40 protein-coding genes, 1 pseudogene and 1 riboswitch are annotated in these 47,690 nt (G+C 40.8%); of the genes and pseudogenes, 14 read left to right on the forward strand and 27 right to left on the reverse strand.

Annotated features, from left to right (window positions below):
• Positions 1–173: 173 nt before the first annotated feature.
• The 9 genes from PUQ00_RS16120 to PUQ00_RS16160 form a co-directional block, all read right to left on the reverse strand.
• Positions 174–1,934, reverse strand: coding sequence for a serine/threonine-protein kinase (locus PUQ00_RS16120; protein ID WP_300418449.1), 1,761 nt, complete (start codon positions 1,932–1,934; stop codon positions 174–176).
• Between the two features lie 142 nt (positions 1,935–2,076).
• A complete protein-coding gene (gene rpsU, locus PUQ00_RS16125) occupies positions 2,077–2,265 on the reverse strand; it encodes a 30S ribosomal protein S21 (protein WP_012407716.1) in 189 nt (62 codons plus the stop codon).
• 115 nt (positions 2,266–2,380) lie between these two features.
• Positions 2,381–2,701, reverse strand: a complete 321-nt coding sequence (locus PUQ00_RS16130; RefSeq protein WP_273762368.1) for an RNA-binding protein — start codon at positions 2,699–2,701, stop codon at positions 2,381–2,383.
• A gap of 831 nt (positions 2,702–3,532) precedes the next feature.
• A complete protein-coding gene (locus tag PUQ00_RS16135; RefSeq protein ID WP_300418453.1) occupies positions 3,533–4,120 on the reverse strand; it encodes a L,D-transpeptidase in 588 nt (195 codons plus the stop codon).
• 254 nt (positions 4,121–4,374) lie between these two features.
• Positions 4,375–4,779 (reverse strand): hypothetical protein, encoded by a 405-nt coding sequence (locus PUQ00_RS16140; protein WP_300418456.1) that lies wholly within the window; start codon positions 4,777–4,779, stop codon positions 4,375–4,377.
• A 92-nt stretch (positions 4,780–4,871) separates the two neighbouring features.
• Positions 4,872–5,516, reverse strand: coding sequence for a hypothetical protein (locus PUQ00_RS16145; RefSeq protein WP_300418459.1), 645 nt, complete (start codon positions 5,514–5,516; stop codon positions 4,872–4,874).
• 220 nt (positions 5,517–5,736) lie between these two features.
• The gene (locus tag PUQ00_RS16150) at positions 5,737–7,296 is read right to left on the reverse strand and encodes a protein kinase (protein WP_300418549.1); all 1,560 of its coding nucleotides are present in this window, start codon (positions 7,294–7,296) and stop codon (positions 5,737–5,739) included.
• A 68-nt stretch (positions 7,297–7,364) separates the two neighbouring features.
• Positions 7,365–7,700, reverse strand: a complete 336-nt coding sequence (locus PUQ00_RS16155) for a hypothetical protein (protein ID WP_300418463.1) — start codon at positions 7,698–7,700, stop codon at positions 7,365–7,367.
• Positions 7,701–8,077: 377 nt separating this feature from the next.
• Positions 8,078–9,727 carry a hypothetical protein gene (locus PUQ00_RS16160; RefSeq protein WP_300418466.1) on the reverse strand — a complete coding sequence of 550 codons (1,650 nt, stop codon included), beginning with the start codon at positions 9,725–9,727 and terminating at the stop codon, positions 8,078–8,080.
• Between the two features lie 676 nt (positions 9,728–10,403).
• Between PUQ00_RS16160 and PUQ00_RS16165 the strand changes: the two genes are divergently transcribed.
• Positions 10,404–10,586, forward strand: a complete 183-nt coding sequence (locus tag PUQ00_RS16165; RefSeq protein WP_300418468.1) for a CsbD family protein — start codon at positions 10,404–10,406, stop codon at positions 10,584–10,586.
• Between the two features lie 221 nt (positions 10,587–10,807).
• On the opposite strand, the gene PUQ00_RS16170 is transcribed toward PUQ00_RS16165, so the two are convergent.
• From PUQ00_RS16170 to PUQ00_RS16180, 3 genes are read right to left on the reverse strand one after another with little or no spacing between them, the layout of a single operon-like run.
• Positions 10,808–11,821 carry an ABC transporter ATP-binding protein gene (locus PUQ00_RS16170; protein WP_300418471.1) on the reverse strand — a complete coding sequence of 338 codons (1,014 nt, stop codon included), beginning with the start codon at positions 11,819–11,821 and terminating at the stop codon, positions 10,808–10,810.
• Positions 11,818–12,906, reverse strand: a complete 1,089-nt coding sequence (locus PUQ00_RS16175) for an iron ABC transporter permease (protein WP_300418474.1) — start codon at positions 12,904–12,906, stop codon at positions 11,818–11,820. The genes PUQ00_RS16170 and PUQ00_RS16175 overlap by 4 nt, the downstream gene beginning before the upstream one ends.
• Positions 12,907–12,908: 2 nt before the next feature.
• The gene (locus PUQ00_RS16180) at positions 12,909–14,123 is read right to left on the reverse strand and encodes an ABC transporter substrate-binding protein (protein ID WP_300418552.1); all 1,215 of its coding nucleotides are present in this window, start codon (positions 14,121–14,123) and stop codon (positions 12,909–12,911) included.
• 131 nt (positions 14,124–14,254) lie between these two features.
• On the opposite strand from PUQ00_RS16180, the gene PUQ00_RS16185 reads away from it, so the two are divergent.
• Positions 14,255–14,503: a type II toxin-antitoxin system ParD family antitoxin gene (locus PUQ00_RS16185; protein ID WP_300418476.1), complete on the forward strand. Its 249-nt coding sequence runs from the start codon at positions 14,255–14,257 to the stop codon at positions 14,501–14,503.
• A gap of 594 nt (positions 14,504–15,097) precedes the next feature.
• On the opposite strand, the pseudogene PUQ00_RS16190 reads toward PUQ00_RS16185, so the two are convergent.
• The 4 genes and pseudogenes from PUQ00_RS16190 to PUQ00_RS16205 form a co-directional block, all read right to left on the reverse strand.
• Positions 15,098–15,374, reverse strand: a pseudogene (locus PUQ00_RS16190) (TonB-dependent receptor); the annotation flags it as partial.
• Positions 15,375–15,625: 251 nt separating this feature from the next.
• The gene (locus PUQ00_RS16195) at positions 15,626–16,066 is read right to left on the reverse strand and encodes a hypothetical protein (RefSeq protein WP_300418479.1); all 441 of its coding nucleotides are present in this window, start codon (positions 16,064–16,066) and stop codon (positions 15,626–15,628) included.
• Positions 16,053–16,616 (reverse strand): hypothetical protein, encoded by a 564-nt coding sequence (locus PUQ00_RS16200; protein ID WP_300418482.1) that lies wholly within the window; start codon positions 16,614–16,616, stop codon positions 16,053–16,055. The genes PUQ00_RS16195 and PUQ00_RS16200 overlap by 14 nt, the downstream gene beginning before the upstream one ends.
• 60 nt (positions 16,617–16,676) lie before the next feature.
• A complete protein-coding gene (locus PUQ00_RS16205; protein WP_300418484.1) occupies positions 16,677–17,087 on the reverse strand; it encodes a DUF1636 family protein in 411 nt (136 codons plus the stop codon).
• A 301-nt stretch (positions 17,088–17,388) separates the two neighbouring features.
• Positions 17,389–17,532, reverse strand: a riboswitch (cobalamin riboswitch).
• Between the two features lie 266 nt (positions 17,533–17,798).
• Between PUQ00_RS16205 and PUQ00_RS16210 the strand changes: the two genes are divergently transcribed.
• Positions 17,799–18,272, forward strand: a complete 474-nt coding sequence (locus PUQ00_RS16210; protein WP_300418487.1) for a hypothetical protein — start codon at positions 17,799–17,801, stop codon at positions 18,270–18,272.
• A 594-nt stretch (positions 18,273–18,866) separates the two neighbouring features.
• Here the strand turns inward: PUQ00_RS16210 and PUQ00_RS16215 are convergent.
• Positions 18,867–19,961 carry a hybrid sensor histidine kinase/response regulator gene (locus tag PUQ00_RS16215; RefSeq protein ID WP_300418489.1) on the reverse strand — a complete coding sequence of 365 codons (1,095 nt, stop codon included), beginning with the start codon at positions 19,959–19,961 and terminating at the stop codon, positions 18,867–18,869.
• A 618-nt stretch (positions 19,962–20,579) separates the two neighbouring features.
• On the opposite strand from PUQ00_RS16215, the gene PUQ00_RS16220 reads away from it, so the two are divergent.
• From PUQ00_RS16220 to thrB, 5 genes are all read left to right on the forward strand, one after another.
• A complete protein-coding gene (locus PUQ00_RS16220; RefSeq protein WP_300418492.1) occupies positions 20,580–21,299 on the forward strand; it encodes a response regulator transcription factor in 720 nt (239 codons plus the stop codon).
• Positions 21,300–21,466: 167 nt separating this feature from the next.
• Complete coding sequence (locus tag PUQ00_RS16225; RefSeq protein ID WP_300418495.1) at positions 21,467–23,152, forward strand: NAD(P)H-quinone oxidoreductase subunit 4; 1,686 nt, start codon at positions 21,467–21,469, stop codon at positions 23,150–23,152.
• Positions 23,153–23,365: 213 nt separating this feature from the next.
• Positions 23,366–24,478, forward strand: coding sequence for a hypothetical protein (locus tag PUQ00_RS16230; protein WP_300418498.1), 1,113 nt, complete (start codon positions 23,366–23,368; stop codon positions 24,476–24,478).
• 12 nt (positions 24,479–24,490) lie between these two features.
• The gene (locus tag PUQ00_RS16235) at positions 24,491–25,045 is read left to right on the forward strand and encodes a hypothetical protein (protein WP_300418500.1); all 555 of its coding nucleotides are present in this window, start codon (positions 24,491–24,493) and stop codon (positions 25,043–25,045) included.
• A 357-nt stretch (positions 25,046–25,402) separates the two neighbouring features.
• On the forward strand, positions 25,403–26,314 hold the full coding sequence (thrB, locus tag PUQ00_RS16240; RefSeq protein WP_300418503.1) for a homoserine kinase: 912 nt from the start codon (positions 25,403–25,405) through the stop codon (positions 26,312–26,314).
• 112 nt (positions 26,315–26,426) lie between these two features.
• Here thrB and PUQ00_RS16245 read toward each other — a convergent pair whose 3' ends face one another.
• The gene (locus PUQ00_RS16245) at positions 26,427–27,251 is read right to left on the reverse strand and encodes an SDR family oxidoreductase (protein ID WP_300418506.1); all 825 of its coding nucleotides are present in this window, start codon (positions 27,249–27,251) and stop codon (positions 26,427–26,429) included.
• 331 nt (positions 27,252–27,582) lie between these two features.
• Positions 27,583–29,811, reverse strand: a complete 2,229-nt coding sequence (locus PUQ00_RS16250; RefSeq protein WP_300418508.1) for an alkaline phosphatase family protein — start codon at positions 29,809–29,811, stop codon at positions 27,583–27,585.
• Between the two features lie 207 nt (positions 29,812–30,018).
• Here PUQ00_RS16250 and PUQ00_RS16255 point away from each other — a divergent pair, with 207 nt between their 5' ends.
• A complete protein-coding gene (locus PUQ00_RS16255) occupies positions 30,019–31,386 on the forward strand; it encodes an FAD-binding oxidoreductase (protein WP_300418510.1) in 1,368 nt (455 codons plus the stop codon).
• Between the two features lie 246 nt (positions 31,387–31,632).
• Positions 31,633–32,682 (forward strand): RNA 3'-terminal phosphate cyclase, encoded by a 1,050-nt coding sequence (rtcA, locus tag PUQ00_RS16260; RefSeq protein ID WP_300418513.1) that lies wholly within the window; start codon positions 31,633–31,635, stop codon positions 32,680–32,682.
• A gap of 2 nt (positions 32,683–32,684) precedes the next feature.
• On the opposite strand, the gene PUQ00_RS16265 is transcribed toward rtcA, so the two are convergent.
• A complete protein-coding gene (locus PUQ00_RS16265; RefSeq protein ID WP_300418516.1) occupies positions 32,685–32,978 on the reverse strand; it encodes a hypothetical protein in 294 nt (97 codons plus the stop codon).
• A gap of 270 nt (positions 32,979–33,248) precedes the next feature.
• Here PUQ00_RS16265 and PUQ00_RS16270 point away from each other — a divergent pair, with 270 nt between their 5' ends.
• On the forward strand, positions 33,249–33,386 hold the full coding sequence (locus PUQ00_RS16270; RefSeq protein WP_300418555.1) for a GMC family oxidoreductase N-terminal domain-containing protein: 138 nt from the start codon (positions 33,249–33,251) through the stop codon (positions 33,384–33,386).
• Between the two features lie 988 nt (positions 33,387–34,374).
• Here the strand turns inward: PUQ00_RS16270 and PUQ00_RS16275 are convergent.
• From PUQ00_RS16275 to PUQ00_RS16295, 5 genes are all read right to left on the reverse strand, one after another.
• Positions 34,375–35,382, reverse strand: a complete 1,008-nt coding sequence (locus tag PUQ00_RS16275; RefSeq protein WP_300418519.1) for a DnaJ C-terminal domain-containing protein — start codon at positions 35,380–35,382, stop codon at positions 34,375–34,377.
• Positions 35,383–35,508: 126 nt separating this feature from the next.
• Positions 35,509–36,018, reverse strand: coding sequence for an AAA family ATPase (locus PUQ00_RS16280; protein WP_300418522.1), 510 nt, complete (start codon positions 36,016–36,018; stop codon positions 35,509–35,511).
• A gap of 76 nt (positions 36,019–36,094) precedes the next feature.
• Positions 36,095–37,384: a glucose-1-phosphate adenylyltransferase gene (locus PUQ00_RS16285; RefSeq protein ID WP_300418525.1), complete on the reverse strand. Its 1,290-nt coding sequence runs from the start codon at positions 37,382–37,384 to the stop codon at positions 36,095–36,097.
• A gap of 564 nt (positions 37,385–37,948) precedes the next feature.
• Positions 37,949–38,173 (reverse strand): hypothetical protein, encoded by a 225-nt coding sequence (locus tag PUQ00_RS16290; protein WP_300418528.1) that lies wholly within the window; start codon positions 38,171–38,173, stop codon positions 37,949–37,951.
• A 70-nt stretch (positions 38,174–38,243) separates the two neighbouring features.
• Positions 38,244–41,669 (reverse strand): caspase family protein, encoded by a 3,426-nt coding sequence (locus PUQ00_RS16295; RefSeq protein WP_300418531.1) that lies wholly within the window; start codon positions 41,667–41,669, stop codon positions 38,244–38,246.
• A 146-nt stretch (positions 41,670–41,815) separates the two neighbouring features.
• Here PUQ00_RS16295 and PUQ00_RS16300 point away from each other — a divergent pair, with 146 nt between their 5' ends.
• Positions 41,816–42,187 (forward strand): CU044_2847 family protein, encoded by a 372-nt coding sequence (locus PUQ00_RS16300; protein WP_300418534.1) that lies wholly within the window; start codon positions 41,816–41,818, stop codon positions 42,185–42,187.
• A 229-nt stretch (positions 42,188–42,416) separates the two neighbouring features.
• On the opposite strand, the gene PUQ00_RS16305 is transcribed toward PUQ00_RS16300, so the two are convergent.
• Complete coding sequence (locus tag PUQ00_RS16305; protein WP_300418537.1) at positions 42,417–42,752, reverse strand: hypothetical protein; 336 nt, start codon at positions 42,750–42,752, stop codon at positions 42,417–42,419.
• A gap of 114 nt (positions 42,753–42,866) precedes the next feature.
• Positions 42,867–44,594 (reverse strand): S8 family serine peptidase, encoded by a 1,728-nt coding sequence (locus PUQ00_RS16310; RefSeq protein WP_300418540.1) that lies wholly within the window; start codon positions 44,592–44,594, stop codon positions 42,867–42,869.
• A 585-nt stretch (positions 44,595–45,179) separates the two neighbouring features.
• Between PUQ00_RS16310 and PUQ00_RS16315 the strand changes: the two genes are divergently transcribed.
• Positions 45,180–45,731 carry a hypothetical protein gene (locus PUQ00_RS16315; RefSeq protein ID WP_300418543.1) on the forward strand — a complete coding sequence of 184 codons (552 nt, stop codon included), beginning with the start codon at positions 45,180–45,182 and terminating at the stop codon, positions 45,729–45,731.
• 324 nt (positions 45,732–46,055) lie between these two features.
• Positions 46,056–47,558 carry a glycoside hydrolase family 13 protein gene (locus tag PUQ00_RS16320; protein WP_300418546.1) on the forward strand — a complete coding sequence of 501 codons (1,503 nt, stop codon included), beginning with the start codon at positions 46,056–46,058 and terminating at the stop codon, positions 47,556–47,558.
• The last annotated feature ends 132 nt before the right edge of the window (positions 47,559–47,690 follow it).

The raw sequence follows: 47,690 nt of genomic DNA on the forward strand, positions 1-47,690 counted from the left end.
AAACCTCTCCGTATTCTCTCTTAGTCTTGTTCAGAAATCAAATAGGAGTCCTATATATCTTCATATTATCGAAGTCAAGAATCAATATTTCGATTTTTTGACTCTTGATAACCTCTACAAAAAAAATATGACACTTACGCAAGTCGTAAATATAGGAATCCCTCCTTCCTCTTTCATCGCCATCTTAAAAGGCGCAATCCAGGCACAATTAGGTAGTAACTCACTCCTAACCAGAAGCTGATCAAGAAGCCCACAGAACCAAAAAAAGTCAGAGGTAAGTATAACTCTGACCAGGCTGGTTGACTAGAAAATTGGAAGATCGGAGGTGCTAACTTCAAAAGAATCAAAACTGCATAGGCGATCGCACTGCCAAAGGCAGCGAACACAGCGTACACTATGTGATGGCTGCGAAGACCTAAACTCAAGGTGAGTAGGCAAACTGCTACTAAAATCACTGCCACTAAGCCCTCGCCGCTGTCTTTTGGTGTGATTAATTGCAAAATCAACCAGCCGAAGCCATAGCTAATCATGCCCATTAGCGACGCCACTAAAAAGCGCCGCCGTTGACCAAAACACCCAGATACTGTTAGTCCCCATGCGGTTCCCCAACCTGCGGCGACGAACACCAAAATATCTGCCCCGAAGACGGGTTGAGTATTTGGCACTAATTGGTTTAGCTGACTCAAAATCAATTCCACAACCTGACGACCCAAGCTGGTGCGATATGCCAAAATAAAACCAGCGATCGCACCAAAACAAGCGCCGATACTAGTCAGGATCATCGCCCAAATCGTCGCTAAACAAGCTTGGAAAGTTTTGATGATTGCCTGAGCAATAAAAATAACGGTTTTGGTTATAGCTTGGCTAAAGTTAGCTAAAGCTTGTTTAATAGCTTGTGTTAGTAATGTAAATCTCTGGGAAGCTTGCGTTGAGGCTTGCTTAACGTTGTTCCGTAGTTGGAAAAATAACCCTGACGGCGGTAATGGTCGAGAAATCTTCGCCAACCGTTTTTGAATCATAGCTGCATTTGCTGGACGCGATCGCACATCTGCCTGCACCATCTCATCTAGCAAATCTGCTAATTGGGGGTTGACATTCACCGCAGTTCGCCAGCGCAATTTCCCAGTTTGCTGATCTTCTAACTCTAGCGGGTACTTGCCTGTTAGTAGTTCAATAATCGTTCGACCGAGGGCATAAAAATCGGCACTTGGCCCAACAATACCTCCAGTCACTTGTTCTGGTGGACTGTAGCCAGAAGAAAATAATCGGGTGGAACTAGACTGAGAACGCAGCTTAGAGGCGCTAAATTGTTTTGCGCCGCCAAAATCGATTAGTACCAGGCGATCGCCCTCTGTTTGACCTTCAAGTGAGGTTTTAGTTGGCGAAGAAGTGCCCAGCATCAAATTAGAAGGTTTGATATCCCGGTGAATAATCTGACGTTTGTGTAATTCCTGTAAAATTTGTACAGCTTGGGCGAACCAGTTTAAAACCAAATCCTCTGAACACCCTTGGGGAAACTTTTTTAATATCTCCTCTAAAGTCCGCCCATTGATTTTTTCCATTACCAGACAAGGCAGTTGGTGCGGTTTGGGATTAAACAGGTTTACGTGAAAATACCCATCGGCATCGACCGTGGGGACACCTGGATGCTGCAAGCTAGATAAAACTGCCGCTTCTTGGGTAAATAATTCCAGTGCCTTTGGCGAATCTTCTACCAACACTTTCAGCACTTTCTCTGTTTGAGTTTTTTCATCCCAAACCGTGTATATTTGAGCAAATCCTCCCGACCCCAAGGGCTGAAGTGGAACATAGCGGTCTAACAACTCTAGCGGTGCGCCACAGCTGTTGCAAAATTTGTTTCCCCAAGGCTGAGGATAAGGACGTAGACAATCAGGATTTATGCAGTGAACCGCACTCTGAGTGATGTGGGACACAACCGCTACAATACAAAGGCTGACTTGATTTTAGCGTTGATTGAGAAAATACCATTCTGACTTTTTGATTACTCGTGCTGATTCCCATAAAGAAAACCCTCATAAAATCTATGAGGGCATTCGTTTATATCTATGTCAGTCCTTAATTACGAAAACTTCTCTTACTCTGTCTATGCTTGGCAACTTCTTTGCGCTTACGTTTTTCTAGGGGCGTTTCAAAATGGCGATGCTTTCTCATGTCTGGAAAAATTCCAGCCTTGGAAACTTCTCGCTTAAATCGTCGTAAGGCTGACTCAATATGTTCATTGTCACCTACAATTACTTGGGTCATTATCTCTCCTACTAAGTTGACTTAATCAATGAGTATGCAGACGGTAAGAGTGCAAAAAAAAGACAGACTCCTTGTCTGACCTTAAGACTCTAGGTAAATTTTTTTGGTTCCAAGGTTAGTAGCGGGAGCGCCCGCCGCCACCGCCACCGTATCCTCCTCGATTACCACCAAAGGAACCTCTATCACCTCTATCTTCCTTGGGTTTAGCCTTATTCACTTTCAGGTCACGACCCATCCACTCAGCACCGTCGAGAGCTTCAATGGCAGCTGTCTCTTCAGCTTCAGTTCCCATTTCCACAAAAGCAAAGCCTCGCGGACGACCTGTTTCACGGTCAGTAGGTACTTGAACTCGCTTTACAGTTCCATATTCTGCAAAAATACCACTTAAATCCTCTTGTGTAACGTCATAAGAGAGGTTACCTACATAAATTGACATCGATTCTCTCCAAAATCATCACTGTGTAGAGATTTTAATTTCTCTGAGAAGTCTGTAAATACTAAAAGGAAAAAGCCTTTCAATACTAAAATCAAAGACATCACTAAATTAACTCTCCTAATCTAGGATGACATACGAGCCAACTCTCTGCATCCAGTAGATAGTTAACCGGTGATGCGATCGCACCTAAGCGAGATCGTCTGCCCCCACCTACCATAAGTACAGCCCACCGCAAAAAAGGGTTGGAAATGGAAGAAGATAAATTCTGTAGAGTGATACAGGAAATCAGACATGCAGGGGCGCATCTTTGAATATCCGAATTGAACGTTTGACTGCATTAACCATGAAGTATTACTCCCAAATTTTAATATGAAAGGCAAAGTCAGGCAACAAATAAAGGCTATGCATACTTGTACTCTTTTGGAGAACCCGCTATGAAAGCAACTGCGATCGCGTACCTGTCTGCCGTCATGGGTGTCATCGTCAACAAAATGAGAACTCAGTCGTTGTCACAAGTTTCACTTATTGTGAGGCAAAATATTTAAAACCCTTCTGCCTTCTGACTTGAAAGTGCTGAGTGCTGAGTAAAAATCCCAGTCACTAGAACATTTTCATGCAGTCCCAATAAAACTAGTTTCATCGGGACTGCCTTCTGCCTTAAAGCGCGTAACCTTCAATCATTATCAAAAATTGCCAAGAACCGAATTTTTGTGCAATATTACTTGGCAAAATTGTTAAGTAATGTTTCGCCAACAGTGTCTACGCTATATTTACCCCTATTTAGGGAATTCGCCAACGGTATCCGGTATCCGGATCTCGGCTCAATACCAATTAAGGTTCTACTAACACTGGTGTACCAAGTTTGACCATTTCATACAGTTCACGGACATTTTCGTTATACATCCGAACACAACCACCAGAAACTGCTTTTCCGACAGATGATCTATCAGGAGTGCCATGAAATCCGATGTATTCTCTACCAACATTCCAAAATGCAATCCAGCGTTCTCCCAATGGATTATTTGCACCAGGAGGAACTAATTTTCCAGTTTTAGGATTTGTCCAATCGGGGTTTTTCAACATCTCAATAACTTTAAACTTTCCTATTGGCGTTTCCAACCCTGATTTACCAACCGCCACTGGGTAGCGAGCTTGTAAACTGTCTCCTTTATATACATACACCTGCCGTGTACTTCTTTTAAGTACTAGACGGATGTGTTGTTCAGAAGCTATTGGAGTAGTTAGTTTTACTCTAGGAGGTGCTGGCTTCTCAATTGTCTTTCGGAAATCTATACTTTGGCTAACAGTTACGTTAACATTATGTTGTGATTGTATCCAGAAAAACAATCCAATTGCACTAAAAATAATACTTAAACCAGTAGGAAGATACAGGCTATTCTTTGTTATCTTGATCTGCATAAGCTATCTGTCTTGATAATAGGACTAGGAATGAGGATGCTCTAAATAAATCACGGCTATCAGATTCTAAGTAAACCTGATAGCCAATTTTTGGTTTCTTGTTGCACCTTCCCCCCGATTTTACCTCCCGCCTAAACTCCTATTGGATTAATAAAAAATACTCAGAATTCAAGAATCAACCAGCTTGATTTCTAACTTCTGATTTTTGCCTTTCTAGTTTGGTCATTTTTATCAATTTTTTCAGAAATGTATTTTTACCCCCGCCTGATTGGGAAGTTTTGAGGTATTGAAGGTATTTTGGGAGATGATCTGACAGGTCTTCTTATCTTCCTTTCTTGAATACTTTCTCTCTCTGGTGTATATATTACTGACCGAACCCGTGGTTTATATTCTCGTCTTGTAATGACTCTCTCTCTTCGTCTAGTCCGTGTTGTAGATTCTCCTCTACCAACTGATTTATTTGGTCTAAAAGCGAGTTGGTTTCTTTTTGGTCGGCGTTGTGATTCCTGTATCGCAAGTCCTGCAACAGGCGGTTCACTAAATGTATATTTATTTTCTTCTATTGCCTTACCTGCGACAGGTGCATCTTGCGCCAGTAACCTTTGTGCTGGAAGACAACTCAAACTCACGAAAACCACTAGAGTAGTGGCAGACAGCATAAGTCTCATCTTCTTTAATAACCTTTGGTCGATTAATTCATTTCAGTTTAACATTGTGAGAATGCCAAATTAAATCAATATTTATGTCGGCACTATCGATAGTTGCTGTTCAACTCCTTGCATGAAAAATTATCACTTCCTTCTAACTTATCTTCACGCCACGATCCGTCTTGCTCAGTCTTATCTTTAAACACATATATTCCTTTCCCTTGACATTTATTGTTGGCAAAGCTTCCTTTATATTCATTTTGATTTCTCAATTTCAAATGTCCCAGTCCTTGGAATTTATCGTCTTTAAACTGACCTAAATAATAGTTAATATTACTTTCTACCGGATATGATAATCTCCCACATCCATCACGCTTATTATTCTTAAAGTCTCCATAGTATTGATAACCCTCATTATTAAAAACCATCAACCCTCTACCATTAGCTTCTTTTGTTTTTGGATTTATATCACCATAGTATTTATAGGTGCTATTTTCCCACGTTGGCTTTCCTTTAGCTGTAGGAGGTGAAGATAGTTGTTCGTCGCTATCGCAAGGTAATTGAGAAAATTCTAAAGAAGGTGGTGGGGTTGTTGGTGTTGTATCTGGTGTTGTTGTGGGTACTGGTACAGTATTTGGTTCAGGTGTTGTTGGAGATGTTTGTTGCCCTAGTATTTTTTGTATTGGAAGAACAGTTAAACTCGTGGAAATCAATAAACAAGAAAACGGGAGTATGAATTTTATTTTCATAAAGAACCTTTCTTTTTGTTAGATGTACACGACCTGAAATTTATTTCGCATTATTAATTAGTCTAAACCTAGACTAAGTATAAGGTAAAGAATCAGGACTTTAGGGAATTATATTACAGAACAAGTGTAACTTGATTAAAATTTGGTATAATTATTTTTAATATATCAAAGTAATCAGCTTTTAGTTCATAGAAGTTAAATTTGTAGGGATAATCATCACCTACGTCAATAAACTGAAATAATTAAAAATGTTTAAGGATAATAAAGCTGTTTTGGAAATAATAGGTACTGAAGAATTCTTACATAACAAATTATCACTTCCTTCTAACTTATCTTCACGCCACAATCCGTTTTGCTCAGTCTTATCTTTAAAAACATATATTCCTCTTCCTTGACATTTATTGTTGATAAAGTTTCCTCTATATTCGTCTTGATTTCTCAATTTCAAATGTCCCAGCCCTTGGAATTTATCGTCTTTAAACTGACCTAAATAATAGTTAATATTACTTTCTACCGGATATGATAATCTCCCACATCCATCACGCTTATTATTCTTAAAGTCTCCATAGTATTGATAACCCTCATTATTAAAAACCATCAACCCTCTACCATTAGCTTCTTTTGTTTTTGGATTTATATCACCATAGTATTTATAGGTGCTATTTTCCCACGTTGGATTTCCTTTAGCTATGGGTGGTGAGGATAGTTGTTCGTCGTTATCGCAAGGTAGTTGAGAGAATTTTTCGATTTGAGGAGGTGATTCTGTAATTACTGGGGAAGGGAATTCTGTAATTACTGGTTGTGGATTTAGAGTATCTTGTCTTCGAGTAGAAACAGACACTATATACATAAATGAAACAAATATAATTAAAACTGCTCCACCTGTCACTATCACTTTCCAATTAGAGAGGAATTGCCAGCTTGCTGGCTGTTGTTTTGGCAATGGTAGAGGTGATGGTAATGCAGTAAGTGCTTGCAATGCTTCTGTTGATGTTTGGTATCGCTGACTAAAGTTGTAACGTACCATTTTGGTTAAAACATCAGCCAGTTTCTTGCTAACATTTGCCTCATGTTGCCAAATTATTTCTCCATTAGTAGGGTCTTCTTGGAAGTTTTGAGGTAATTTACCTGTCAAAGCTTGGATACCAATCACTCCCACTGCATAGATATCACTGCATAGTCTTGGCTTAGAATTAGCTTGCTCATTTGGCATATAACCATTGGAGCCAATAGCAATAGTGGAAGTAACTCGACCTTGAGTATTCGCAGCCAAACCTTTAATTTCCTTGACTGCGCCAAAGTCAATCATCACAATCTTGCCATCATCACGACGACGGATCAAATTGGCAGGTTTGATATCACGATGGATGATATTCTCTTGATGAACCACAATCAAAACTTGGAGAATTTCTTGTAATAGTTTGACAACTTCACCTTCACTCCATTGAGTACCAGGTATTATTTCTGCGGTCAATTCATACCCGTCTATAAATTCTTGCACCAGATAAAATTCGCCATTTTCCTCAAAATGAGCAAATAGTTTAGGTATTTGGTTGCTAAGGTTCCCTAAACGGTATAAAAATTTTGCTTCGCTCTCGAATAGTCGTCTAGCAACGAGCAAAACTTCCTCCTCGGATGTTTTAGGCTTAAGCTGTTTCACGACACATTTGGGATTGTTAGGCAAATCTAAATCTTCAGCTATATAGGTGTCGCCAAATGAACCACTCCCTAAAAACTGTATGATTCTATAGCGGTTACGGAGAATTATGTCTTTCACTATCTATTGTCTTTCGCAGACTATTTCATTTGTATCGTAGAACTTTTATCAAACTTGGGGTCAATGCATTCTCAATTTTGTATCTCTAAAGTTAAATTGTCTTCTTGACAACTAAACTTTGCCTTTGTATAGCCACTTCCGCTTGGTTGATTATTGAATTTAAATGCGTAAAACTGGACTTTATCGATTATGTCTTTTTCGTCTTTATCAAAAAATAAAGGGTTTTCGATATAATCAAAGTCACTAGGAAAAATAATCTTCCTTTCTACTAAACCACCGATTCTAATAATGGCACCATTTAGATTATCTCTCTCCGCTTCTGGTTTAGATATTTTCTTATCTATTAAGTTCCCATTATGCTCCCATCTGAAAGCAATTACCCACTGCTGTAAAGGAAGTGTGTTCATGGTTTTGCTCTTGTAAGTCTTTATAGGATACAGCTAACTACATTTCTTCACAGTGTTATTCCTGAAAACACTATACACAAGTGACCAAATTTTTACAAGTTGTGATTACTTCTGTAACTTCTTTACTTTAGACAAATCATTGATATTAATGAGCCTTAGATAGGGGTTTGTTTTACTTTCAATAGAGAAAATTATAAAAACAAAAGCCGTAGCTTTTTTAAACGGAGACGGAGGCTGAGTTTTGACAATTTTAGTTCGCTATGAACTTATGAAATTCTGTACTTAATATTCTTACATTTTGTAGAAATCTAAATTCACTAGCTCGAAAATTTCTGCGATGCCTACGGCGGGCTACGCCTACGCTAAAAAATAGTAGTTTATTTGACTATGTGAAGTTGCGTATCATCACCTTTCCAAGTTATTTCCAATTCGGCTTTGACAACTTGAGCAGCATCATCTTTGCCCAGTGCCTGCAAACTTGCCTGCAAGCCAGATAGAGAACGCCCATTATGGGGATACTTTTTTAAATCAGCACGAAAGATTTTCTCGGCCTGTGCATAGTCACCCTTAGCCAAAAGCACACCGCCCAAAGATTCTCGCGTGGGAAAGTACCAGTCTGGTGGTTCTAGATAATCAAAGGCATCTTCTGCTACTACTGCTTTTTCTAGTAATTTGATCGCAGATTCATAATCATGCTTTTCTTTAGCAATTTTGGCGTCTAGAACTTTTGAGGCAATGTCTAAAATACGACTAGCAGAACTGAATCCAATGGTTGCTTCGCTGGAAATTACCTGTTTGGCAGCTAGTAATGCCCGACTTTCGCTTGCTGCATCTTCAAGTTTGCCGGTGGCTGCGTTCGCCATGCCGCGAGCAAAATGCCAAAGTGCTGTCTTAGTGGGCAATTTCGCATCGGGGGCAGGAGTTTTCAAGATGGCATCCCAGTCACTAAAGCGTGTCTGAATCAGCATTTTGCTGCCCAGGAATCCCTCAAGCATTGGTGCATAGGGGTCAATGGCAGTAGCATTTGCGACTAACGTCTCTGCCGCTTGGAGAGCATCTTTATATCTTCCTGCCATGCTGCTGGCCACCATGAAGAAATGTATGTTGTGGTTGTAGTACATCATGGGGTAAGTGCCCAGGACTTGATATTTTTTAATGTATATATCATCTTGAGCGATCGCCTGCCTATTTGCCCGCATTGCCCCTTCATAATCTCCCACACGAAAAAAAATATGGGAAGGCATATGTACCAAGTGTCCTGCCGATGGCGCTAGGCTTGACAGTCGTTTGGCACTCACAAGCGCCCGCTCTGGGGAAGGCGAAGCTTCCACTGCATGGATATAGTAATGATTAGCTCCTGGATGATTTGGGTTACGTTTAAGAACTGATTCTAAAACAGCCACAATTTCTTCAGTATCTGGCTGTGGTTTGCCATCTTTAGTCCAGTGCTGCCAAGGATGTAAATCCATCAAGCTTTCAGCGTAAAGCGTCGCCGCATCCAAATCATCAGGATAGCGCTTGACTAAGTTTGCCATTGCTTTTGCGTAGTCTGTCGCTAGTTGATACAAGTTGACATGAATATCTTGGGTGTAACGTTTTGCTAAGGCAGTAATGTAGTCTCGTTCTTGGGTAGATGCTTCGGTAGAAAGTGCCAAAGCTTGCTGTACAGCTTGGTAAGCAGCTAATTCCCGGTTGGGGTCTATTTCTAAGTTAATATTGGGCCCCAGAGCTAGAGCAATACCCCAATATGCGATCGCCAGATGTGGATCAAGTTTGGCAGCGTGTTGAAAAGAACGCACCGCCTCATCATGATTGAAAGCGTAAATTAAATTTAATCCCTGATCGAAAAACTCTTGCGCTTGGGGATTAGAAGTGGAAACTGGATGATGGATTGTGCCAAGTCCAGATATTAAAGTATAGGGCTGTTTTACTTCAGCGTAGACGGAAAGCAGATTGTCGTCAGCGATCGCCGCACTAGGAGTGACTAAAGAGAGTATAAGTACCCAAACTAGAAATAAGTACTTCATTGTCTATATTCTTTTTCTTCAAGCTCTTTTTTTATTTATATCCAAATGCCACAGATTCTCTAAGGAAGCAATTTGTTCTTTTCTGGCTTCAGATTCCCTCCAAATAAATTAGACATCTCCAGAAATGAAATATGCGTTATCTAGAACCCTTGTAGAGACGCGAAATTTCACGTCTCTATATTCTCTTTTGGACATATCTATTTAAGTTCATCCGTAATTTCAGACATTTGACTAACCTCATTTAGTGATTAGAAACGAAAGTATTTTGAACCATCTCGTCTAATTTACCCAGGATTGAGTACGCGAACTCGCTCTCTGTGGCGCTATGACCACCAAGTTGGAAGCAAGCCACTCCACCCTGTTGACATATTTACCATATCCAGTGGTAATAAGCCAAGTTGCAGTTTATCATCATCGCTATCTACCTGAAGTTATAAATTATTTGGCCTCAAGATAGAATAATATAATGATACCTTTGCTTCTTTTGAATATTACTTGAATTCTCAAGATGAATTTAACCGTTAAATAACTATATATAACGGACACAAATATTTGTCATAAAAACATCGTCAGATAGAAGACTTAAAAGCTGTCTAAAAGTAATCTATAAACATTGCAGCGCTTTTCGAGCAAGTAACAAGAAATCAACACTTAACATACTTTAGGAACAAAGAAAATGAGTATCGAAGATAAAGCAAAAGCTTTTGCTAAAAACATCGAAGGTAAAGTACAAGAGGTAATTGGCGAAGTAACTGGCGATCCTAAAGATAAAGCTGAAGGTAAAGCTAAACAAGCTGAAGCCCAAGTCCGCCACACTGCTGAGAATATCAAAGATGAAGCTAAAAAGGCTTTAGAATAGTACAAGTGAAAATTTCCTTACTTTAATAAGTTGCTCAAGTAGGGGCAAGTCATGGATTGCCTCTACTTATCTGGTTAATTGAGATTTTAGCTGGATTTATGCCGTACTATACTAGGTGGAAATTTATTTAGAAAGAAAGGTTTAGTAAATAATTATTTACTGAACCTTTTTTATTTATTAAATCTGTGTTTTACCTAATAAACGTTTATGGGAGAATACTTCTATAAGCAATCTAAAAATTTAATCATTTCATACAATGAATGATGAATCTTCACACTCTGGCTGTTTGTAATTCTCCACAAAACTTGTTTAGATTTTGTTATCACTTCTATTGAGATTGGTAAGCTATTTTTATTTTGATTAACTTGGAAACCTGCACGTTTTAAAGCACGAATAGTCCACACAGATGCGATACCCTCACCTATCAAATTAATTTCTCCCTTGTAAGATGTATGGAGATGAAATTCGCCAGAAGTAACATCAAACTCTACACCTTCACTCTCGAAAGTATCAGCAAACGCACCACTCAACACTAAATCTTCCGGTGCGCCAACGTGTAAAATCCCATTAGTTGATAACAGCCAAACTTTATCCGCGAGACGTAAAGCTAAATCTAAATCGTGGGTAGAAAGGAGAATTGCTTGATTGGTTTCCCGCGCTAACTGACGCAACAATTGCATAATTTCCACCCGTCGCGGTAAATCTAAAAATGCTGTTGGCTCATCAAGTAGCATCACAATAGGCGACTGAGCTAACGCACGCGCAATCATAATTTTTTGGCGTTCACCATCACTTAATTCGTTAACTTGGCGTTGTATTAAGTGTACTGCTCCTACAGATTTTATTGCCCAATGTACTATGGCTTCATCTTCGGGTGTCAAATTTCCCCACCAATCAGTGTAAGGATATCGTCCCAGAGTCACCAAAGTGTAGGCTGATAGCATTCCTACATCAACTTTCTCGGTGAGTACCAAACTCAGACGTTTGGCTAATTCTTGTGGTGCTAATTTGTAAATATTTTCGCCTAAGAGTCGGACTTCACCCGTGATTGGGGGTTGCATTCCGGCAAGCGATCGCAGTAATGTAGATTTACCCGCACCATTAGGGCCAAGTAAGCATACAAGTTCCCCAGCTTGCAGAGATACAGAAATATCCGATGCAACACACCGAAGAGTTTTTCGGGATGTTTTATAACCAATAGTCAAATTGTGAGTTGTTAAAATTGTATCATTCATGACGGAAAAGATTTTTGGGAATTACGCCGCAGAATTACCCAAGTAACAACAGGAGTTCCAATTAAAGCAGTAACAGCATTTAAAGGTAAAACCATCTGACTTACCGCAAGTTGGGAAAACAAATCTGCAAACAATGCTAAGATTGCACCCATCATTGTTACGCTAGGAATTAATATCCGATGATCGGAAGTATTGAACAGACTACGGCATAGATGGGGAATTGCTACACCTAAAAATGCTATGGGCCCGCAAAAAGCAGTAATTGCTCCAGCTAATATAGATGCACTAGTAATAATAGAAAATCTGGTTTTCTGCACTGTTAAACCTAGACTACGTGCATAAGATTCACCAAGTAAAAGTGCATTCAGAGATTTTGATTGTAACACTGCTGCCAATAAACTCAAAAGTATCACAGGAATTAAAACAATTAACTGTCTCCAAGTCACCCCAGCAAAGCTACCAAAAGTCCACATAATATAACTTTGAATGCGTTCTTTTGAGCTAAACTGCAACAAAATACTTACTATTGCACTAGTAGCATAACCAAACAATAAACCTAAAATTAGTAGTGTCATCGTATCTTGCACTCGGCGAGAAACAACTAACATCATTCCTAAAACTGAGGCTGCACCGAGACTTGCTGCTATGACTAAACCAAAATCACTAATTATTCCTAAATCTGCTAATAATGTTGGTGTTGTAGCACTTGCTGTCAGCACAACTAACGCTACACCTAAACTTGCACCAGAACTAATACCCAATACAAATGGCCCAGCTAAGGGATTTTTAAATAGGGTTTGCATTTGTAAGCCACTCACACCTAAAGCTGCACCCGCTAAAGTTGCAGTTAAAGCTTTAGGTAGGCGAAATTTGAGAATAATATTAGTCCATGTAACTTTTTCTGGTTCTTTTCCTAGCAAAATTTTTATTACTTCATTCAGGGGAATATCAACTGAGCCGAAAGCCAAGTCTAATAAAAACGCAAATATTAAACCTGTAATTAAACTTGAAAAAATAATGATTTTTACAGCCTGGGCTTTTGGATTTAATAAGGCTTTTTTTAATTGAGATTTTTCGTTTAACATTATTAAATAAGTTTGCGGTAATAAAATAACTGATGATTAGGTAATATCTCTGGATGCAGTATTTTAATCAAGTCAGATAAAACTATATCTGGGTTACTAATTCCGCCTTCCCAGTAATCATTACTTCCACTTTCATTGACACGGGCATTATTATTGTAAAGATTGCCTGTTTTCACAGCCTTAAAATCAGCATAGCGATTATCTTCTGCGACTAAATCCTTTAAACTCTGCCAAGATTGGCTAAAATTCAACCAGTAGTCAGCATTGGCTGCACGTTCCAAAACAAGTTCAAAAGATAAAGGTAAACTACCAGAGGATTTATCATCACTCCAGAGATAGTTTGCTCCTGCGTCAGCTAGATATTTAGCTACGTAACTTTTACCCCCAGGCATATACCAGGTACCTTTAAAATTGAATCCAACAAATACAGTTGGACGATTTTTTACAGATTTAGCTTTTTGAGCTACTCGTTCATATTTATTGGCAATTTCACTAAATATTTTTTCTGCTTGCTCGTCTTTATTAAAAAACAGAGCCGTAAATTTTAACCATTCGCTTCTTCCCAGTGGTGTGTCTTCCATATATTCAGAATTTATCGCCACTTTCAAACCCGCCTCTGTGAGTTTGGCATAACTATCTGTTTGGGAATTTCCAGTACCAAAAGTTGTTATCAAATCAGGATTTAATTCTATTACTTTCTCTATATCCACATTTGAATTATCACCTACTTGTGCTAAGTTTCCGGCTTTGATTCTCTCGACTACATCAGGTGTATTTACCTGCTTACTATTACTAATACCAATTAGTTTATCAACTACACCTAATTTGGCTAGGTGGGGTAAATGAGTAGTAGATAGAGCAACTATGGAATTAATGGGAACTGTAATTACCTGTGCTTGATTAAATCCTTTTGGTGTGGGAGTTCCACATTGGACTAAAATATATTCAAACTTTGTGTTGGCATTCTGCCAAGGATTTTTTATAGTAACGATTTTGTAATGTTTATGATACTCTACTGCCAAGCCTGTTGCATGAGTAATCTTGATTTTATTAGGGAAGTAATTAGTATTGGGGTCATATTTTTGAATACAGGCGTTATGATTGGTATTTGTAGAGGTATCAATTCCTGTACTATGGCAAGCAATTACTAAAGTCGCAATGAGAAAAAACTGGCACAACAAAATAAGTTTGGAATGAGGCAATTTGACAAAATTCATATTATCTAACTTTTGGTCTATCGGTTGGTAGTGGTGTTCAATAACTTTATTCCTTTTCACAAAATGTTCATTTGTAGGTTGAATGAAGGCTTGCACGCTAAAATAATAGATGTAGTTATGCTTAAAAGCTAATGAATATCAATATTGATATACCTGATAAGATACGCGTTTATGTCGATGCACGATTGATAATAGGTATTTACAACAGCATCGGCGAGTATTTTCTAGACTTGGTGCAGCAAGACAAAAAACGTAAGGCGCAAGCGAAGTTAGAAATGCTTTTACTTGAAGGTATTAACTCGGACACTCAGGAAGTAACACCAGAATATTGGCAAAATTTGCGTTCTACGGTTTTAGATGAAAATCGTACAGCAACATAAAGCGACGCATGAACTATAAGTTAGTTGAAACAGATCAAGCAACGCAAGATTTGCGGCAGCAGGCAAATTACATATTGGTCACTCGATTTTGGATTTTGGATTTGCGATATTTCGACAAGCTCAGTACAAGTTTTAGATTAATCTCTTCTTTAAAGAAGAGGCTTTAACAACGAATTTTTTTCTTTTTTTATCCATGAATGGAGAGGCTTGAAATCCTTAATTTTAGATTTAATATTTTTATTTTAATCCAAAATCTAAAATCTAAAATCTAAAATAGCTCGGTTAATTGATACATTGCGGTAATCGAAACCATAAACTAGGGTTTGATTATTAGCAAATTTCCAACTGTGTTGTGTTTGCAATCCATAAGAAGTTTGTCCGTTATCATATCGTACTTGGGATGAATAGCGACTATCATAACGAGTGTTAAGAGGCTATTTATAAAGTAAATATTAAGTAGGGTGTGTTACGGCTATGCAAGGATTTGGGAGTTCGAGAGAGTGAGAAGTAGCCGTAACGCACCATGTTTCTCGGTGCGTTAAGCGTTGCTATAACGCACCCGACAATTTAAGGTTTATTTTATAAATCATCTCTAAGGAAATCTGCGTAAACTCTTGCTGTTAAAAGTGAATCATCCCCACCTCCTAATTTTGAGTTCCAGCTTAAATCAGTGAGAACTTGGTCATGTGTATTTGCGATCGCTATCCGTCAATGAGTTAAAATAACCTTGGCCATATAATGGTTCAGGAATGGGGACTCCTCCTGGTACTCCTTGGTCTTTACCTAAATATAGGGTTGAGAGGGTTAAGGTGTTCCGCTTTCCTAAATCCGCCGACAACTTGACATTAAAGTTATTGTAGAGAGTATCATTCTGTATTTTTTTATCTGTACAGGGTGTGATTTTCTCGGCTGGTGAAAGATACTCACCTTCAACTCCAACAGTGATTCCTCGCGTCTGACGTAAGGCATTTATCGCTTTCGGACAGTCACAGCCAAATTTGGCGATCGCAGCATCACTCTCCTCATCTGTCATGTTCAACTCTATCACTTTTTGATTAAGCGCGTAGCGGGACGAAGTACGGTTTTTACCTTTCCCCCTTCCCCTTCTTGATAAAATAAGTTTTAGGGCATTACGCTTGGTTCAAATTCTGACCAACGTTTGCAAACTTGTTCGTAGCAATCGGGTGGAGTAATTTTTAGTTGGTGTAAAAAATTAACCTCAATCTGAGGATCAGCCTTTAGCACCAAAAGAATATCTTGATGGGGATTGTATGTTGCGACTGTTGGGAAAATTGATGAAATCATAGATGAGTTGAGTGATTGCGATCGCAAGTAAAACCCAATTAGATTAGAGGGGATAAATTGGAGCGTGAAGGGAACTAGATCAAGGTTTGTAATTGTAGAGTGAGTAACTTGAGTATCCACATCACAAATGACAACTCCCCGCCCAAATGACTGAAATCCCTTCCATCCTGTGTAACCGATTACCAACAGATTATTATGGATAAAGCTGTTTTGCCAGTAGCCAAAATTTCCTTGCCAGACACTATTAGACGGTCGCATTCACTTCTTGCCGCAAGACTTTTGTTACTTCCACCATGTTATTTAAAGCCGGAATCACCTCTGACCACCGACGAGTTTTTAAACCGCAATCTGGATTTACCCAAATTTGTTGCACTGGGAAATTAGCAATTCCAGTCCGTAATTGTTGTAAAATCTGTTCAGTTGTCGGGACAACAGGACTATGAATATCGTAGACTCCATTACCAACTTGATGTGAGTAACCACCCTCTGTGATTTCTCGCAAAGTTTGATTGTTGCTGCGACTATTTTCAATCGAAATAACATCAGCATCTAACCGTTCAATATCCTTGATGATGTCACCAAATTCGCAATAGCACATGTGAGTATGAATTTGGGTTTGGGGTTGAGCTATTGCTGTCGCCAAACGAAATGCATCTACAGCCCAAGAAAGATATTCATTCCAGCGCTCAATCTTCAGGGGTAAACCCTCACGCAGCGCAGGTTCATCGACTTGAATTACCTTTGCACCAGCCGCTTCCCAATTTTTACCAATGCGAGAATAGCCTAATGTTGCTGTTTGAATCGGCATTAATTTTTGTTCCTTTGAAGACTAGTGATTGGAAACTGGTAAATTTTACCCATTCATAAATTAACAACAACTTATGTTTAATTTTGCCCACTTATTTAGTGGCGGAATCTTTGCTAAAATACCCTTTTTTAAAAGTTCAGGTCGTTCTGACCAAGGCAGTAAACCATCGGGTTTAGCATAATATTGACTAGCACATTGCAAAATCGCAGATGCACTACTGTCAACAGGTAAATCGCCAAAGAGATAGGTTGATTTCCCTTCTGCAACAAATGCAATAACACAAGAACGGCTACAAGCACTCATGCATTCAACTCCCTGAATTATGAATTTATTTTGCAATTCCCAATCTTGTGCAAATTCCTGAAGCTGTTGTAGTAGTTGTTCACCTTTACTTTCACCAACTCGTTTACCGTCTTGCCAGACGCTAGCGCAGGTCGTGCAAACAAATAAAGTATGTTGTTTGTCGAGCATTAATTTTGAGTATGTAGGATTAAGTCCGAATCGCAGATATGATACCAAGTTGCAGTCATGCAACTGCAACATAGCTATTGAGTAAATTTGGCAGAAATGATGTTGCAAAAGCTTCCACGCCAGCGAAAAACTAGCGTAAAGCAAAGTTACATCAAAGCGTAATTGCAATTATCAATAAACTGCCTATAATTTCATAGCCATGAGTAATCCGTGGCGTATCTCTGGCACTATGAGAACGTGAAACTGATCTATCGTTGAAATATTTATGACAATGTTCACCTGTACCTCGCAGATGGATGTGAGTTTGTGTGTTACTTTCGGCGGGCATTCTGACTTTGAGGCATAAACCTCATTACAGCTGCGGGACAGCGCCGGATTTACACCGGACTTTCCCCCTTGCGTCTGATGGCTGACACCCACCAGAACCGAGTTGATACTGGACTAATAATAGCATGATTATGAATTATTATCAGTGTTTTGGAAATTCTCGCAGTTTGCAAATAAGTGACATACAAAAGCTAGGTTTAAAAATCAGATATAAAATCTGTTTGAATTCGGACTACTGAAATCTGCTTTATTCTTAATTTAAATAATATTAAGAAAATCTAAATATTCAATTCTTATCCCTATTAGGGGGATTGCTCTGGAAAAAAAATGTGGTTTTCTAAAAACGTTAGTAAGAAATTCAACTAAGTAATTAGGGGAGTTAGAATGTTTCTGCCAAAAATTAAAACGCTGCTCATAGCAGCAGCTATTTTGCCATGCTTTATCCAACCAGCATCAGCGCATGTTGTCTGGTTTGATTACAAAAATGGCGAATATGATATTTTGTTTGGACATCCAGAAGATCGGTCAGAACCTTATGAAACCTCTAGATTAAAACAAGCAATAGTTTATGATATTAACAAACAAATTCTTCCTTTTGATCTCAATCAAAAACAAGATGCTTTATCTCTAACTGCTGGTAAAAATGTAGCCGCTATCCAAGGTTTTTTTGATAATGGTTATTTTGCTAAATTATCGAATGATCAATATCTCCGCATTACAGAACAGGAAATTCCTAACTATGATAATGTTGGTCATTACCTTAAATACACCAAGGCTTTTTATGATTGGTCTGATGCTTTAGCCAAACCCTTTAGCTGTTACTCCAGGTGGAAGCTTACTAGTTCAGGTATTATCTGAAGGGAAACCAATTACCGATGCTGTTACAGTAGAATATCTTGGTGAAGTAATAGCAAAAAACTTAGATGGCACTTTTTCCATACCCATTACTCAACAAGGGCTAGAGCAACCTATTGAAGCTAGCTACTCACTTCCATCTCAAGGGAATTTGGCTATTTCTTATGAAACCAGCTTGACAGCAGAAAGCATCTCTGTGCCAGAACCTTCAGCTTTGTTAGAATTAGGTTTTCTTGGATTACTAGTTTTACACAAAAAGAAGTTACTGCTGAATAAATAGCACAGTAATTCTAATTATCATAAAAAGCAGGTACTTACAGTCTCTTTGTAAGCTCGACTTTATCAATTTTTTTGGCAACACTCAAGTTATCGCTGTAATCTTTGCGGGACAGTAGTTTTACTTTTTGAACTTCTTACAAAGTTGGGCGCAGGGAAACCGTGACGCACCCACTTTGCGCTTCATCGATAATCTGTGACGTGGAAAAAGTATTTGCCACAAAGCCGGGGTTTTTGCCGGACAAAGAAAACCAGTTCTTAATTTTGGATAAAGTCGAGCTAAGGGCGGCACCATACCAATAATTTTTTGTCTGCTTACTTTTAGTTTTCACTAGCTACAGGTAGACGTATAGTGAATGTACTACCCTTCCCTCGTTCAGATATGACATCGATTCTACCTTGATGTGCTTCGATAATGCAGCGAGAGAGATATAGTCCCAAACCACTACCAGAACGCTGGTGTTTACCTTGGCGAAATCGCTCGAATAATATTGCCTGATCTTGTTTAGAAATCCCCGGCCCTGTATCTTGAATATCAATAGTCACAGCTACCGGAGTCAGATTGCAGCGAATATCTACAGAACCTTTGTCTGTAAATTTGATGGCATTGCCGATGATATTTGTCAAAACTCGCCGCAGTTCTACGCGATCACCCATGATCGTGCTTGCAGTGTCACCTCGATCAATGTTTACAGCTAATCCTTTTTCTTCAGCTAAAGGAGTTAATTCCTGGGAAACTTCACTAACTAATTCCTGAATATTGCACGGAGAAATTTTTAAGGTTTTACAGCCCGCTTCATGACGATAAACTTCTAGCAAAGTATTTACCATTTCCAGCAGGTCTTGATTACTGCCAATCATGGTATCAATGATTTCTTGCAATTGTGGCGAAACTTCGCAAAACCTGCCTTCCAGCAATAATTTTAATACGCGGTTGGAGGCTACTAGGGGTATGCGTAAATCGTGAGTAAAACGGGAGACAAAATCTGCCCGGAGGTTAGCCATCTGATCTCGTTCGTCGATACTATGTTTGAGCCGCAGGAGCGATCGCACTCGTGCATGAAGTTCATCAGGATCGAATGGTTTACGAATAAAGTCATCTGCACCCGCGTCGAGTCCTTCAACAACGCTAGACTCATAGTGAGCCGTCAGCAGCAGAATCGGAATAAATGGCAACGCCTGATTCTGTCGGATACGTCGAGTAAATTCATACCCATCTATCTCCGGCATCATCACATCTAGGAGAATTAAGTCTGGCGGTGACTCCTCAACCATAGCCATAGCAATTTTGCTATCTTCCACCAAGCTAATTTCATAGTCCTCATCTTCTAGGACTGCTTCTAAGACCAGTAGATTGTCAAAAACATCATCGACAACGAGAATTTTATCTTTTTTGACAGTTTTAGTTAAAGGCATGGCTAAATAAAAAAAGAAGTGCTTGGCTATCCCTAGCAAATCTAGTAATAGCTTACTTTACCAGCGTTGAGATTATTAAGGATTCAGATTTTGCTTTAAAGTTTCCTAAATTAAATATTATATCAAACAGAATTCAGGAGTCAGGAACCAGAATTCAGAATGAATTTTGTGCGACTGGTGGATGAATAAACGGCGTTTTTGCACCCCCACAAAACAAGAAAATTTGGTGGTCTTCAAGACGCTCGATGACTCGCTACCGCTACGCTATCAGTGGCAGGTCTGAATCCCCCACTAATTGCATTCTGACTCCTGAATTCTGACTTCTGAATTCTTCTTCAATTATTTAAGTAATTATACTGTTATTTTATTAACTAAATGTATGAATTAATAATCACAGCTATTTTTAGTTAAATAGACCACGCAGTAGGGAACATTGCTCATTGTTATATCGAAACTGTTACCTTAGAAAAGCTTAGGAGATAAGGTTATTTATGTCTAATGGTAGATGAAGTTCAGAGAACAATACCAAAGGCATTGCTTTTTGTATAAGATCCCGAATAGAACAACGAGATTATTTTAATCTGTACTTTAGATAGATAACAGTAAAGTTAAGCAACTATGAGTGAAATCAAGATCCTCGTGATTGAAGATCACAACCTGACAAGAATCGGCTTACGGTCTGCCTTACAAACCCAGCCAGAGTTAAATATTGTTGGTGAAGCAGCCAATGCAGCCGACGGTATCAAGCTTCTGAAAACTCTCAAGCCGGATGTTGCTACTATTGACATTGGTTTGCCTGACATGGATGGTATTGAGCTAACACGCACATTTAGGCAATATCAAGCAGAGAATGAAGATTATACAACAAAACTGCTAATTTTAACGATGCAGAATAGTGAACAGGCAGTTTTAGCAGCTTTTGCAGCAGGTGCAGATTCTTATTGCATGAAGGATATCGAAACTGAGAAACTAGTAGAGGCTGTGCGAACGACCTATGCAGGTAGCTCATGGATCGATCCAGCGATCGCAGACCTTGTACTACAACAAATACGTCAAGATTTCCCCGATGGTAGCAGAGGGGCAGCTGGAAAAAGAGTCTTAATTGAAGGTATCGACCCAGATGTTGAGAAAAGTATAGTCAGCTATCCTCTAACTCATAGGGAAATGGATGTTTTAGAGTTGATTGTCGCTGGCTGTGACAATGCAGAAATTGCTAAAAGGCTTTATCTAACAGTCGGTACTGTCAAAACTCATGTTCGAGGTATTCTGAATAAACTCTGTGTTGCTGATCGTACACAGGCTGCTGTCCGGGCTTTGCGTGCTGGATTAGTACCGTGAGCAAGTAAATAGCCATCATAAACTGCGTACACAAGATCAGGTGATAATCTTTCTTCCCCAGTCTCCAGTCCCCAAAAGCGGTTAGCTGGAACAAATATTTATGAAGAAATTGTTACAAAGTTTAGTAGAATGACATAATTAACAAATAAGTATTTTTCCTCATATACATGATAGCGGATCAATTTCCCTGGCTTACCGCAATTGTCTTACTACCACTCGTTGCTTCCCTGCTCATCCCTGTGCTGCCTGATAAAGATGGCAAGCATGTGCGGTGGTATGCACTGGGTGTAGGTATCGCAGACTTTGCTTTAATGTGCTACGTCTTTTGGAAGCATTACGATGCCAGTAGTGCTAGTTTTCAGCTGGTTGAGAATTATGCCTGGGTGCCTCAGTTAGGTTTGAACTGGGCGGTATCAGTCGATGGACTTTCAGTGCCACTTGTGCTTCTTGCAGGATTTGTCACCACACTCTCGATTTTTTCGGCTTGGCAAGTTTCACACCGACCTCGCCTCTTCTATTTTTTGATGCTGGTGCTGTATTCCGCACAGGTAGGGGTGTTCGTTGCCAAAGACTTACTGCTATTTTTCATTATGTGGGAAGTAGAGCTGATTCCCGTATACTTACTAGTCTGCATTTGGGGTGGGCAAAGGCGTCGTTATGCGGCTACGAAATTTTTGTTGTATACCGCAGCAGCTTCTATATTTATTTTAGTGGCAGCCCTGGCAATGGGGTTATACGGCGGCGGTGATATGACATTTGATATAACCGCCCTCGCCAAGAAGGAATATCCCCTTGGTTTACAACTGCTACTTTATGCAGGATTGTTGATTGCATTTGGTGTCAAGCTTGCTGTTTTCCCGATGCATACCTGGTTGCCTGATGCCCACGGTGAAGCATCCTCTCCTGTATCGATGATTTTGGCTGGTGTATTGCTGAAGATGGGCGGATATGGATTGATTCGCCTAAATCTTGAACTACTCCCGGATGCACACATTTACTTTGCGCCGGTTCTAGCTATTCTGGGTGTTGTCAACATTATCTATGGTGCATTAAACTCCTTTGCTCAGACTAATATGAAGCGGCGTTTAGCTTATTCGTCGATTTCCCATATGGGCTTTGTATTGCTTGGGATTGCGTCCTTCACTGATTTGGGAATCAACGGCGCGATGTTGCAGATGATTTCACATGGTTTGATTGCATCGGTGCTGTTCTTTTTGGCAGGCGTTACTTACGATCGCACCCACACAATGGTAATGAAAGATATGGGCGGTATTGGTCAAGCCATGCCCAAAGTCTTTGCCCTGTTTACAATCGGAGCAATGGCATCCTTAGCACTTCCCGGTATGAGCGGCTTTGCTGGCGAACTATCGGTATTTGTTGGTCTGACTAGCAGTGACGTTTACAGTTCAACTTTCTGCACCGTAACGGTTTTTCTAGCCGCAGTTGGAGTCATCCTCACACCAATCTATCTACTTTCCATGCTGCGAGAGGTGTTTTATGGTGACGGTGCAGCACTTATCTGCGACATTAATAATGCCGGCTTGGAAAATCAAGAAGATAATGGAACAGTTTGTTTTGGTACAGACTGTCTCGTGCCAGAAGATGCAGTCTACGACGATGCTAGACCCCGTGAAGTGTTTATCGCTGCCTGCTTTCTGCTGATGATTATTGGTATTGGTTTCTATCCCAAGATGGCGATGCAGATGTATGACGTGAAGACTGTTGCAGTCAATGCTAATCTTCGCCAGTCTTATGCCATAGTCTCGCAAACAAATCCCCAGATTTATGCTAAGGGTTTCTTGGTTCCGCAAATTTCAGAGGTTGAGGTAGCGCCCGTTTTGGGAACTTTTTAGACAGTTAGGGGAAAAAAGCGATCGCTTTTAATGTTGAGGCGATCGCTTTTACACTAAGATTACGCGATCGCACGAGATAATAAAAGATCAGTTTGGTGGCGTAAATGAACTTAGAAAACTGGTCTTGACAAAATAAAACTTTTACAGATTAGATTTTCAATTAAAAAAGAATGTATTAACATAGGGATTAAAGTAATATTTATAACATTTATTATGGCTATGCGAGACGCAGACAAGGATCGTCGCAAAAATCGCCCTGTCAACAATCCTAACCCAGGTGGAAAAGAACCACCTTCTTATCATGAGCTTAACCATTTTTTGAGGAATGCTCGTGCTGATGCGATTCGATGGGAACGACTTGCGAAAGAAAATCAAGAAGCTGCGTCTCAATTTACTCAAGTTCAGCAAGATATCCAAACTTACCAAGTTGAAGTTAACGAGTTAAAACAGATATATCTGAATGAACAAAAAAATTATCAGCAGGCTTTATGCCTCTACAACGGAGAAAAAATTAGGGCAATTGAATTAATTGCCCAACGTGATGAATGCCAACAACGTGCGAAAGAAAATCAGGAAGCTGCATCCCAACTAACCCAAGTTCAGCAAAATATCCACACTTATCAAGTTGAGATTAACGAATTAAAAGAACGCATAGCAAACAATTATTTAATTTATCTTCATGAACAAGAAAATTATCAGCAGGCTCTAAATCGTTACAATGAAGCAAAAACGAAAGCAGTTGAATTAATTGCCCAACGTGATGAATGGCAACAACGTACGAAAGAAAATCAGGAAGCTGCATCCCAACTAACCCAAGTTCAGCAAGATATCCAAACTTATCAAGTTGAGGTTAACGAATTAAAAGAACGTGTAGCACACAATTACCAGATATATCTTGATGAGCAAAAAAATTATCAACAAGCTCTACATCGTTACAATGAAGAAAAAGCAAGAGCAACTGAATTACTTGCCCAATATGAAGAAATGAAGTCTGAGCGAGACAACTATTTAACTCTATATAATGAAGCACAAACACAACTTAAATTTGAGCGACGTTCCAAGGCTGGTATTAAGGGATGGGAAACTCGCCGTAAAACCGAGAACGAAAGGCTAAAACGGGAAATTGGGGAGATGGTCGTTCTGCTGCGTCAATCCCTCGCAAGTAAGGATGATGCTATAAATAACCTCTACGTTGTAGCAAAACGCATGGATCGTATTCAATCTCTAGTAGATTCAGTGGAAGAGGAAACAACAGGTAATCCTGTCGGTCTGGTACAAAAGTTTAAACGTATCTGGCTTGCTATTAAAGAGATACTTTCGGAATAAACAAGCATCTTTATGAGCAAAAAATCAGCAACAAACATAGGAAATAAAAGTAAAGCTAACTTAGGGGAGCAAATTCGTAATATTGCCGATAGACTTAAACAAGAAAATGAGGTGCAGATCAAAGCCACCTCCCGTATTTTGGGGGCTGCGGCTCAAATTTCCGAAAATCATGACCGACTCATTAATGAGGTAGTTGATATGGTTCAGGAAGACCTTAATAAACAAACCCAGACGTATCAAAAGGATATTCATACGGTTGATATTCTAAAGCAACAGTTTAAAACATTACGTGAAGCAAAAGATTACTTTAAACTGAAAGCGACTAGTTGGGAATCCCTTGCTAAAAAATTAAATGATTCATCTTCTCAAAAGCTTGTATCTGAAACTAAAACTCAGTCATATCAATTTTTTGAAAATAACGGTATGGGAAAATTTGAACCTGATGGCAAAATTTATGAAGGTTTGACAGTTCATTTAGAAGAAGATGTTGCAGAAATATTTCCCAATGCTCAAGCAGTAAATGAAGCTCTACGTTTTCTAATTAGAGTTACGAAGAAAAGTTGCTAAAAAAGTAAATTTAACAGTCTAATATTTATAATTAATTTTATAGGAAAGTTGCATTAGTGCTTTCCAAAACTTACTCAATATCAAACTCCAATAAACGTTTTTTCTCAGGAAATTAACTTAATCTTTATGTATTTTAAATTACTTTTGAGGCTGACATTTGTAGATTGAGTACAGCAATCGCACAATTGAACCATTTAAATTCCCATAGTATAATTTTGCACAGCCACAATCACTCCAACTCAAGTCTCAGAGGATGGATTAAGGAACAGTAAATCAAAGTATCCCCAACAGCGAGCAAAAACTAGCCCCATGCTACCAATACATGGGATGCTAATTGATGATTACTGAGTTTTACCAATGTCTGTTGTTTCTGCCATCACTGTTACCGTTCCCGCCACAACTGCGAATTTAGGGCCTGGTTTTGATTGCATCGGTGCAGCATTAAAGCTGTACAACGAGTTCAAGTTCACTCGCCTAGAAGAAGGTGGGCTAACTATTCATGTCACTGGTACGGAAGCTGCACGAGTCCAAACTGATGAGAGTAATCTCCTCTACCAAGCGTTTCTCAAATTCTATCAACATATAGAGCAGACACCGCCGACTGTGAAAATAGAGATTAAGTTAGGTGTCCCGTTAGCGAGGGGTTTGGGTAGTTCGGCGACAGCAATTGTTGGTGGCTTAGTTGCTGCTAATCAACTTGAGGGTGCTACTCTCTCTCAGTCGCAAGTGATGGAGTTAGCGATCGCAATGGAAGGGCATCCTGATAATGTAGTTCCAGCCTTGTTGGGTGGATGTCGTCTCGCTGCTACCAGTGGTGCAGCTTGGGAAATTTGTGATGTTCCCTGGCATCAAGATGTTGTACCAGTTGTGGCTATTCCTAATTTTGAACTTTCCACTTCACAGGCGCGGAGCGTTCTCCCAACTCAAGTGAGTCGCGCCGATGCGATTTTCAATATGGCACATCTGGGGTTATTGTTGCGCGGACTGGAAACTGGTAACGGACAATGGTTAGAGACAGCTTTGCAAGATAGATTGCATCAGCCCTATCGCAAAGCTTTAATCCCTGGTTATGATGCTGTCAACATCGCAGCTGTTAGTGCTGGTGCTTATGGTATGGTAATTAGTGGCGCAGGGCCGACACTGTTAGCTTTGGCGGATAAGTTACACTCAGAGGCAGTGGAGGCGGCGATGTTATCGGCTTGGCAACAAGAAGGAATTACAGCCGAGGTGCGATCGCTTTCTCTCGATACTCAAGGCGCAAAAAGCTAGAAGATAAGGGAGATGAGGAGCAGCAGAAGAATTTTTAACTCCCCACTCCCCACTCCCCACTCCCCACTTAGCTACAGCATATGGTTGCATAATTCCTAGTTTTTAATACTTCTTAAAAAATCATCTGTGGATGAATTAACTGGTATCCAGCCTCTTTAAGCTTTTCATTCGACACCCAAGCATTATATGGGCGGGTACTCTTGATAGAAGTATCCCATTTCACTTTGGGTAAATTATGTTTTTCAAATAAGCTATCTAGCAAGTCTCGACTGGTGAGATGTGCATCATCTACCAGATTGTAAATCCCTTGCAAACGACGATGACGGGCAAATTCTATCGCACCAACAATATCATCCAAATGAATCCAGTTTGTGATATCCTCGCCATTGCCAGGACGGGTTGCACCAGAATATCTGCTAAATATTTTTAACAGTTCCCTGCCAGTCCCATAAATCCCTCCTAAACGGAAGATACAAACACGAAGATTTTCGCTAGATGCTGATAGCAACACATCCTCTGTTTTTCGGAGGATTTGTGCATTTAAATTAGCAGGTGCAAGCGGTGTTTCTTCATCTACCCATACACCATTTCTATCACCATACACTGCATAACTCCCTGTGTATATTAATTGTTTCACACTCTTAATCTGCTGCAAGGATGAAACTAAACTTTGGGCAGTTTGTAGATAAGTTTCTTCATAAACTTCCCCACCTTTTGCACCAACACTCAAAAGTACAACATCTTGATTATGTAAAACTGATTTTAGACTATCTAGGTCATTCCCACGGGTAACTACAACTCTTTGTGATACTGATTCTAGTGCCGGGACACGCTCAGGGGAAGTTGTGGTTACACTGACAACAAAATCCATTTTTTGCTGCCAATATTGAGCAAGTTTAGAACCAACATAACCACAACCAATGATTGCAACGTTCATGACAAATTAGACACAAGTAAATTAAACTACTCATCGAAACTATATTCTCAATTAAGGGAATATTGCCAAGTCTCCCATATTACAGGTACTCTAAACCCGGTTTATTTAAGGAAATTAGGTTTTTTAGTCTTATTAACCCTATTTTCGGCAAATATTCTGGGCGGCAGTGGCTCCCCTGTTGCCGAGCTGCCTTCCCTTTGCGTTTAAATTTCAACCCTCAATTGGGAAAAGAGGAAGAATGTAGAATCCTTCCCCAAGAGGTGTAAAGAATAGTAAATTTATTTATTCAGCACTGTTTCAGTAATCATTCTACCGCGTGGTTCATACGTCATCAACTAGGACTGAGGGCAGGGCTGGAATTGAGTTTGATAACCTGTCCCTGAACCGTTGAAGCAGAAGGAACGCCCAGTAAATTATTGATAGTTGGAGCCACATCAATATTGTGAATCGTGCCGATACTGCCACGACGACTGATATCGGGGCCAGCCGCGTAGAAAATCGCACTCAGTTTGGATATATTCGGATCATAGCCATGCGCTCCGTAGAAATTAGGTACTGAAAACACTAAATTGTTGGCATCCCCCAAACGAGTCACCACAGGACTTTGAATTCCGTCAAAGTTATAACCATCGCTCATAATTGCGAAGACATCACCACTATCCTGACCAACAAATTCGCTAGTATCCAGTCCAAATTTTGGCTCGTTTAAATTCGCTGGCAACGGACGAGCATAAATCTTATCAAAAATGGCTTGCTGTTTTGACGATACATATTTATAATTCGTGTCTACCAATTCCTTAAGAGCGGCGACAATTTGTTTTTGGATAGTGACATATTCAGAGCGACTGACGATGCCGTTAGGTTCCCGTCCCTGAAGATTAATATAAATGTTAGCTGCTGGCCCCGATGTTACACTTCGGACTTTATTTGAGTCAAAACCTTTACTCTTGAGGAAGTTATTCAGGTTAACCGTGGTGTGAAAGGTAGAAAAACCATGATCCGATACTACAATAATGTTACTGTTTGGTCTCCCCTGACTATCCGTACCTACTGCATTAATGATCCGTTGTACAGCATCATTAGCTGCCCGATAAGCAGTTTGTACATAAGACTTATATCGAGCGACTTTTGCTTTGTCTTGCGCTGCACCGATTGTATTAGGATTGCTCGGATTAGTTGCTTGACGTAAATCAGTTAAGAGAAACTGGTGTTCAGAGCCGTCTGGCTGCTCAATATAAACCATCACGAGTGAAGCATTGGGATTTTGCTTGATTGCTCTCAAAGCAATCCGCGTCTGATAATCTACAAAACCTCGAACTTGGTCTTCATAGATAGCTTCTAGTTCCATGTCCGGGAAAGTGTTAAATCCCGGACTCAATCGTTCCATAATTCGGTAATCAGACTGAGGCGACCAGAAACCAACGTTATTATTAATGTCATCAACTATAGTTTGGACTGCGGGATTATTAGGAATAGCGTTAGCACCGTAACGCGCAATCCTCACACTACTCAAGTCAGGAGCCAGATTAGTGACATAAAAAGCAGTTCCGGCTTTGTTGGAACTACCTTCTAAATAAAATAAGCTGGATCTTCTATCCTGCGCTCTTACGTATGCTGGCCCAGTTGATGGTAAATTGAAAGGTTGATGTTGAATCCCAATATTAGAATCAAAAAATACTAGCGTGTCATAGTCCTTTTGATGATTATTGCTGGTATCAAATGCAGCAACTTGGATATCATAGTTAACACCACCAACAAGAAATTGATCGCCAAGAGTTGCTTGCAAAATTGGGCTGTAAGAAACTTTTCCTGCTGTTTTGAGTTGACTGACAGTTTGACTGGATGCCAAGCTGAAGTTGGCTGCCGTCAAACTAAAACCTTTAGCACCTGCACCAGCAAAAGCTCCAAAAGGGACTGTATAAGATACGGTTCTCTTACTAGCGGGTTGAATAATTGGGCTGTTAGTTAAACCTGGTAGTGCAACATCAACTCCATCTGCTCCGGGAAAAGTTGCAGTCACAACTTTCTTCCCATTTTGCTGGAGTCCAATCCACAGTGGTTCAGCAGTTGGGTGCAAACTTGCAGCAGGGCCAGTAGTCGAATATCCGCCGATCGGAGCCGCAAAACCACTTATGTTAGAAGTGAATGGGCTGGCTACTAGGTGAAATGTGTTGGCATTAATATCATTACGTGCAGCCGTAGAACCCGTACTGATTGCAATATGGCAAGCAGCAGTCAGAGATGCGCTACAGGTTATGTTTCGCTCTGCATAAACTCCCTTGTTTTTAATCAGTCCCAATCCTTGTTTTGGACTCAGGACACCACTCTTAAGATACTGTTCGACAAAATCTGGGGTGGCTCCATCTAGAGAAATCAAAATCACCTTGGGTTGTGATTTACTTACTCCTGGTTGCACTGCTAAAGAATGCACACTTATAGTTAACAAACAAGCCACAAGTAAAACAACACTTAAGCGCAGCAGCCATTTATGCTTTAACCATCGAAATATTTTATTTAACTCAAAACCTCTACTTTTTTCAACTGAATAAAATTTTCTCACATTTCCTCCCTAAGCATACTTTCATATTTTTAACTTGATTACTCCTATTAATTTACTAAAAGTATGTTAAGTAAAAACTATGAAAATCTTAAGTAGAGCGATTTTTACATCCAAGTAGTAGATATATTAATCTTGGCAATCAATACCTCCCCTGCGTTCCTCTGCGCTTTCCTCAGCGTCCCTTTGTGTTAAAAAAAGATATCAGCTATGACGACAACATTAAATGCCCTGATTAATTCTCTAAAAGGCATAGAAACCATTACCGACTCAGCCCAAGTCGCAAAATTATCCCAGGATTATCACACCTTTAGCCCCGTACTAGTACCCAAACTAGAAGGAAAAATTGGGGATATAGTAGTGCGTCCCGCCAATGAAGCAGAGGTTTTAAAAGTTGCAGCCGCCTGTGCGAAACACCGTGTACCCGTAACAGTGCGGGGTGCGGGAACTGGGAATTATGGCCAATGCGTACCGTTGCACGGTGGCGTAATTTTAGATATGACGCGGATGCAAGAGATTCCTTGGGTAAAACCGGGGGTAGCGCGGGTAGAAGCTGGGGTGAAGTTGGCGGCTTTGGATAAAAAATCCAGAGAAATCGGCTGGGAAATCCGCATGGCACCCTCGACTTACCGCACAGCTACAATTGGTGGATTTATTGCTGGGGGAAGTGGGGGCATTGGCTCGATACAATATGGGTTACTAAGCGATCGCGGTAATATCCTAGCACTGCGAGTAGTAACTGTAGAAGATGAACCCCGTGCGATGGAATTACGCGGGGACGATGTACAAAAGGTGAATCATGCTTGGGGAATTAACGGCATTATCACCGAAGTAGAAATTCCCTTAGCACCAGCTTATCCTTGGGTAGAAATCATTGTCACATTTGACGACTTTATGACAGCAGCAAAGTTTGGTCAGGCTCTTGGCAATGCTGATGGGATGATTAAGAAGTTGATTTCTGTCTTTGCATCCCAAATTCCCCAATACTTTCACGCCCTACAACAGTACATTCCTGAAGGAACTCACCCAGTATTTTTGATAATTTCCGAATCGAGTTTGGAATTCTTGCCGGGTTTGGTGCAGCAATACGACGGCCAGATTACCTATGAAAAACCAGCCGAGGAAGCAACCAAAGGTATACATTTAGCAGAATTTTGCTGGAACCATACCACCTTACACGCCCGGAGTGTAGATACTGCAATTACCTACTTACAAAGTATGTTTCCTAGCGATGCCTGCGGCGAGCTGCGCCTACGCAATTTGCAAATAGTAGAGCATATGTATCATCACTTTAGCGATGAGGTAATGATGCATTTAGAATTCTTTCGGGTGAACGGTGCGGTAGTTCCTGGTGCTTTGCAACTTGTGCGCTACACCACAGAAGAACGCCTCAACGAGATTATCCGCTATCACGAAGAACAGGGTGTGAGTATTGCCAATCCTCACACGTATATTATTGAAGACGGGGGCAGAAAAGTTATTGATCCTGAACAGTTAAAATTTAAAAAAATAGTTGATCCTTATGGGTTGATGAATCCTGGTAAAAGCAAGGTTCTTCAATTCCAAATTCAAAATTAACGCCATGTGCAACTTTTACTAGTAGGGAATGGGGAGAATTCAAAGTCTTTCTCTTTGTAGGATAGAGGTCAGAATATTAAGTTGCACATCATGTAAATTAGCAAACTACAGAAACACATATCAGAACTTTCTCTGTATATTTGTGTAACCTCCCTTCAAAAAGCTAGCTGTTGGGCGTTTATAATTTGTGTTTTAATTTTATAAAGCCGTGGGAATAAAGCAAAATCCAACATCCCAAAACCGCCCATGATTGAAATTGACGGTTCCTACGGAGAGGGAGGCGGACAAGTTCTTCGCACTTCCTTAAGTCTAGCCGCTATCACCGGCGAATCCATAAGAATTTCAGGCATTCGCGCTGGACGCAAAAAGCCAGGATTAGCAGCACAACACTTAACAGCAGTTCGGGCGGCGGCGAGAATTTGTAATGCCCAACTCCGGGGTGATGCTTTGGGTTCAATGCTGCTGGAATTCATCCCAGGTAGTGCTGTGCAAGCTGGAATTTATACCTTTGATGTTAGTAAAGCACAACAAGGTGGTTCTGCGGGTGCGATCGCTCTAGTTTTACAGACAATTCTCTTACCTCTGGCACTAGCATCCGGCAATTCCCAAGTAACACTAAAGGGTGGAACTCATGTGAACTTTAGCCCGACAGTGACGTACATTGAGCAAGTTTATCTGCCGATATTGCAACGTATGGGTGTAGAAGCTCAACTTAAGTTAAGCGCTTGGGGGTGGTTTCCCCAAGGTGGGGGAGAGGTAGAGTTACAGGTGAGTGGCGGTGGTAAACTCGGCGGAATCCACTTGTTGGAACGGGGAGATTTACAACAGGTACGGGGACTAGCAGTGGTAACGGAATTACCTTCGCATATTCCGCAACGAATGGCGAATCGTGCGGAGAATTTGTTACGTTCAGCCCATTTGAAAGTTACTGTACAGGCTTTGCGAGAAAGAGGTGTGGCACCTGGGGCTGGTATTTTTCTAACTGCTGAGTATCAGAACAGCTTGACTGGCTTTGGTGGGTTTGGGCGATTACGGATGTCGGCGGAGACAGTTGCAGAGATTGCTTGTCAGCAACTACTTGAGTTTCATCAAACCGGCGCAGCCGTGGATGAACATTTAGCAGACCAATTATTATTGCCAGCCGCTTTAGCTTCACAAGAAAGTCAATATCGAGTGGCTGAGGTGAGTAGACATTTGACGACAAATGCAGCAGTAATTGAACAGTTTGGGCTAGCGCAGATAACGGTAGATGAAGCTGAGAAAATAGTCTCAGTGATTCCTGTAATTGGTGGATGAGATTAAAGATTAAACACTTTCTTAAGAGCCTTGATTTTTATAGTATCAATGCTACATTCAAGTTTGGAGATAGGATTTAAGCTTTTCCACTTGCCTTTACTAGCACTGAATATAACATCAGATGATTTTTCTACATCAATAGCTTCAAAGCCATTTATTTGGGATTTTGATAAATAACTCAAACGAGTAAATATTTCATCTCTTGATGCAGATTTAATACTTACAATTTCTGGTGGTGGTAACGGTGGTGAAGCTGGTAATGATGAGATAAAGAAGACTTTTGCAAGTGCGTCCAACTTTTTGCTTTTAGTAATTCCACATTTCAAGGTAATAATCGGGTTAAAATTAGACCAAGTTTTGCGATTAGACTCCGCAATTCGGTTTGTCGCAACAATAGGATCTACATCCTTTAATGCACTACTTGGTTCTGTATTAAGTATCTGAGTGCAGCTAAAATAGTATTTCGTGATGCTGTATTCAAATTTACTTTAGGTAAAACTTCTCTAGCTAAAATTTTTGCCTGCTCAATATTTTGAGATTCCGGCGAGACTACTATCGATAATTCAATAGCAGTTGGTATTAAATATATTAAAGATAATCAAGAACAATTTGCTAACGTAAACAAGGAAGTTATTTTGAGTGTAGGTGCGATCGCAAGTCCAAAAATCTTAATGCTCTCAGGTATCGGCGATGAAAACGAATAAAAAAAACTTGGTATTCCTGTAGTTGGGAATATTCTGCAAGTCGGTAAAAATTTTCACGATGACCTTTTTCTCAGAGTCGCATTTTCTATACCCAGTAATCGAGATTTGCCTTTTTATTCTTACGGGCTACCACCAGCAGTTATCTTTGACTCTACACTCCAAATCACCGTAAATCTGTCAGCATATTCTCGGCATTACCCCAGAAATTCGCTTCTGACTTAATCTTTCCTGCTCGTTGCATACGGTTAGCACCTACTCAGGTATTCGACCATCTGAGAGCATACGAGAGGTTACTTCGTTCCGAATGACCATACTATGTACCTTTAGAGTGATGCTATTCGCCGGGTTTACGGGAAGTGCTGATTGGTCAATATTTGATTTGCCAATTCCCTATCCCTTGCCTTTTGGCTCTAGGGAGAGCGGACAGCCTTATTTCGCTGGTTTAGACTGACGACGATTCAAGTGCATCTTCAAGCCGAGGCTTTTACTCATGGGTACTCTGCTCGATGGATTATTAACTTAGGCTGTTAGTAGAGCCACCTTTCGTCCCCGCTTTACAGATTGATGGCTAGTCGCTACCGTAGGGGAAGTGCTTTCAGCCCTGCACCTGGGCGGTAGGATTTTCACCTACAAGGTCATTCAGTTGTCTGGCTAATGGAACCAGCTAACTGTCCCTAAGCATTTCTACTTATTTAGATTAAACAAATCGCACCAAAACCCCCCTACCCAGTAAACCTAAGTCTAAGCGAACAAAAGCTGGCTACTTTAGAAAGAATATTTGCGCTTCCGTTCAAATCTGCATTCACAATTGAACCATTCGCTGACCGAGAAGATCCTCACCACGGATAATATACAAATCGCACAGTAAATTCATACCTAATTAATTTAGAGACGCAAAACTGCACTGGGCTTCTCTACGAGACGCTATCGCAAACGCCCAGCTACGCTAACATAGCGCTCCATTTCGCGTCTCTAAAATCCAAAATATTCACAGCCTGACTTGGTTCAAATGACTGCGGGGATTATAAGTACGTATAGCCCTGATTTTTTCATAATATTCCCGCTCTTGTTGGCTGAGGTCTTTTGGTGGAATGATCGCCACCTTGACTAACTGATCGCCGCGTCCACCCTTGGCGAGAGGCCAACCTTTGCCACGTAAACGCAGGGATTGACCAGAACGCACTCCCGCAGGCAGCTTCACATTAACTGAACCATCAGGAGTGGGTACATCAATAGACGCTCCTAAGGTAGCTTCATCTGGTGTGATTGCCACTTCGCAAACAAGATTATCGCCTTCCATTTGGAAGAACGAGTGCGGCTGAAGTTCGACTTTTAAGTATAAATCCCCTCGTTGTTGAGTCATCGGGTTAATTTGACCTTTACCCCGCACACGCAGGCGAGTACCAGTTTTAGACCCGGATGGGATACGAACATCTATTGTTTCGTTACCTAAACTGAAGCGCTTTTGCACACCGTTAAATGCTTCAGCAAAAGTTAGAGCGATCGCAGCTTCACTATCCTGGCTAGTAGCCGCACCTGCATCTTGAAACCCAAAATCGTTAAAGCCGTTAAAACCACTTGGCGCACCTGTAGGAGGGCGGTAAGAGTAACTTTGTGAGTAACTTTGTCGCCCACCACGAGGGGTAGCACCACCAAAGCGTCCTAACAACTCATTGATGAACTCATCAAAATTACCGTATTGACTAAAGTCAAAGTTACCCATATCGGCACCAACACCGCCGGATGGGAAACCTTCACCAGCTTGTTTCCAATATTGACCAAATTGGTCATACTTTTTGCGTTTATCTGGGTCTGACACCACTTCGTAGGCTTCGCTAACTTCTTTGAAGCGTGCCTCTGCCTGTTTGTTGTTTGGATTAACATCAGGGTGATACTTGCGGGCTAGTTTCCGAAAGGCTTGTTTAATTTCCTCTGGAGTGGCAGTCTTACTAACTCCCAAAATAGCGTAATAGTCTTTGAAGTCGGTTGCAGCCATCTACCAGCCTCCTATAAAAATTCCCGTTACGTTTTTTTTTAAGATCAGAGATGTTTGATGTTTAGTTTGCCCGGTGTAGTGCCAAGCAAAAGAATCTGATTTTAAATTAACAAACAATATACAAAATCAAGTGTGGTTCTTGCTCACTGGGCGATCGCAATTTCCGTACTCCGATTTTTCTGATAAGCGGATCAGGTTGTCTAGTCCTTCTTCCAGGCTTGGGGGGGCATCCCGGAGTTGACGGTGCATCCGCAAAATAATTTCTTCGGGAACCTGGCGCGATCGCCTTTTATTGCGTGCCAAACACAGCCAAACTGGCGTATCCACCCAAATTCCCGTAATCTGGGTAAAACCCAAGTTACGGGCTAAAGCAACGACTTCGCGACGATGGCGGCGCTGGGCATTGGTGGCGTCGAAAATAGCTGTATTATCTGTGGAAATAGCTTGCTGAAATTGCCGCTCAATTTCGCGCCAAATCGGCAGCCACGCCCCCTGAACGGCTTGGGAACCGAACAATTGCCCCCGGATGGCATCCGTAGAAATCAGCGACATCTGGGGACATTCTGCCAGTAATTGTTTTGCCAAAGTTGACTTACCGCTACCTGGAAGACCAATCAGTAAAATGAGTTTAGTCATTTGTCCTTTGTCCTTTGTCCTTTGTTATTTGTAACTATTAACCAATGACTAATGACTAATGACTAATGACTAATGACTAAATGATCGTTCCATCAGGAATTACAGCATTTTTCAGCACAACTACGATGCCACTACGGATATAGAAACCTTGACTTTCACGGTCAGCTTCTTGCACGTTATCTTTATTGATAATTTTGACATCGTGACCGATACTGGCGTTTTTATCAATGATGGCACCGCGAATAATTGAGTCAGTACCAATACCTACGGGAATGTCACCTTTTTCAACGTTACATTGCCGTTCTACAAAAGCTTGATAAAAATCTGCACCCATGAGCAAAGACTCTTCAATGACGCAGCCAGATTCAATCCGCGATCGCACTCCTAAAACTGAATGTTGAATGCGGCAATTCTTCAAAATACAACCTTCGCCAATAATTGATTCTGTGATCTGGCAATCTAAAAGTTTACTTGGAGGTAAGTAGCGAGCACGGGTATAAATTGGCGCTTCTTCATCGTAGAAACTAAAGGGTGGCTGGGGTTGCTGAGTTAGTGCTAAATTTGCTTGATAAAATGCCTCAATTGTTCCAATGTCTTCCCAGTAGTCATCAAATAGATAAGCTTGAACGTTGTAATCTTTAGAAGCATCAGGAATAATTTCTTTGCCAAAATCTGTCCGTTCTAAAGATTCTCTCAATAACTTGAACAAAACCTCTTTTTTAAAGACATAAATCCCCATTGAGGCAATGTAAGGCTGTAATTTGGCTTGTTCTTTTGTTAATCCCAGTACGCTTGTATCAACTTGCATTCGGGTTAACGCTTCGCCTTTGGGTTTTTCGCTAAAGTCAATTACCCTACCAGAATTGTCAATTTTCATTAAACCAAAATCTGAGGCGCGGCGCTCATCAATGGGGATGACTGAGAGAGTAATATCAGCATTGGTTTCTCTATGGCGCTGGATAAATAGACGGTAATCCATGCGGTAGAGGTGATCTCCTGAGAGGATCAGATATTCGTCAGCATTCCATTCTTCCAGCAACCATAGATACTGACGCACAGCATCGGCTGTACCTTGGAACCAGTTGGGGTTTTCTGGCGTTTGCTGTGCGGCTAGGACTTCCACAAAGCCTTCGCTGAAGCCACTAAAATTGTAGGTGCGGGCGATGTGACGATTCAGGGAAGCTGAGTTGAATTGTGTCAGGACGTAGATTTTGAATATTTCGGAATTTATGCAGTTACTCACAGGGATATCGATTAAGCGGTACTTCCCCGCTACTGGCACTGCTGGTTTAGCGCGGAGTTTGGTTAGTGGGTAAAGTCGAGTACCCGCGCCACCACCAAGAATGATTGATAATACTTTTTTCACAAAATTTCTCCCGACTGCCTGTTCAACTCTCATCTTAAGTTTAGGACTGTCTGCCACCACAGGTAAGGGGGATCGTCTGATTCTTTGGGATGAATTTTACAGAATGCTGCTTGTGATGGGTAGTGCGGCTGATCGGGAGAGAAAATAGAACATCTGTATTAATTGGAATGAAGAATGAGGGGCGATCGCAAGACTACACTTATGCTGAGAGACATAACTAAATTTCAGGTTATGGTAAAAAAACATAAGTTTAAAGAGATTAGACCTCTTGCATAAATGCTTAAATTGTCATATTGAGCGGAGCTAAACAAAGTAGTGAGATTCTTCTGTCCACTGCGTTCCGCTCAGAATGACATTTTTAATTTTTTGACTTTTGCAAGAGGTCTATTTGCTAATAACCCATTTGCTAGTTATGGTTATGGATTGAGGCGATCGCTTGAAATCAGTTAAGCAATAAAATCCCCTCCAAAGAGAATTGTACGAGAAGAATCTAATTAATGAAATAAGTGCCATTTATGCGATCGTCAAAGTCCTGCACTGAGAATTGCTTAGATTATTAGGCGGCTATTTATCGGCTTTTTTTGGGCTGTTATGTGTTGTTCCAGAGTGAGAAGGTCCAGGTTCTGGTGAGTCAGAAGGTGCAGGTCCTGTGTGAGAAGGTCCAGGTTCTGTGTGAGAAGGTCCAGGTTCTGATGGAGATTGTTTGGAGTTGGTTCCTTTTCCTCCAGCATCCTGACTTTGAGACTGGGTGGGTTCGGAATTATCGGAATTAGCTTCTAAGTTTTCCATGCTCTAAATTTTTATAATCGTCATCAGTATTATACACTTAAATTATGTATTTTAATCATATTAAATCTTTTTATTTTTTGGCATTTTCACAAATATGACGAACATCAACATATTTTTGGTGTGCCTTATCATTATTATTTAAATATTCCCATAGCCAACTACAGCCTTTTTTTAATAAACTAGTAGTATTTGTCTGGGATGTATTTTCCGAGTGAGAATCTAAACTCCATATTCTTAGAGTTTGGTCGCGACTGGCAGTAACAATCCATTTACTATCATTACTAAAGCTCAAGTCTGTGATTTTATCTCTGTGTCTTCCTATAAAATATTGTTGAGTGAGTTGAGCATCTTTCCATAGTTGGATATTTCCGTCAATATTAGTAGCAGCGATCGTTTTATAGTCTGGGCTAAATTTAACTTTGTAGGCAGTATTAGCCTCTACTATTGTCACATTTGACCACGTTTTTTTGTCATTTCCCCTTCGCCACATTCTAACTGTATTATCGTAGCTAGAGGAAATGATAGCATTGTTATTAAGACCAAAACTTGCATAATGGACTGCTGCAATATGTCCTGGTAAAGTAGCAACAGGAGTGCCATTTTTGGTGAATATTCTAATGTTTCCATCATCGGAGGCAATGACAATATTTTCACCACTATTATTATGACTAAATTCTGCACTCCAAACTTTGTCTTTGCCATTTCCTAGTATGGTTTTATAAGGTTTTTTTATGATTTTTGATGAGTCATATTTCCATAACTTTACAGCACCATCTTCCCCAGTAGAAATTATTTCCTTATCAGGACTAAAATTGACAAAATAGATATTTTTCTCTTCTGTAACCGAATCCAGGAAAGTACCATCTTTCTTCCAGAGTTTCACTTTTTTATCAGCACCAACAGAGACTATATACTGACCGTCAGGACTAAAATTGACACTATAGACAGCAGCATCATGTGTCATAGTTTTAACTAAAGTGCCATTAAACTTCCAAATTTTCACAGTTTTATCTCTGCTTCCAGAAACAATAAGGTTTTCTGTAGGACTGACACTTACACTGGTAACAGAATCCGTATGTCCCTCTAAACGGTTATGTTCTTGCACTTTATCAATTACTAATTTAAATTTATTGAGTGTGTTAGGATCTTCAAGACCTATATTTTGTAATTGCTTGAGTGCTTTAACACTTTCTATAACTGCTTCAAGTTGAGAACCTGCATCTAAAAGTAGGTTAGGTGTTGAAGTTAAAGCAGTAGAAGCTATCGTATTTTTGACTGTATTCTCTGTTCTTAATCGCCATACAAAAAATCCCAATCCTAGAGATAAGACTACAAGTGTTGCAGAAGCGATCGCGAATCTAGTTCTTTGTGATTCAGCTTTGGCTTTGGCTTCTGCTTCTTGTTGAAGTTTTTTTGCTTGCTCTAATTCTGCCTGATTTTGGCGATCGCGTCTCTCCAAACTCTTATGCAAAAAGTCTGATTCTAATAGCGTAAGTCTTGGCTGAGTCTTATTCACCCACTCAGAAATTACAGCCAAGTTTGCACCTGTTAACAGTGCATCATCCGATTTATTAAATCTTTGTACCCATTCCTGGCAATCTTCCTCTAAAGAACGACTCAGACGAATATTATCCAGATTTTCAGCAATCCAAGTATTTAATAATTTCCACTCAGATAAAAGTGCTTCATGAGCAACTTCTACAGTATTTTGATCAGTGATAATTAAACGTTGTTGAGAACCTGCCAGTAATCCTACAACCCTTTGCAATTGTTGTGGAGAATCTGCAACTACTTCTAATCTCTCCCAGGTAGCACGCCGCCGCGTCACTTCTCCAGCTTCACCTAACTGCACCAATTCCATAAACAAGCAACGCGCAAAGGCTTGATCTACAGTTGTTAAACTTTGATACAAAATTGTCGCTCGTTTATCTAAAGCTCCTTTAACTCCGCCAATTTCCTCATAACCTTTACGAGTTAAAAGTGGTTCTGGCGATTCAGGTTCTTCAATGCAAACTCGCCATAATTCCTTAAGCGCATATTGCAGTATGGGTAATACACCAGGACGGTTGAATACATCGGCGGAAATTTGAGAAACTAAACCACTCTCAAATGTTACCCCATGTAATTTGGCTGGTTTTTCAATTGCTTCTTCTAACTCAGCAAAAGACATCGGTGTGATGATGAATGATGTGGGAGGAATATTATTAATGAGAGTAATAATTTCTCGATAGTCAGCACAACGATTTAAGAAATCACCGCGAATTGTCAAAATTATCCGCGTTTCTACCTCAGCCTTTTTTACTTCCTGTGCTATTAAGCGGATAAAAGTTTTGCGTTCCTCATCGTCTTGACAAAGGGTAAATATTTCTTCAAATTGATCGATAAATAATAGATGCGGCTGATTTTGCTGTTGTCGAGCTAAAATATCAACCAATTTACCTAAAGGATGCTCTCCTGGTGTAAAAGATGCGATCGCCCATTCACTGCTTCCTGGGAGGCGATCGCCTTTCAGTTGCGGTAACAAACCCGCTTTTACTAAGGAAGATTTACCACTACCTGAATAGCCAATTACAGCCAAAAATCGACTCTCTGCTAAACGCGAAATTAGGGTACGAACTGCTTCATCTCGTCCACAAAAATATTGCGCTTGCTCTGATTCAAAAGCATAAAGTCCCCGATAAGGATTTTCCTGATTGAAAGCAATTTTTTCGCCTGTGGGAATATCTAATTGGGGATAAGTAACCAGAGTAATCGAACGTCCCCAACCCATGCGAATCGGCTCTTGTACAGAACCTTTAAGTTCGTTGCTGACAAAATCAAACAAGCGATCGCCACTTATTCGCCTACTACTACCTACATTTTCAGCCGCCAGTCCCTTAACAACTGCACCTGTGAAAATACTATATTCTTCACTTTTAATCACTCCGGCACCCTCAAAGCCCCGACAAGCTGTAATTAAGTAATAATCTTTTTGTGTACTGAAAGCGTTAAGAGTTTTTTCTATTAACTGTCTTTCTAAGAAATAGCCACTATGACAGCAATCGAGTAGCACCACTAAACTACTCAATTGCGAATCTCGAATTAAGTCGTTAAGGCTATCTAGGGGAATGCCATATTTTTGTTCAATATTTTCGTTTTCTTTAAATTCAATCTGACAATCGGAACTTGCCAAATATCCTTTTTGTTGTCCCAAATTGTCGGAAATGGTAAAACCGTGTCCGCTAAAATAAATCAGCGCTTCATTATTAGCAGCTTGCTCTAGTAAAAACGTTCTCAAATCTTGACCAAGTTGAGCGCCAGTAACTTTTTGCGCTGCCATTTCATAGCCGTTTTTATCTTTATTCCAGCGCTGAGGTAGTCTTTGCACAGACTGGAAATCACCATACTGCTCTAAGAGTTGCGCGATCGCCTCAGCATCATTTGTTGTCTTCGACAAACGCGCTAATGATGGGCTGAGATACTCGGCAATGCCAATAACAAGCGCGTATCGTGCCATTTCACACACCTTGGGTTGGTAAATGCGGGATAATCTTGACAGACACAATCAATGGCTGTGTTACTAGAAACAACACCATCTGTTATTTTTCCGCAAGCAAGCTGAAATTTATTCAGATACGTTACAAAATTTAATCGAGGTAGCTCATGTCAGAAGTACAGCAACTATTTTTCCAAGCAGATGGAGAGATTGAGCAGATTGAGATTAACGTCACAGCCACGGAAATAACTCAGGAAATTCAGGAGGACGACGATGGCATAGAATACAAAGATGTGCGAACAGATGCGATCGCTCGGATGCAACAAGCTCGTCAAATGATTCGCTCTTATACTATCTATGCTCTTAGTGCTTTTAAAGACTTTAATACTGCTGAAATTGATGAGGTAACACTTAAATTTGGCATTAAGTTGGGTGGCAAGGCCGGCATTCCTTACATTACCGAAGGCTCAACTGAAAGTAATCTGGAAATTCAGGTGAAGTGTAAGTTTCCAGAAAAACAAAAACCTGATTCACAGTAACAGCAAAAAATTATCCGTACATTGTCGGGTTACGCAATGCCTATTAAACACCTAACTTCCCTGTATTTATCATCTTATTAACGCCCTGTGCAACCGTGTGCAACTTTACTCTCAAACCTAAGCCCCAACCCCTTACGCCAGGTGCTTCTCCCAAGGGGAGACGCTACGCGAACAAGCCGGCAAACCCGTCCAAGGCACTGGCTCCCCTACTAGCGTTGGGGAGTAAAAATCAAAGCCTCTCTCCTTTTAGGGGAGAGGTTTGGAGAGGGGTTTTAAGGATAAGTCGCACATCGGGTTTATTAACCAAACGTAATTGCTGCGATCGCTTCAAATACATCACCCAAGGTTGCTCTGACAACTGGGAAATCGCATTTGGTGACAGGGTTGCTGTGAAAATATCTTTGCCACTGGTAACACCACTCACGCCTAAACTTTCTAAAACCGCAGTTGCAGTAGAGTTTAAAACTGATTCGGTATGGATGAAAACCGCCAAACTAGTTTCATCTGAATCTTGAACATCATTTAGGGCTGTAGCAAGAGCAGCATCTAGCTTTTGATAATTCATCAGCAATTCCTTGGTAAAGAGGATAGGCAAAAATCGCCTACTTTAACTTATCAAATTTAGAGGTTATTATTGCCTACCCTTGTACAGAAATAATATCTACCTTGATCAGTCTAATTACAGATTTAAAGCATTAATCACTCCATAACCCCATTTGTGATCAAATGTGCCTGCGGGTTTTCCGGGAATGGCACTATTTTTATGTAGCAATTCTTTCACAGCAGCCGGATCAAGTTTAGGATCACGTTGCAACAGCAGTGCTACTAACCCACTGACTAACGGTGTCGCCATACTCGTACCAGCCTGAACCACAAACTTGGAATTAATCATCGATGAGCGGTCAAAATTTGCATCGGCGGAAAGCGTGGAAACAATCATTGCTCCTGGTGCTGCTACATCCGGCTTGTGTACATCATTCCGTAGAGGCCCTTCACTACTGAATTCCGAAATAGTATCCAATTCTAAGCCCATTTCTCGCACTTGGTCGTCAATATCTATATATGTGGCTTTAGTAGTATAGGCGGCAACTGTAACTGCACTGCTGGCGGCTCCTGGGGAACCAATTTTTAACGCATCCTTTACACTTTTACCTGTAAAAAACACTGAGGAACTGTCATCTAGTGTCCACACATCTAAACGTGTGTCAGTTGAAGAAGTGTTGCGGACTCGCAGCTGCCAAACACCTCCCATTACTGGCGAGGGATCGATACCACGTATTTGCACAAAGAAATTATGATCGCTGTTGGCTTTATCTGGCCCTGGTGTCGCTAATTGCACCCGCGCATCTGGTAACTGGTGATCTTGTGCGGCATTACCAGCAGTAATTATTTTTTGGAAGGGGGTGACAAAACCGTTAGGACTCCGCAGCGACACTTCCAATTCGCGGTCTTTGGAATACCAACCGTTTAACCAAACTATGCCGACTTGATTCAAAGGAACATTAAAGCGCATACCACGAATGCGTCCACTGGGTATGGTCGCTTGTCCATGAATGTTATCGTTTCCTTCGTTACCCGCAGCACAGCAAACAATTCTTCCAGGGCCAGTTTCGGCATCAATGACCTTTGATAGGGAATCGCTACCATCATGGGCATCAGCGTGTCCACCCAAGCTGAGATTTACCACTGCTGCGCGTCCCAATTCTCTAGCAACTCGGAAAATGTAACGAACGCCATCAGCAATGTGGGCATCCTGTAAATCTGACCTGACGACAACTAATTCTGCTTCTGGTGCGACACCGCCATAGTTAGCATCGGCACCGGCGGCAATGCCAGCAACGTGAGTACCATGACCGCCAGTATCTTGAGAAATTGTCAGTTGCGCTCCTGTAAATTCAGCCCCATAGCCGCCCTCCGTCACTCCTGGGCCTGGCAGTGTTTGATCCCAAATGTGTAAAATTCGTCCAGCAAAAGCGGGGTGTTTCGGATCAATACCACTGTCTATAATACCGATGATTACTCCTTTACCAGTCAGTCCGGTTTGGTTCTTGAACTGCGGCAGTTTGATTTTTTCCAGTGCAGTATCCATCCTCAAATGAAGTTTGCGTGATGGCTTAATCCTCTGAATAACATCTTCTTCAGATAAGACATCTAAACTATCTAAGGGTAAGAAAGCCGTCCTCACACTCCCAGAGTTTTGATTGACTTCAATATTATATTGTGATAAATAACTCAAGTCTGCATCATGGTCGCAGTAGATGAAAACGACGCTTTTAGTAGGCTTGACTGGACTTTTGTGGGCAATAATACCAAGCGATTTTTTGTGTTGAACTAAAGCTTTATCTCCTTCATTTTGATAGTCCTTAAATGCCAAAAGTAGTCCGGGAGAAAGTTTTTCGTGCCTCATTTTTACCTCAAATTAAATTTATTTACTGTCAGCAAAACGGTGATTTTAGCAGGATAAGTCGCTCTAGCATTAATGCAGACAATGTAGTTTTTTAGCCTTGATTATTTGATGCGACTATAGTTATCTATTTTTTTCATAGATAACATCAAATAAGCTTAGGAGGTAGGTAGTTAACCAACTGAGTACTGAGTACTGAATACTCAGTCAAGTAAAAATTACTCAATACTGAAGCACTCGATATATGCCCCGCTTTGAAAGTGGGCGGTCTTTTAACTGGCACTCTTAAGAGTAACCGCGTTCGTGGTGACTTTTCCAAGGGTATCTAAAAGCGCTCTCTCGACGATAAATTCACAGGTGATTAAGATTTGTAAAAAATAATTGACATCAGCTAATAACAGTATATTAAATACTTACTTGAGGTTTAAAAGCTATACATATAGGACTCCTATTTGATTTTTGAATAACTAAGCTGCCTATAAGCTTGACATACAAAGCTTTCCTTCTCAGTATACTGAGCAAGATTCAAGTAGGATTCCTATAGCTTTCCTCACTGTCAAGAATTACAAAACAGAAAATTGGATAACTATGAGTATAAAAATTCCTCGTAGAGATTTTTTTGTAAAAGGTGGTTTAGCCCTTACTGGGTTAGCATTACCTAATCTTGTTCAGAAAGCTTACGCTCAAACAACAGGGAACTATCCTGAAGCTGGGCCTAGTCAAAAAGCTGTTATTCAGTATCAGGCTCATTTACAGGATTTGGGCGACACCAGCTTTGTCAAGCAACCTCTTTTATGTGGAACAAGTGGGCAAAGTAGAAGGTTGGAAGGATTCTTAATTAAACTTGCACCTGGTTCTGCGCAAGTGAGTTTGCAATACTTCGCGCACATACAAAACATTGGAGACACAAGCTGGGTATCTTTAGGTCAGTATTGTGGTACTAAAGACCAGAGCCTTCGATTAGAGGGATTTGCAATAGCACTTACGGGATTCTCCGTAGTGAATTATGATGTTTACTATTCCGCACTTCTTCAGGACACAGGACAGACACCTTGGTACAAAAACGGCGAGTTTTGTGGTACAAGGGGGCAAAGTAGAAGGGTAGAAGCAATTTCTATCTTAATTGCAGACAAAATTTGATGTTCTATTATTAACCCAAGTTGCTAGGGAGCATCCCAATTTGGCAAAAAGAGCGGGAAAAGTCCCACATAATTCGCGAATATTTATCGCGAATTATGTGGGACTATACTTTGGGATGCTCCGTATTCATCTGCTGTGGGTAGTAAGTCGCAAACTCACAAGTCTACAGGTAGAGTGTGTATAAGTCCTATTGCGTATAAAGCAGCAGGAGATAGACTAAATCGCTAATGACTACTGAGAAATGATAGATTTTCTATCATAAGTAGGAGCCATAAAGAAGCTAATATTTGCAACGATCGCTTTTAAAGGTACAAAAAGTTATTCATGCAAATTCAAACACCAGACTGGGTAAAGCACGCTGTTTTCTACCAAATCTTCCCAGACCGCTTTGCCAGAAGCAAAAAACCGCGCAAACGGCTGTTGCACGAAGGCCGTTGGGAAGATTGGGAAGCTATGCCAACACTTCAAGGTTATAAAGGCGGCGATTTGTGGGGCATCATGGAGCAATTAGACTACATAAAGGATTTGGGGATTAACGCGATTTATTTCACACCCATTTTTCAATCCGCCAGTAATCACCGCTATCATACCCACGATTATTACCAAGTTGACCCGATGTTGGGGGGTAACGAGGCTTTTAAGGAATTGCTAGATGCAGCGCATCAACGCAATATCAAAGTCGTTTTGGATGGAGTGTTTAACCATTCCAGCCGGGGCTTTTTCTTTTTCCATGACGTTTTAGAGAATGGCCCCTATTCCCCTTGGGTAAATTGGTTCAAAATAGAAGGCTGGCCCCTTTCACCATACAATGGGGAATTGCCTGCCAACTACGGGAGTTGGGTGGGAAATCGTGCCTTGCCAGAATTTAACCACGATAATCCAGAAGTACGGGAATACATTATGGAAATTGCCGAATATTGGATTAAATTCGGCATCGACGGTTGGCGATTGGATGTACCATTTGAAATAAAAACTCCTGGCTTTTGGCAAGAATTTCGCGATCGCGTTAAGGCAGTCAATCCCGAAGCTTACATTGTGGGCGAAGTGTGGGGAGATTCCCGCCAGTGGCTAGATGGGACGCAATTTGACGGGGTGATGAATTATCTATTTGCTGGGCCAACAATTGCCTTTGCAGCTGGCGATCGCGTAGTCTTAGAACAAGTCCAAAGCCGCGACTATCAACCCTACCCACCCTTATTTGCTGCTGAGTACGCCATCAAAATCCAAGAAGTACTGCAACTTTACCCTTGGGAAATTCAGCTAACTCAACTTAATTTGCTAGCAAGTCACGATACAGCCCGATTGATGACCATTGCCGGCGGCGATATTGGGAGTATAGAATTGTCAACTCTACTGCTACTCACCTTTCCCGGTGCTTCCAGCATCTACTATGGTGATGAAGTTGGCTTACCTGGAGGAATAGACCCAGACTCACGTCGTGGTTTTCCTTTAGAGACTAACTGGAATCAAGAAATTTTCAATACTCACCGCCAATTAATTGCCCTCCGCCACACTTATCCAGCATTGCGTACAGGTGATTACCAAGTCCTCTATGCTCAAGGACAACTTTATATCTTTGCGCGAACTTTAGGGACAGAGGAATTAATAATTGCCGTCAACGCTGGCACAAGTTCGGTAACAGCGAATGTAGATATCGCCAGTTTGCGTACTCAACCTAACAAGCTGTTATATGGTACTGCTGAGGTTGAGTGGAATGGTGAAGGAGAAACTCAGCAGTTGTCATTGAGTCTTTCTCCACGCAGTGGCTGCATTCTGGGAGTGGGGAAGGTGGGGCCCCCTCTGGGGATAAGGGATAATGGGGAGTAGGGAGTAGGGAGTGGGGAGTGGGGAGTGGGGAGTAGGGAGTGGGGAGATGAGGGGAATGAGGGGAATGAGGGGAATAACCAATGCCCAATGCCCAATGCCCAATGCCCAATGCCCAATGCCCAATGCCCAATG

The sequence above is a fragment of the Nostoc sp. S13 genome (assembly GCF_029379315.1).
Lineage (GTDB): Bacteria > Cyanobacteriota > Cyanobacteriia > Cyanobacteriales > Nostocaceae > Nostoc.

What these genes read in the sequence shown, in the direction of transcription:
- rpsU (WP_012407716.1), bottom strand. Translation starts at nt 2,265, where the DNA reads ATGACCCAAGTAATTGTAGGTGACAATGAACATATTGAGTCAGCCTTA.
- PUQ00_RS16310 (WP_300418540.1), bottom strand. Translation starts at nt 44,594, where the DNA reads ATGAGGCACGAAAAACTTTCTCCCGGACTACTTTTGGCATTTAAGGAC.
- PUQ00_RS16205 (WP_300418484.1), bottom strand. Translation starts at nt 17,087, where the DNA reads ATGCTCGACAAACAACATACTTTATTTGTTTGCACGACCTGCGCTAGC.
- PUQ00_RS16220 (WP_300418492.1), top strand. Translation starts at nt 20,580, where the DNA reads ATGAGTGAAATCAAGATCCTCGTGATTGAAGATCACAACCTGACAAGA.
- PUQ00_RS16300 (WP_300418534.1), top strand. Translation starts at nt 41,816, where the DNA reads ATGTCAGAAGTACAGCAACTATTTTTCCAAGCAGATGGAGAGATTGAG.
- PUQ00_RS16245 (WP_300418506.1), bottom strand. Translation starts at nt 27,251, where the DNA reads ATGAACGTTGCAATCATTGGTTGTGGTTATGTTGGTTCTAAACTTGCT.
- PUQ00_RS16195 (WP_300418479.1), bottom strand. Translation starts at nt 16,066, where the DNA reads ATGCGACCGTCTAATAGTGTCTGGCAAGGAAATTTTGGCTACTGGCAA.
- PUQ00_RS16280 (WP_300418522.1), bottom strand. Translation starts at nt 36,018, where the DNA reads ATGACTAAACTCATTTTACTGATTGGTCTTCCAGGTAGCGGTAAGTCA.
- PUQ00_RS16215 (WP_300418489.1), bottom strand. Translation starts at nt 19,961, where the DNA reads ATGCCTTTAACTAAAACTGTCAAAAAAGATAAAATTCTCGTTGTCGAT.
- PUQ00_RS16160 (WP_300418466.1), bottom strand. Translation starts at nt 9,727, where the DNA reads ATGAAGTACTTATTTCTAGTTTGGGTACTTATACTCTCTTTAGTCACT.
- PUQ00_RS16230 (WP_300418498.1), top strand. Translation starts at nt 23,366, where the DNA reads ATGGCTATGCGAGACGCAGACAAGGATCGTCGCAAAAATCGCCCTGTC.
- PUQ00_RS16145 (WP_300418459.1), bottom strand. Translation starts at nt 5,516, where the DNA reads ATGAAAATAAAATTCATACTCCCGTTTTCTTGTTTATTGATTTCCACG.
- PUQ00_RS16165 (WP_300418468.1), top strand. Translation starts at nt 10,404, where the DNA reads ATGAGTATCGAAGATAAAGCAAAAGCTTTTGCTAAAAACATCGAAGGT.
- PUQ00_RS16235 (WP_300418500.1), top strand. Translation starts at nt 24,491, where the DNA reads ATGAGCAAAAAATCAGCAACAAACATAGGAAATAAAAGTAAAGCTAAC.
- PUQ00_RS16315 (WP_300418543.1), top strand. Translation starts at nt 45,180, where the DNA reads ATGAGTATAAAAATTCCTCGTAGAGATTTTTTTGTAAAAGGTGGTTTA.
- PUQ00_RS16185 (WP_300418476.1), top strand. Translation starts at nt 14,255, where the DNA reads ATGAATATCAATATTGATATACCTGATAAGATACGCGTTTATGTCGAT.
- PUQ00_RS16135 (WP_300418453.1), bottom strand. Translation starts at nt 4,120, where the DNA reads ATGCAGATCAAGATAACAAAGAATAGCCTGTATCTTCCTACTGGTTTA.
- PUQ00_RS16170 (WP_300418471.1), bottom strand. Translation starts at nt 11,821, where the DNA reads ATGAATGATACAATTTTAACAACTCACAATTTGACTATTGGTTATAAA.
- PUQ00_RS16305 (WP_300418537.1), bottom strand. Translation starts at nt 42,752, where the DNA reads ATGAATTATCAAAAGCTAGATGCTGCTCTTGCTACAGCCCTAAATGAT.
- PUQ00_RS16320 (WP_300418546.1), top strand. Translation starts at nt 46,056, where the DNA reads ATGCAAATTCAAACACCAGACTGGGTAAAGCACGCTGTTTTCTACCAA.
- PUQ00_RS16180 (WP_300418552.1), bottom strand. Translation starts at nt 14,123, where the DNA reads ATGAATTTTGTCAAATTGCCTCATTCCAAACTTATTTTGTTGTGCCAG.
- rtcA (WP_300418513.1), top strand. Translation starts at nt 31,633, where the DNA reads ATGATTGAAATTGACGGTTCCTACGGAGAGGGAGGCGGACAAGTTCTT.
- PUQ00_RS16155 (WP_300418463.1), bottom strand. Translation starts at nt 7,700, where the DNA reads ATGAACACACTTCCTTTACAGCAGTGGGTAATTGCTTTCAGATGGGAG.
- PUQ00_RS16275 (WP_300418519.1), bottom strand. Translation starts at nt 35,382, where the DNA reads ATGGCTGCAACCGACTTCAAAGACTATTACGCTATTTTGGGAGTTAGT.
- PUQ00_RS16140 (WP_300418456.1), bottom strand. Translation starts at nt 4,779, where the DNA reads ATGCTGTCTGCCACTACTCTAGTGGTTTTCGTGAGTTTGAGTTGTCTT.
- PUQ00_RS16225 (WP_300418495.1), top strand. Translation starts at nt 21,467, where the DNA reads ATGATAGCGGATCAATTTCCCTGGCTTACCGCAATTGTCTTACTACCA.
- PUQ00_RS16210 (WP_300418487.1), top strand. Translation starts at nt 17,799, where the DNA reads ATGTTTCTGCCAAAAATTAAAACGCTGCTCATAGCAGCAGCTATTTTG.
- thrB (WP_300418503.1), top strand. Translation starts at nt 25,403, where the DNA reads ATGTCTGTTGTTTCTGCCATCACTGTTACCGTTCCCGCCACAACTGCG.
- PUQ00_RS16200 (WP_300418482.1), bottom strand. Translation starts at nt 16,616, where the DNA reads ATGCCGATTCAAACAGCAACATTAGGCTATTCTCGCATTGGTAAAAAT.
- PUQ00_RS16290 (WP_300418528.1), bottom strand. Translation starts at nt 38,173, where the DNA reads ATGGAAAACTTAGAAGCTAATTCCGATAATTCCGAACCCACCCAGTCT.
- PUQ00_RS16130 (WP_273762368.1), bottom strand. Translation starts at nt 2,701, where the DNA reads ATGTCAATTTATGTAGGTAACCTCTCTTATGACGTTACACAAGAGGAT.
- PUQ00_RS16255 (WP_300418510.1), top strand. Translation starts at nt 30,019, where the DNA reads ATGACGACAACATTAAATGCCCTGATTAATTCTCTAAAAGGCATAGAA.
- PUQ00_RS16175 (WP_300418474.1), bottom strand. Translation starts at nt 12,906, where the DNA reads ATGTTAAACGAAAAATCTCAATTAAAAAAAGCCTTATTAAATCCAAAA.
- PUQ00_RS16295 (WP_300418531.1), bottom strand. Translation starts at nt 41,669, where the DNA reads ATGGCACGATACGCGCTTGTTATTGGCATTGCCGAGTATCTCAGCCCA.